Consider the following 57324-nt stretch of genomic DNA (forward strand, 5'->3'; position numbering starts at 1 on the left):
TCTAAAAAGCACTTCTTGATCCATCCTCTTGTTGTCGATTGTTTGCGCTTTGGGTTCGGTCTTGAGCGGATTGCCTGGGAATTCACTGATGACTGCCAACCTATGAAACAGCTCATTTCTCAACGGTGCCCCCTCTCCCCTTTCGCAAAAGGGCCCACGGTCGGGGCGTCTATCCTGGGGTCGCCGCCCTACAGACATCTGGCGAACCAAGTCTGTTGCCTTTCGGGCCGCGCCTCTAGGCGTTAAGTTCGTGCCGGACTCACTTAATAACGCATTCGGCAAGATGCTCGACAAGTTGCGCGTTGCAAAAATTCGTTGCATTGTGCCTGGATGAAAAAATCACCTGCCGTAGCTATAGATTCAGAGTCGTGGAGCGCCGGGTACAACGCTGGTTACGATCGCAAGCCGATGATCCAACCGCCAGACGTTGATGATTTGTCGTGGATTTCCGGCTTCGTCGAAGGTAAGGGCGACCGCCAGATGGGCAAGCCTCACTGCACAGAGCAAATGGCCGCGAAATAGACAACCGGTGTCTTACCAATGGGCCAGCTCAGCTATTCGCCGAAGCCAAAAAAAGACCCACCAGCCATTTGGCTGATGGGCCTTCCCTACTCGGCATTCGCTGCGGCTTTTGCACTTTCGAGCCATTTCGCTTCAAGCGCTGACACAAGTTCGTCGATACCTTCAAAGCGTTCATCTTGATCGTAGGGTACGGTCGGAGTGGACTTTTCGTTGAACATGGCAGTGATCCTTATCTGAAGCGTTGTTGATAAGGCTGGCGTCCAGATCGGGGTCCCCTCATGTCACCGAGGCAAGACCTTCAGGTCGAAGACGAGGGAAACGGCAAAGCCGTTGACAGGTGGGGTGATCTGGTAAGGTGGCCGTTCAATAATGCTGAGAGACCCGTGGCGAGCGACCAGCTCGACACTCCATACGAACCTACTGTGTCTGACACGCTCCATGTCGACAGTCTTGTAACTGCGGCGTCAGACGTTATCTAAGATTCCAGGCTCGCAGGGATTTTCGATGTTCGTGATGCAAGACCAGCTATTTCGCCATCGCCCTGATCAAGGAATTTGGGGCGACTGTCACCGAACCTGCATTGCCAATATATTGGAGATACCGGCGGCCGACGTTCCTCATTCGCATCAGGAAATGTCGGGCGAGGAATTCAAAGCTCAGATGGACGGATACTTGGCATCCCTTGGACTGATCTCCTTGACGCTATGGTGGCCAAAACCGATTGATTACATCCTGGGAATTCACCGCGATCTCAACCCCGAAATCTCCTACATCCTGTCGGGCCGAACAAAGAAAGGCATTGACCATTCTGTGCTTTGCGTGGGCGGTGTCATTCGGAAAAATCCGTCGCTCGATCCCGACAATGATCTGGTCACCCCGGCGTCAGACCAGAACTTTCAAACGACTTACGTTGTTCCTCAAAGGCCGCCTTTCATATCGGAGCAGGACTTTGTCGATGTGGCAAGAAGCTGGCGCCGGGATGGGATTTTATCGATCGAGGCGACCTGACTCGATACTTCCTTCGCCGAAGTCATCGCGGCGTTAGCCAAATCGACCGGTCCATTCTTGCGCATAGAAAGCTCGTTCCTGCGCATATAATTCATTGTTGCGCATAGAGCGTTTATTCAGCTGGGACCATGCCGTGGTTTGACAATGCCGATCCCGCGCATAAGATTGCTAGGTAACGACGAGGTGCCTCATGTGCGGACGTTTCAAACCAAAGGTCGACAACTGGGCTGAGCTCTATGAGCTTCTCAGCATGTTCGGCCGTGAACCGCCCCAGCGCGAACTCTATGAAAAGTCCGAGATCCGGCCGACGAACAATTACCCGGTGATCCACGAACGCCTGGTCGACGGAAAACCAGACGGCTACGAAGTCGAGATCATGCGGTGGAGCCTGATCCCCTATTGGTTCAACAAGGATCTGGCGGATTTCAAACTCACGTCGTTTAACGCCAAGATCGAGGAAGCTGCCGACAAGCCCACCTTCCGCAGCGCCATGAAGCATCGTCATTGCGTCGTGCCCGTCGACTATTTCTGGGAATGGTTCGGCCCTCATCCGCACGATGCGAAGAAAAAGCAGCGTCAGGACATCCTCCGTGCCGACAACCACGAAATGGTCTTCGCCGGAATTTGGGATACCGCCACCCTCGCCGATCGCGCCACCATCAAGAGCTTCACCCTGATGACCCGCGCCGCCGGCGACGACCTCACTGGCTACCACACCCGCGAACCGGTCACGCTCGTCGGAGATGAAATCAAGCTCTGGCTCGACCGAAAGCCCATCGCCAGTATCGACCCCGTAGCCGGCGATGACGGAGGGAAAATCTGGCCCTCCGCACCCAAGGGAACCTTTCGGTTCAAGCCGTCGGATTTTGTCGAAGAGCCGGCCGCTCCCAGAAAACCGAAAGGAAAAGCGCCGGCGACGGTACAGGACAGCCTGCTCTAACGCCGGCAGATTGACCCTACCCCGGCGCCTCCAAGCGATAATCGACAGTTGCCAATTTCGGCATCCTATAGAAGCCGCCGTTCTCCAGCGACTGGTAGACGAAACCACGGCGCCTTGGCAGGGTTGTCACTCGGAAGCGGCTAAGCTTTTGACCGTCGGTGAAGCACATCGGCTCGGCAAGGATCAGGTTCTGGCCAAGACTCGGCTTTGGCTTTTTCGCCTGGATCGCCCGGACTGCAAGATTGGCCCGGCAGTCCTCGCGCCATTTGACGGCATAGGGATATTCCGTGGGTGTCAGCAGGTCGAGTATGCCGGCCGGACAATCCCGCTCACAAGGTCCGACGGTTTCATCCAAGTCCTTGTAGCCGAAAATGTATCCGTCACGGGCTCGCGGGGCCCACTTCACCAGACAGACAATGGCGAAAACCGAGCGCTTAGTGTCGGCCGTCAATATCCGTTCGGCGGCGGCATAATAGACACGGCGGTTCACCAGGGTGGACCTGAGAACGCGGAGTTGGGATTGGTCGTTTTGATAGGTGAATTGGGCATCGAGGTATTCTTTGGGGCCTTTGTGGCCGTCCAGTCGTTGCATGAAAAGCCAGCCCATGGCCGTGCTCCTTTAGAGAAATTGAAACCGTTGAACGTCGAAGCCGGTCTCAGAGAGGTACGATGCCGCACCTCCCTGCCAGATCCGGGTGAAACCCTCCTCAGAACGGGATTTCGTCGTCGAGGTCGTGGGTTTGTTGTTGGCCGGCTTCATTGGCGCCGTCCTTGGCATCGGGCTTTTTCGAGATGTTGAACTGGATGGCGTGGGCGAAAATCTCGACGGCCATGCCCTTCTCGCCGTTCTGACGATCAAAGGTTTTGTGCGACTGGGCGCCGGAGATGATGATCTGGTCACCCTTCTTGATGTGGTTTTCGATCATGTTGATCAGGTGCGGCAGGTTGGTCTTGACGGTGTACCAGTCGGTCTCTTCGACGGTTTCGCCCTTGGCCTTGAACCTGCGGCTGACGGCGACAGAAAAGGTTGCCAGTTGACGGTCATCGCCGAAGGTCTTGGTGGGATCGATGCGGCCGACATTGGCGATCAGGGTGGTGAAGGAAGCGGTGGACATGGGAAGTCTCCTTGAGATGAAAACCTTCGGGGCTAATCCCCTTGGGCTGCGGATCGACCGCAATCATGCGTATGTCCGCTCCCGCGCCTCAGGCTGGGCCACACCCGCAGGGCCGCAACGCAGTGGAGGAGGGCTTGCCCTTGTGGCACTGCCAAGCGGGACTACATTTCGCATTTGATTGAGGTCATCGACCCCGCTGCCCAAGGCATTCGGCCACGGTCCTTTGTCTCGGCGAGACGCCTTGGCACCCCCTGCCCTCATCGCACACCTTCGCACGGCTGACTTCGAGACCGGGAAATGCTGCTGACCGCCTATTGTGCCTTCGCCTTCGGTTCAACGCTCGTAAGTGGGGCCCGGTCATCCGTCATCGACGGGTTCATCTCAATGACGCCCACTCCTGCTGATCAGATATCGAGTTACTCCCAAGCGACTGGACCAGCGTTTCCGGTTGTTCAATTTCAAGCGGGTCTGATCGTCCAACGGCGAACCAAATAGAAGTCGAGGGATCGAACCCAACCCACCGACACCGATGAAACGCTGCGCAGCAGCCAAGCGTCAAAACGGCCAGCAGCTCAAACCTGAATTCGGCAAGGCTTCGGCCTGGATGCTTTCACACCCATCCGACAGCTTGCGGCGGCAAGTCTGTCAGTTTGCCAGCATTAGGGTTATGCAATCCCTGTTATAGGCTCAGAAACGGGTTTGGCGATTTGATGTTTCGGCGCTGTGGACTCCGCATTTACCCGATGTTACATATCCTAGGATAAAACGTCCTTTTATGCCAGCTTATGTAACATGATATCCGCAACCGACAGCACTCAACACGACCGACTTCGAAGCGCACTGGATAGCCAACCCATTATGCGTGCTTTCGAACTGCGCCATCTCGGCATCGACGCTACGACCATCTCCAGGGCGGTGGAGCGTGGTGATCTTGTGCGTGTCGCCCGCGGTCTTTATCAAAAAAGCGATGGCCAAGTCGACGGCGAACAGGCCCTGGCCGAAGCATCACGGCTTGTTCCCAAGGGCGTCATCGCCATGCTGTCTGCGCTCGCCTATCATGGCGTCACGGATCAGATGCCGCGCAAGGTCTGGCTGGCGATCGGTTCGAAAGACTGGGCGCCGAAGGTCAGCTATCCTCCCGTCCACTTCGTCCGGCTGGGCGCCAATTATCTTAACCAGGGCATCGAGCACCACATGATTTCCGGGGTCAGCGTTCCCATCTACGGGGTCGCCAAAACCCTCGCGGACATTTTCAGGCATCCCAAGCTGATCGACCGATCCATGGCCATCGACAGCCTGCGCCAAACCCTGACCAACCGAAAGGCTACAGCCGCACAGATCGCTGAAGCGGCCAAATCAGGCCGGGTCTGGAAAACCGTACAGCCCTACCTGGAGGCGATGACCTCCAATGGCTAAAGCCGTAACCAATATGCCGGCCTCGATCCGGGAAAAGCTGCTCAATCTGGCAAGAGCGGAAAACCAGGTCTTCGACGTTATCCTAGTGCGCTACGGCCTGGAACGTTTCCTGAGCCGGCTTGCCCAGTCCGAACACCGCGACAGCTACGTCCTGAAAGGCGGAATGCTGGTGACGGCATGGATCGACGACGGCAACCGGGTTACGCGCGACGCAGACTTTCTTGGCTTCGGCGACGCCGAGGAACACGACCTCCTTGAACGTTTCAAGACCATCATGTCCATGGAGGATAACGATGGATTGCGGTTCGATACAGATGCGCTGCGCGCGACAGCCATCCGGGAACAGGGCGAATATGGCGGCGTGCGGCTGACAACCACAGCCTATCTTGGCAATACGCGCATCCCCATAACGCTCGACATTGGCTTCGGTGACGCCCTCGCCGATCCGACGCAATTTATCGATTATCCGACCCTCTTAGGGTCGGCACCCCCTCGCGTTCGCGCCTATCCGCCTGCCACAGTTGTCGCCGAGAAGTTCCAGGCCATGGTGTCGCTTGGCGTCGTCAACACCCGCATGAAAGACTACTATGACCTTTGGACAATTCCGAAGGTCATGCCGATCGCGGCCGATGATCTGGATGCGGCTATTCAGGCAACCTTTAATCGACGCCAGACCGACATACCCACGACCCGTCCACCTGGGCTGTCCGAGGAATTCTATAACGATGCCGGCAAGCAACGTCAGTGGGCAGCCTATGCGCGGTCCATCAATCTCGACGACATCGCGCTTGGCGAAGTGATTTCAGCTATCTGGGATTATATCGGACCGTCGTGCGAACGTCTGTCACACCCCATCTAGCTCCGTTCAGCCTTTCGACGTCGCTCATTCGATATCTATCAGGTCAATAGCCATGCTACGTTATTAGAATGCATAAACCTCGCTTTATATGACTTAATCGTGTATTTAAGCACTATTATGAAAAAGGCGAACCTTCCCTCCATCCGGGCACAAAACGAAATCAAGAAACTGGGCGCTGACATTGCCATTGCCCGCAAACGCCGCAACATGACCCAGTCTCGGCTCGCCGAAGGCGCCGGCCTCAATGTTTCCACGGTCCGAAGGGTCGAAGCTGGTGACCCTGGCATCTCGCTGGGAGTGCTGGCAATGGTGCTACTCGTGCTCGGAGAACTTGGTCGAATCGGCAACCTCATCGACACGGCAAAAGATGACGTCGGATTGGCTCTCGCCAACCAGACACTGCCCCAACGGGTCCGTATAAAGGGCAAGAAAGCCGCAATGCCGTCGACTCTGGCCGACCCTTCGAATCGGCCGGGTAATGAAAATGGAGTGGCTTTCTGATGGGCCAGAACCGTCGCCGTTCTCGGGGGATCACACACCAGAAAGATGCTGGTGAAATTGAAAACGGCAAAGATCCGAAGACCTCTGCCGTTTGGAATTTTGACTATCCGATCCCTAGTCCAGTAGATTTCTCCGCTTATCGGACGACCCTACCAGGTGCTCGCTCGGACCTACACAGCTTGCGCCGTGCCTTATGTTTTATGACCGCGAGGCGTAAGCACGGTCAAGGACACCAAAGATACCGCATCGACCTGCGAGAGACAACCTCAGGACCGCGTCCGGTCAGTCGATCGCCGCGAAAATCATCCTTGAGTCCTCGTGCTCGGCCGCGAAATCCCGCAGGCGATGATAATGTTCGGCCAGTTGATCGGCGCCTCTGAAAGCCATCGACATATGGGACAGGGCGAAGAGGGTGGCTATAATGCCGGCGGCATCGTTCGACATCTCGCCTTCGAAGCCGTTCCCGTCCCACACCAGCTTCATCCGTGCAGGTCCGTCCGGGGCCATGTAAAGCACGCCATCATCGGTTTCAAAGAACTGCCAGAAGCCGCCATTATAGTCGGAACAGAGCTGTTCCATGAAGGTGTAGACGGAATTCTCGCCGATAATCATCAGCGACGTCCCGAAGAGCTTGAGAAGAAATTCCATCCGCCGGGCTTCTGGGATGGGGGTCAATGTCGCATTGGGCGAGGTCTGGCTGTTCGGGGTCATGGCAGGGCTCCATTTGAAGGTTTGAGACACCTTCCCCCTCCCTGCCCATTTCTTTAAATCGCCGGCACCACCCAGCGGAGCACCTCGCCCGCCGCGCAATGACCCGGACACGCTCCCTCGCGGCACAAACACCTTGCAGGAGCACCACAGTATCAAAATGTAAGAGGAATAATGGTCACCCTTGGGGGGCAAGGGTGACCATCTGAACTCTGCCGGTTTCGGGGGGGTGAATCCGGGGAGAACCAAACGCTAGCTCACCTTCGTGGCTACATCAAAGCCATATGCCGTCAATTCGGTCACAATACCGTTAGAAGACATGGGTTTTGGGGAGGAACACCTCACTGTCCCTCCCCTCACCGAACACTTGCGCATACCCGGAGAAGAGCGGCCCGTGTCAAGTTCTTGCCTCAGAAGCCAGATGAGCCTGATTTTCGGAATATGTCACGTCCTCGCCGTCAGGACCGCGTTAGGGATCGAGCCCGAAGGGTGGAGACCCGACCTTCCGGGGCTCCATCGCAGACGACGAGCCCGGCGGCCGACGCAGTCGGACGCAACGCCCACCCTGCCTTCGCCAGGTTGGAAACCGGCTTTCGGTATGATATAAATTCCAAATGGCAGACACCAACAACACCTTTGATATTGAGACCGGCACCACGCTCAATCAACTGATCAAGCGGCTTGGCGGTTTGCATGAATGTCAAAGACTGGGCTTCGTGTTCGAAGACGAAAAGGGCGTTATGTCTCCTTCAGCGGCCGGCTTTGCCTATCTGATGTTCGTCGTCGCCCGTGACATTACCGATCCCGCCGAAGCGTTCGCTGCGGGATACCAAGCCGCCCTCGATGAAATGAACCCCCTCTAAGAGGCGTCTGCCCGCAACATCTGCAGAAAATTGGCTCCCGAGGTTTCCCGAGAGCCAATACCTAAATAGGGCAGAGCAGGTTTACGCTAACGCCTGCCTCTCCTTCGCCAGCCGGATCGCCAGAACCGCCGCCTTGTATTCGGCAAATCCCCTCTCGTCGGCCAGGTCAGAGACCTCAGCCACCTGTGTGCAAGCTGCGCGAATATCCGCCGCCGTCACCTCGTCGACCGCGACACCAAGCTCCGGATCGGTTTCAATTATGCCCGGCAACTGACACCGCACAGCGTCCTCGGATAACCGAAGCAACGAATGAACGGCGAAGGTCGCGAACACTTCCCCCGGCTGTGCATCGTCCTCCGTCCGGAAATCGTTGAGGATATCGTCCGTGCTTTTAAAGCGAACCTCGCCGGCGGTAATCGCCATGGCCGCGCCGCCGAACCCATCCCGCCGCATCTTCGTGCAGGTATAGGAGGTCACAACCTCGATACGGTTCAGAACCGGCGACCGCTTGACGATGTCCTGCAGCACGAACTCATAGGACTTCATACTTAGATCGAGCTGAACCTCGTCGCCGTCGGCAAGCCCCTGCCATTCGTCCAGCTTCACCGCTACCAGATCCAGCGCTAAACTTCCAATGCCCTGGCTGGCCGAAAAAGCTGCCCGCAACTCACCCAGAGGCATTTCCAAGGTGTCGTTGGGCGAACCGCATGACGAAAGGAAGACGGTCTCACCTTCGTCGTCTTCATCGAAAATTCGTGCCAGCAGGTAACGCTCCAACGGCGTCATATCCGCCTTCGGAATTGAGGTTTGGACGACGGTGGGCGAGGCATAGTCTGTCATGGGCTTTCTCCTGAAGCGAAATCTACGCCCTCCACTCCCTGCCCTTTTCCTTTCAATCGACCGGCCGCAGTCCCGCACAATCCGGATAGGTCGTGCAACCGAAGAACCGCTCGCCTTGATGGCCACCCTGTTTCGCAATCCTCAATGTCATCGGCGATGCGCAGAGGGGACATTCCACCCCTTCCCCAACCCGGGCCGGCAGTCGATCGAGTGTCAGATTGCCACCAGGCAACGCATCGCGCCCCTGTTTCAGCAGGTCCCGAAGCCTCTGACCGTTGTAAAGCCAGATGCTCTTGTCCTCGGCAAAGTCGCCGGCCGCCTTGGTGAACACGCCCGACGTTACGACATAGGCGCCTACGGCACCCTCGGCGTGCATCACACCGTACAGCGCCCGCACGGTCTCGACGTCGACGGCCTTGGCGCGCCAATGCTTGGCCTGGACGAGGAACTTCTGCTCGCCGCGGTGCAGGACCACGTCTATTCCGCCGTCGGCTCCTTCTGGCGTCAACTGGGCGTCGAAGCCATGCTTGGTGAAGGCGTGAGCGACGATTCGCTCGAAGTCGGCCCAAGATATTGACGCCAGGACCTCGCTCGACCCCGCCACATCGGCCAGCTTACGGACCCGTCGTTTCTCGAACCGGCGAACCAGCCATAACAGCCCGGACATGCCGAGTACGAAAGGGATCAGGTATTGAAACACGAGCGCCAGAGCCCGCAAAACAGTGGCGGTTGCCGCGTCCGCAGCCGCCGTTTCCGCCGACCCCGCCCCCACGGCCACCGTCTTCATGGCGAAGTAATGCAGGACAAGATAGGCGATGATGCCAACCGGCAGAGTGATAAAGGGTGGAACGACGCTAAGCGCGCGCACCCAATCCGCGAGATCGGGCGATTTACGTCTGGCCATTTGAATACCTGTGAGAGAAGGTCGATGTGGCGAAGGTGAGAGACTCCGCCAGACGACAAACTAGCCACGCATCAGAAATTGTGAAGCGATATCATGCGCTTGGCAGCCGGATTTTCAATTCGCCGCCGGCGCCGAACATCGAGCGATGCGATTTGAGGCGGGACTGCTGGCTGACCAGGGACAAAATGGCGACGCCAGTGCTAATCGCAGGCTGGGGTGCAAATTCCGGGGTCACCTCGATATGCCGGCCCGTCGATGTCCACGCCGTCCATTTCAAACCGTAGGACGTCATCCGCCGATATCGTTTGTAAACCGTGCCGTCCTCCCGGACCGCATGTTCGATTTCGACGTTCGTGCCGCCTTTGTAGAGTGCGATTGCCTTGGCCATTTCCGATCTCCGATGAAACTCATCGACCGGCGCCCTCCCCCTTCCTTTTCCCCATTGCGCGATGCAAAAAATACCCCAGGCCGAAACCTGGGGCTGACGCTGCTATTTCTTCGGCGTGACCTGCATGGTGCGGATGCCTTTTTCGCGGGCCTTTTGACCGATATTGGCGGCAGGCCCAAACGGGCGGTGCTCTTCCTCGGTGACAGGCTCCAGCGTACATTCCAGGGTCAGCACCAGGACCGGATCAAGTAACAACAGATCGTCATTGGCCTTGAAGGGCGCTGCGGCTTTGAATTTGTCGAAATTGGCCTTGGACAGGATGGTCTTGATCTTCTTGTCACGCGCCCATTTGAGGGCCAGTTGTTCGGCGCCGAGATTGCCGGTTGTCGCCAGTTGCATGTTCGGGAATTGGGATAGCGCCCAGTTCAAGGCGTCATAGATGCGATTGGCGTCATTCACGCGGTTGGCTTTCGGTGCACCGCGGAATACGACGACCTCGGTGCCAGGATCGGCCAAGCCTTGTTCACGTCGATCCTTCGCGCGCAGGGCTTCCTTCACTTCGATCTGAGCATAGGTCGTCGCGTGATTTTTCGCCGAACCGCGCCACGGGGTCCAGACTTCACCCGTTTGGGCGGTATAGTTTTCATTGGCGGCGTCGCGCATGACCTCCATGATCATCACTGCGGCCTCGCCTCGGTTGAAGCTGCGCGTGGCGTCCTGAAGTTCGACATCCTTGATCTCGCTGCCATCGAAGTCGCGGATCAGCCGGCGCATGTCATCGTGAGAGCGATCCGCTTCGCGCTGGATCCGCAGGATGGCGCTGTGCAAGCCACCGATAAGACCTTCCATGATGATCGGCAGATGGTCTTCCAGGGCGGTGTTCAGAAAGACGTCGAGGACTTCATTGGTAACGGTCAGGCCGAGGTGTTCGATTTCAGCCTGGGCGGGATAGGGCATTTCGTGAGAGGCAAGCGTGCAGGCGGCGTCATAGCGGGAAAGGCCGAAGGAAGGAGAGGATATGTTCATGGCGTGTGACTTTCGAAGGTGTAAGAGAACCGATTTCTCGGAGAGGCCGCCGTTGGCCTTGCCTCTGCACCACGACCGCCACGGACCGATTTTCGGGCAATGGGCGCGCTTGCGCGCTCGTCTCGACCCTTGCCCGCAAAAAATCGGCGCTGTGGCAGTGGTTGCAGGATAAAAGGCGAGACCAACGGCTTTTCACCGGGCTCTTTTCGTTTCGTCACGCTTCCGATCGTCACCCGCCGAAACCGAACCGCCTCGGCCATTCCCGCTGTGACGGAAGCCGGTTCCTTACAAAAATCCCGCGCCGGCCGGCCGCTTCACCTGGTCGTTCGTTCAATGAAGGCACGCCGAAACAACACGCCCGCCGTCAAGCAGTCATCAAAGGACTGACCGGAGGAATACTGGTATCCTGCCAACCAGCTGAAGGGGCTGTCGAACACATGCAGCCACCCGCCACGACACCGGCAATGGTCATCGTCGGCCCTACGCCACCGCCAAACCGAAGCCTGCCACGGTCTTGACTTGGACGGGACCCGCCCATAAGTCATCTTCGCCGTCTGAGGTGTGAGAGCCCGCGGCGGCGGTTAATGGAAAAGATCCCGCGAGGTTCTTCTCCGTCGTTTTTGGCCAAAGAGCGAAAGGGCGGCGTCAAGCCGCCCTTTTACCAAAGGTCTTCCGCCAAGGTGCAGGCGCAGGCTTCAGCACGCAGCCAGCTCGTCACAAGGACCTGGCACCCCAAGACATCACCCCGCGAGGGGCAACGTCGACAAATCTTCCAAGCTTTGGCCGCCGTGGCGGTATTTGAGGATCATGTCACATGCTAATTGCGCCTTTCCAGCCGCCTTCAGCAGTTCGTTCGGTCGATCCTTCAAAAGCTCTGCCCAATAGCCGAGATATGCAATGTGGTCCTGGAAGACCGACTGTGATGGATTTATACCGAGGTGAAGCGATGTCAGATGCGACGTCAACTCGGCCACCAGCTCTTCCCGGGCGTAGTCCTCCCGGCCTTCATAGACGGCAAATCGGTCCAGGCGGCTCTTCGCGCCAGTGGCATGGCCAAACTCATGAAGGAGCGTCGTGACGTAGTATTCGTCATTGGCAAAAGCCTCCCGCGGCGGCATCCGGATGATATCTTCCGCCACGACGTAGCAGGCCATATTGCCTCCATGCGTGACCGGCACCGGGAAATTCGCCATGATGCCGGCGATGTCCTGCGCCAGCGGCTCCATAGCGTCGGTCGGCGCAGTCGATGGCTTGAAGAGCTCTGGCAAACCATCGATCTGGTCAGCGTTGAAAACACTATAGGTCTTGAGAAAGCGCAGGACGCGATCATCACCTTTGTCTTCCGCCTCGCCCTCGATAGTCCGGGTCTTGTAGAGGATGGCAGGGGACGCTTTTTCGCCCTTGCGCACGTTGCCGCCCAGGTCCTTGGCCTGATTGAATGTCAGCCAATAGGCACTGCCAAAACCGCGCGTCGCCTGCAGCATCGACAACAGGATGGCGTTCATCCCGCTGAAGGCCTCGCCGGTGGAGCGCAGCGGAAACCCCGGCCGGGCACCGTTGGCCCAAGGCTGCCGCCAGGGTGCGACGCCCTTGTCCAGTTCGATGATGATCGTGTCGATGATGGCGTCGAGTGCGGTATTCATTGGAAATCTCCTGCTTTCACCCGATCATTCGGGCTCGCAGGAGACCTCCCTTCCCTCTTCTTTCGCCGTACCCAACCGCCCGATCAGGCGTTGAGCACCAAGTCCTGCGCTGGATAGGACTTCAGCACGGCCCCCATCACGGACATGTCGCCGACGGGCAGGAAAACCCGGGCGGTGTAATTGATAATCTCAACGAAGCAGCCGAGGTCACGCAAACGCCTGTACTCGTTCGTATTGCCGAAGACCTCCAAACGGTGCCTGTCCATGACCTTCGAGCGCTTGAGATTGAGGTTGCCTGCCAGCTTGACGGTGCCGACATTGCGCATCACCAGATCGTGGGCGCCCAAGGGACTGGCGATTTCGCGCTTGGCGTCCGATACCCCCAGCACGTCGAGCAGTTTCAGGGCTTCCGCTTCCGACATGGTCCGGCCGAGCCAGCGCTTGCCGTCCGGCGCCCGCAAACGCTTCACATAGCAGGACTTCGACGGCAGGTTTTTCCAGATCGGCAGCAAGAGACCGGTGACGAGATTGAGTTGAGTATGAACGAACGGATCGAGCCCGTCGATTTCTGCCTGCCAAAGGCTGCGCCAGTTCGCTTCTTCGATGGGTTCCCAGTTGCTTTCAGCGAACAGATCGTCGCGCACCAGGTCCTGCTTTGTCGGCCGATGTAACCGGATCGCCGGGATCAGGCCATCGTCGTCGTCGGTCGTGGTGACACCGTTTTCCAGCAGGGCGACGCGCTTCGATTTCGGATTGTAGACGAAGTCATATTTGCTACGGGGCCAGTTCTCGAACATCCACTGAAGATCATCGAGCCTCGTCATCTTCCGCTGTTCCTTGACGTTGAACTTCAACAGCCTGGTCTCGGCGCCCGTCGGATCGGTGCGGATCACTTGGTCACTAACGAGATCGACCTGGTGCGGCACAAGGTCTTCAACGCCCTTATCGAGCGCGCCGGCAGCTTCCGCACGCTCCAAGATCGCCTTCAAACGACCTTCGAACTCGTCGAATACAGCGTCCTGGTCGGAAATACGCAGCGCCAGAAGCCGGTTCAGGAAGGTATGCAAGGGCGGCAAATCCTCGCTCGATAGCAGGCACCCGCTGTCGCCGCGAAGTTTCAGCGCCGTTTTACGCTCGAAGTCGCTGATGCCCATGCTCGGGATCTTGTCCTGGTACATGGCCTGATAAAAGGCCAACAGGGCGCGGCGTGCATAATCGTTTTCCAGGTTGTCCTCCGGCCGGAACAATCCGCTGCCGGCGCCGCGGCGCTCCCCGGTACTCAACGCCCCAAGACTGTGGAGGCGTCTGGCGATTGTCGAGAGAAACCGCTTCTCGCCCTTGATATTGGTTGTCACAGGCCGGAAGCAGGGCGCACAGACTTGATTGGAGCGATGCGTTCGCCCGATGCCCTGGATCGCCGTGTCAGCGCGCCAGCCGGATTCGACGAGGTAGTGGCGGCGGGGCTTCTGGTTGGCGCAGGCGCGGTCAGCATGATAGCTCCGCCCGGTCCCGCCCGCCTGGCTGAACACGAGAATGTCTTTGCGGCCGCCCATAAAGTCGTCGGTTTCGGATTTGGCGGCGCTGGCGGAGCGTTTATCCAGAACGAACTTGTCGTCCTTCAGGATCACACGGCGGCCGCGGCCGGTGATTTCAGCTATGCGCTCGGGCCCGAAATGGTGGATCAGACCGTCAAGAACACCCGGCACACCAGGTAGGGTTGCCAGATTGAGGATCAGCTCGTCACGCAGGGCGAGCGCCTCCTGGCTATGAACGGCATTGCCTTCGCTATCCGTCATCGGCACGAGCTTGATATTGCCGTTATCGTCTTCGGTCTCAACGAAACAGGTCGTCGGGAACGAGTGCTGCAAATACTCGGTGACGGTATCACGCGGCGTCAGGTCGATATGCAGGTCGTTGTACTCCGCTGGAGACACGGCTTCCAGCCGACGTTCCATGACCGCCTGGTTCGTCGACACCAGTTGAACCACGCAGGCCAAACCTGCCTCGACGTCTCCCTCGATAGCTCGGATCAACGTCGGGGTCTTGAATCCACAAAGAAGCGCGTTGAAAAACCGTTGACTGGTACTGGCAAAGGCCGATTTGGCGGCGCCCTTGGCCTGACCCGATGCGGTCTTGCCCTCCCCGTCGACTACGCCGATGGCCTCCAGAGCCTTGTCGAGATTGGCATGGATGATTTCGAAGGCCTCGGCCCAGGCGTCCCAGATTTCGATATTGGCCGGCGTCAGCTCGTGCAGCAACGGATCGATCGTCAAACCGTCGAAGCTGAGCATCCGGGCGACATAGAGCCCTTGCGCCTTCAATTCGCGCGCAATCAGTTCCATGACCGCAACGCCGCCATCGTCCGCCGCTTTCAGAAATTCCTCCCGGGTCAGGAACGGGGCCTCGGTCGATCCCCACAGTCCGAGACGGCTGGCATAGGCCAGGTTTTCCGGGGTAGTGGCGCCGGTTGCCGACACGTACATGATCCGGGCATTCGGCAACCGGTATTGCAGCATCAACCCGGCCAGGCCTTGCTGCGACGGCTTCTTGGCGCCGCGATTGCCTTTGCCGCCGGCAGCGTTCGCCATTTCGTGGGCTTCGTCGAAGACAATAGCGCCGTCAAAATCGGCCCCCAACCAATCGACGATCTGGTCGAGACGGGATTTCTTTTCCTGACGAGCGGCCACCCGCAAAGTGGCGTAGGTGCTGAACAGGATGCCCTTGTCCATACGGATCGGCTGCCCAAGCTTGTAGGCGCTCTGGCAAACGAGATCGTTGGCCGCGCCGCCGATGGCCGACCAGTCTCGTCGCGCGTCTTCCAGCAGCTCGTCGTTCTTGGAAATCCAGACGGCCTTTGGGCGTCCGTTTGCTACATTGTCGGCGATCACCGCGGATATCTGGCGCCCCTTGCCGACACCCGTACCGTCACCGAGAAAGAAACCCTTGCGAAGCTGAAAGCCGCCCTCGTGGGTCTCGGGCACCGCTGTGTAACTGGTCTTTTGCTCATTCAGCGCCCAAAAGCCTGGCAGAATTTCAGAATGGGCCTGGCCGGCATAGACGACGGTTTCCATCTGGGCGTCAGACAGTCCACCCGCCAGCACCATAGGGGGCAGTTTCGGCTGGTATGTTGGCCGCGGCACGGCGACAGAACCCATGGCGGAGGATTCAACAAGTGAAGACGGATGGGCGAACGAGGGTGCAAGCTGCATCCGCGAGACGCGATAGGCGCTGAACAGGCCGACATCGTCACCGATCCCAGCCCAATCGATTGTCGTATAGGTCGCCAGGGCGGTCGTTTGGAGGAAGCATAGTCGGGTCGAGACGGTTGGTCGTGCTCCTGCGTTACCCGAAAAAGCCGCCACAGAGCCCGCAGGGCGGAAAATCCGTGCCTTGGCTGTCAAGCGAGCGGGAACGGCCGAAATTGCCTCCAGCGCCTGTGCCAGGCTCTCGGCGGCCATTGTCGAAGCGTTACCTTCCGTTGGCGCGACGCGATCGAAGACAAAAAGGCCGGTTTCGACCCCTGTGCCATGTTTACCGAAGGCATTTTCCGGCAGGATTATTGTGGCGCGAATAGCAAACAGGCGTGACAGGCGCCCCAACGCCGGCGACTCGAAGAAGGAAGCTGGCACGATTGCCGAGACGCGTCCTCCATCGGCTACACATTTTCCGGCGCTGAGCAGATGCGCCTCGATGTCGGTGAAGGGAGGGTTCATGACGACAGCGTCGAACTGACCTGCGGTTTGGACCCGATCGTGCAGCGTCTTCCCGTCAAAACGGCTGCGGTCGCAAGCTGCAAATGCTGCGTCCAGAAGTTCCGCACGGGTCGCAGCGATTTCATTCAGGTGCAGCCTGGCGCCGCACACCTCCGCCATCACGGCCAGCATCCCGGTGCCGGCGGACGGTTCAAGGACAAAATCCCCAGGTCTGATCTGTGCCGCCAGGATCGCCAGGGCCGCAAGTTCGAGCGGTGTGGAGAATTGGTCAAGCATGACCTGCTCCTCGGACCGACGCGAATGGGTCAGGCCAAGGACGGAGATTTTCGCCAGCGCCTCAACCACGTCCAGAGGCGCATCTTCGATCCGCGACACCTGGCACGCGACCTTGCGAACCTGCAGAACCTGCGCGACTTCGATGGCCTCATAGGCGTCTTTCCAGTTCCACACACCTTCGGTGTCGGTGCCCATGAAGGAAAAACTCATGGCATCACGTACTGTGCCGCGATCGAGCGCCTTGCCGCGCATCAGGCTGGGTTGCAGTGCTCGCGCCGCGCCCAACAGGGCCGCCGATTTGCTGAGGGTGGTTGCGCCGAAAAGGGAAAGGGACTTGTTCATGGCTGACTCCGTCTGGTCTTGGGCTTTGCCCGGTTGAGATCAGCCTTCCCCTCCCTCCCCTCTTCTTTCGCCAACCAGGCCATTCGAACGCCGGCATGAAAATGGCCCCCGCCAGAACAGCGAGGGCCGGATAGTTCAGGGCCTATGCTGCCTCTGACAGTTGTTCATCGCCTCCAGTCACAGCGTCATTTGGGACAGGCTCCTCTTCGGGTTCCAATTCCTCGTCGCCTTCCAACTCAACGTTTCCTGCGCCCGCGGCATCGTCCGAATCCGCGTCCGCCGCATCATCTTCCGCCTCCAGTTCCGCGTTGTTGTCGAAGCTGAGCGCCGCAGGCACCCATTGATGGGCAACCCCCTGCTCCGCGATATAGCTGGCCAGCGCACCCTTTTTCATCGTCCCCAGGGTGTCGCCCTCACAGCCCATACGGTCGGCAAAGCCGAGCAACTGCTTCTTCGAGCACTTTGCGTAGAAATCAGCGCTCGGGAACCAGTGGGTCCGGATGTCGTGGTCGATCTCCTCGGCGACCTCCTGCATCAGCGCCCGTGCCTTCTTCCGGATCATATTGGTCGCGTCCTCCGTGATCCACAGACTCGCCGCGGTCGTGAGCGCGAGAAGCTCCTGAATTTGCCCAAATGCCAGGCTGGAAACCCACGCGTAGGGCCGCAGTCCCGTCTCGGCATAGGCATCCTTGAATTCCAGCAAGCGCTGAACCAGGCCCTGGTCCAGACCTTCTACTGCGCCGTAATTGGCAGCCTGGATATTGCGCGTGTAGCTGACCTTCAGGGCCCGGTCGTCGATGTAGCTACCCTGCTGCGAGAGAACCACCTGTTCGAACATGCTGCAGACCTGCAGTTTGAGCGCCGCTGAGAACGAGCCGGCCAAGGAACACTGTAAACCGCGCACGGCCATCTCAGTTGCCAGGCGGTGAAAGGCATTGCTCTCGCCGTCGGTATCGATCAGGATTTTTCGTTCCGGAACGGTATCAAAGACACGCGGCTCTGCCTTTGCAGTGGCATCAAGCGCTGCACGTTTGGACTCCTCCCAGGCGCTGATGTCGTCGACGTAGGTGTGAAACTTGAATTCCAGCAGGGTTCTGTCGCCGGGGACGATGAGGACGGCCCGGACCGGCATCGGGGCCAGACGAGCAACTTCCTGGTCGAACAGGGCCTTGCAGAACGGCGCCAGTCCGGTGATCTCAAACACGCCATCTTCCGGCACCGGCGGCAAAGCTTCGCGGACCGTGGCCAATTTGGCCTGGGCCTCGGCAAGAGCCTCCCGTTCCTCCTTGCTTCGGCTGTACCGATAGCCAGGGTCGCCGAATTCTTCGGGAAGTTCCGCGTCGCAGTCGGGATTGATCAAGGTCGTTATACCCAATCCCTCGAACAGGTCCCGCAACGGTTGGAGCTTTTCGGCCCATAGCGAAGCGGCAATGGGCATGTCCAGGCACATGTCGGGCAACTCGTTCAGGAGGTCGGTTGAAACCTTTCCGCCGGCTTCAACGTAGGCGCCTAAGCCTACGATCTTCATCATCGACGAGGCGGCCGACAAACCTTCCTGATCAAGGTAGTCACGGACTTGGCCGACGCTCAGGTGTCCATACTGCCGGCCCTTGCTGATCACCGCTCCCTGCTCAGCCAGCGTTGGAATGCGCGCGATCATTTTGAGAGTGTTGAAGTCGATGAACTTGGTCTTGAATGCCGTGATGGCGTCGAGGTGGACGCGCGAGACGACCTGAAACTTCTTCACTTCGGCCAGGTCCATGCATAATCCTCGCGCGATCTTGTCGGCCGAGAATTTCTTTTCAGCCATGGCGCGGATGGCCAGGATCTTGTCGGCGGGACCGACCGGCAGACGGGCGCCGTTGGCGGTCACAAGAGCGGCGGCGATAGCTTCCTGGGTTTCGCAAAGCTCGGTCGTGATTTCGAGATCATTGGTAATCAGGCCCTGTTCCAGGAGCATTCGGAAGCCCAACAAGCGACGACGACCGTCCAGCGCCATGTAGGGTTTTTCCTTTTTGCCGCCTTTACGGACCAGGAGCGGAAGCAATTGGCCGGCGGCATCGGGAGCCAGACTCTGAGCGAGGTCGGGGATCAATTCGTCGGCCGGCTCCAGAAATCGTGGGTTTTCCGGCGCGATGTCGAGATCCTTCAAGGCGACGACGACGCGGGACAGCTGGGATGCTTGCGGGTTCATTGGTAGTCTCCATCAACTGGGTGAGGCCTATCCTCAGCGACCAGTCACCCTCCCCCTTCCCTCCCCCTCTTCTTTTGCCCGCCGGCCCATGACCTGTGCCATTTGGTTGAAGTCGCGAAACCGTTCTGGCGGCAAATGCACCGTCGCCATTAAGCCAAGTGAAACAAGGATTTCGCGCAGGGCTACGGCTGCCCACTCACCTTCCACGCCTCGGTCAGCCGCAATAAGGATTGAGCGCACACAGGCCGGAGGCCGGAAGGCACGCAGGTTACGAATGCCAAGAAGCGCATGGGCGGGAAGGCCAAAATAATCCGAGGCGGACAGCGCCGTCATGACGCCTTCCGCCACAAGCATTTCATAGGCTGGGTCATCAAGCTGGACAAGGCTTCCTGGCGGAACAACGCCGACGGTTTTGCGCGAGAGCTTCAGCTTGGCATCGCGGTCGCCGGTTGGATCGAGGTAGGTAAGCTCGACCGCCGTCGTTTGACCTTGTGGTGTTACGATCCGGCTCATAAGTGCTGGCCGGGTGAACCGGCTGTTGCGCTGATAGGCAGCCACGCGACACGCCGGATTATGCAGAACACTCTTTATCCTGACCAGGTCGCGCGCAATCGCTCGGTATTCGTGGAGATACCTGGCACTTAAGGTCTCAGGCAACGGGACGCCGGCGCTCCAAAGATCTTCGGCGACGCCTCGTTTTTGTCCGTCCGACGGGCACGAAGGCTGCAGTATCGATGGTCCTCTCGCACCGGGGTAGCCTGCCCTGTCGATAAGGCCCCTCTTCCTTAGATCATCCAGGATTTCAAAGGCCGTAGCGCCGCCGAAGCTGAAAGCAACAACGCGGCCTGTGCGACCTATGACCAATGAAGCGGACCGATCAGCCCGGCTATGGCCAGGCGCCGGGATAGAGGCCCTCAGACCGCCATTGTAAAGCTCGCCGCCTGTCGCACGGACGATTTGAACCAGGGACATGTAACCTCCTACGCAAAATCTGCGCGGAAGCCTCGCCCTCGCCCCTTCTCCAACCTGCCGTTTCGATGGATTGGAAAAGAGCTATCAGCTGGTTTTTTCGTAATGGTCGAGCAGGAACTCGATAATCTGGCCGTATTTCCAGGTCGTGTACTGGTCCCTCACGGCCAAGGCCTTGAAGCGTTCTGCGACATCCGAACGGATGTGCATGTTTACTTGCTGGTATTTGGGTTGGATGGGCTCCCTTGAGGGAAACACCGTTGCAGGCGGTGGCGCCTTCTTTTCAGGCTTCTTGGCAAGCGCAGCGGTCTTGATGGTTTCCGGTGGCGCGCCTGGATCGGGGGAACGGGGCGCCTTTGGCTTGAAGGAATCGAGGCCCAGGTCATCAATGTCGAGCGTCTTTAGCGTGGCGGTCGATGAATTGGTCATGCTGCGGCTTCCCGTTCGGATTCACGAATTTTTGCGATGAGTTCTGCCCCGAATTCAGCGATGTTCTCGTAGGCTTTTTCAAGATTGTTCGACGTTTTGCCGAGATCGTAGATCGTGCCCCCGCGGAGGAATATCTGGGAATACGCGTCCCGGTCATAGATTTCGGTATTGAAGGTCGGGATCGGGCTCTCTTTGAACTGTTGAACGATGATCTTCGAGGCCCGCGATTTCACATACTTGGTCATGGTGAAGAGCAGCGCAAACGGGATTTCACGGCGCATCATCTTGAAGTCGAGCTTCATATTCTTGATGACTTGAACAGCCGCCTCTGCATCCTGCTGCTGTTCCTTGCAAGGGATCACGATGAAGTCGCTGGCGGAGATAGCGTAACCCATTGTCTTTGAGGACGTCCCTTCGAGATCCACAATGACGAAGGCATCCTTGGCAGCCGCCTTCTCAATGAGTTCGAGGATGTTCTCTTCGGTGACACCGCCGGCGACGCTGAGACGTTCCGGCACAGCACCCGGCTTTTGGGCCCAGCTTGAAATCGGACGCCGCGGATCGGCATCAATGATCGTCACACCGGTTTTTTGAGCCAGAAAACAACCAAGAAGCAGCGCTGTCGTGGTCTTGCCAGACCCACCCTTGGAATTGGCAAATGTAATCACTGGCATGGGGCGTCCTCATCAAACCGCTTGAGCTACCCTATCGGGCAATATCGTAGGGTCCGATATCGCCCAATATTGGTTAATATTGCGTTACTCAATAGGCCTCGATAGCGAACAATATTGCGCACTATCGCGTCAAGCCGTGCGATACAATTCAATATTGCCCGCTATTGGGCCGCGCAATATTGAAGGGCACCCTAGACGCCCGTGCAGAACCCTAGGGTTTGATAGGGTGCAGTACTTATCTACGCCGCTATTGCACTGGCAAGGGGAGGGGAGGCGCTATCGCTTGCTCAATGGCGCCCGCTCATGTCGCTTCTTACAAAAAGCCAAAAACGCAGCGTTCGGGCTTTTGAGTTCGGGGCTACCGCTATCGCGCCACCAGCTTACCCACTCATGGAATAGGCCCTGCACGTCATAACCTGGTGCGGCCTTACGAGCCTTCGCAAAGCAATCGGCATCAATCTTCGGTTCTCCCGTCGACGCGCCTGCTGCCGCAATTGCTTTGTTCTTAAATTTCGCCGAGCGTCGGTTTGTGAAGACGACATTCTCGTCCTGGATGTCGATGGCATAGTCAGGAAAATGGTGGTGCTCTTCGTCCTGCTTGACGATGGTTTTCACCAGCCGACGGAATTCCCGCGACGTCGAGGTCGATCCGCATTTCTTTTGAAGGATTTCAAAAGAAATAGCCCAACTCGGTTGCTGCCCGCAATGCTTTCGTGCCAGTTCGTACATCCTGCGCTCAAGCGGCTTCCGGAGCCGGAAATAGTCCCGGTGCAGCGTGAGGACTTCCTTGGCCTGAATGGCGTTGAATACCCAGTCGGCCAGTTTGATTTCCACCTCCTGCATTCGTCCGTCTCGCGTAGCCCGGACTATCTTCGACCCTTCAATCAAACCGAAGTTCTCAAAAACCTCCTGCCCACCCGTCGCGACGTTGGTGCTGATGCGGGTACCGGCCAATCGCTCCAGCGCCGATTTTAACCCCTCGTAGGCTTCGCCATTTGTCATTCGATTAGTCGCAACGAGAAAGTCCCAGGCCTTCATGCGCACGGTCTGGGCAACAGGCCGCCCCTGGTTTAACGCGGCGATCGTCTGGCTGATACAATAGATCAAAATATCCCGATCGTGGACGGTCGCCATGCCGCGCACAGATGGCGCGACTTCAACGAAGACATTACCGTGCTGGTATTTCCTGATGTTGAGGTCAGGCTTGGTCGAAAGGGAAAAAATAGGGTGCTCCATCGAGGCCATATCCGCCTTGGGAACAGCGTCCAGGATATCGCAGACGAACAAATCGCTCTCATGCCGTGTCGGGAGGAGGGGAGAGCGGCTATGATCTCCGCGATCGGTATCTTCAGTGTCTGATTCGATCAGGTCCAACTGAGGCTGTGCAGGTTTTTCTTTCGCCATTTCACACACACCCGCCTGAGCAGTCGCCAAGGATTCGACATTTTACACACGCACAGCACTTCGACATTTCACACACACTTTCCAGGCCGTTCGACATTTCACACACACCCTCCCTACACTTCGCTCGAAACCTGCCTGCTCATGACGCCTGTTTTCGACATTTCACCCACACAACAGGCGAAGTATCGACAGTTCACACACGTCCGAGACTCGAAGCATCGACATTTCAAACACAGAGTCAAGGCACTTCGACAGTTCACACACGCAACAAACCAATCGGCACGTCAGGGAAGGCCAAAAATCATAGAAAATTGCTTTCGATAGTTCACCCACGCAGGTTCGACATATCACCCACATTTCTTCGACAGATCACACACAAACCCCTTCAAAAACCCTGTATCGATTCAATAAGTTCCCAACACTTATCCACCGCGTAACACATACATAACACTTATATTAACACTACCGCCCTGTGGATAACTCTTTGGAAAACCCCGTCTGAGACACCGCAAACATCGTAGTAAGGGGCATTCGAAAAAGAAACCAAACGGAACAAAACCTCCTTCGGGTCCAGCCAAAACGGCTGCAAACCCAAAAATTTGAGGGCCGCAAACAACCGATTCGCGAATCGCTGCCACCCAAGGTGCATTCGGAATAGGAAGCATCACAACCGCCCCAATCCGGCCAATCTGAGCCGGTCAAAGACCTCACCCACAGTTCTAGGTCGGCCACCAGACGTGAAAAATATCCGGCCATTCGAGGCCGCCGCGTCCGGAACCAACAAAGATGCCGGCAGGTAAGGCCTCAATGCGTAGCCTTCCAGAAACCGCAACCCGGCATCTTGCCCAAAGAAATGGAGCATATACAACTCGCTAGCGCTAGGGCGCCGCCCAAATTCCGAGGAAAGCACCCGATAGTTTTTAAGCGAAAAAGCCGCCGCAACCTTGGTGCTCAAAGATGCATCCGAACGAAGTGCCAGCAAACGAGCCCGCTCTCCTCGCGTCGAAGTTTCACACACACCTCGCCTGTTTCGCCAGATCGCCTCTGCGCCGCTAACTCCAAGCGCAGGACCGAATTCCTTCAGGCTACAGAGCCAGGTATTTTCAGTGAACTGGAACAAGCCAAACGCCGTAGACGTTTGAGCCCCAGCAAAGGGATCAAAGTTGCTTTCCCTCTGGGCCAAGCGAACAAGATAACGAGGGTCCATGCCGGCCTCGAAGCCCTCTCGGGCAACCAATGCGACCAATCCCCCAGGCGATCGCAAATTTTTCTCCGCTGTGAAACCGCGCACTGAGCGCTGCCTGGACAACGTCTCCAAACCGGCCCTGCCCAAGGCGATCCGTACATCCGGGTCATAGGACAACTCATCGAGCAAATCCGGAAAATACCCAGCATGAAAGACCTCTGGATCGCGAAGACGAGCTGAACTTGCCGTTGAAGCAAGGCTCGTCACGGAAGTCGTGGCCGTCAGGAGTGCAACAGCAAAGATAGAAAGCGACCTGCCGAACATCACACTGCTCGCTTTGTAGGGGAGGGGAATCGCCCTTCGTCGTTCGCCGATGCGACCTTGGCCTCATCTCCAAGGACTATGCGACTGACCTTCTCGATGAATTCCCGATAGCTATTGCTTGTTTCGGCGGCTTCGTAGAGCTGCCAAGGCTTTACGCCGAGTTCGAGCATGATGTTGTGAAACAGCTCAATCTTCGTCGGGCCGCTGACGAGCCTGTAGTTCTCATCCAGGACCGGTGTAATATAAATCTTCAACGTATCCTTATTTATACCTAAATCACGAATTAAATTTTTTCTCACAAATGCACGTCCGGTGCGTTTTTGTTTCAATAGCATGAATGCATACTGTAACGCCTCGGCAACCCGAGCCGTAATAATATCGGCCGTATACAGGGCCTCAGGAACGTTCCAAAGATCCACCATCTCATCCCCCCCTTGCCGGACGCTCGTTTAATTCGGCAAAGCCAGGCGAACCTTCACGCACTCAACTTCGCACAAAAACACATGAAACAAATTGAAAATGTTACGATAATTCGCTGTTGAGGCGAAACCGTCACATGACGCTACTGAGAAGTTGGCCCGCATAAATCAAAAAAACTCTCAGCGCAACCTGTCGTTTTAGCGGGTAGCATTTTTTTGTTTGGGTTGCGATTGGGCTACGCTGTTGACGTAAAGGAAACAACGCCTTCACAAGCATCGCTATCAAAAAACAGTCACAGAGCTAAGTATTTGCGAGCCACCGTTCGACGAATCATACATTGAACCGCGCTTAGGCCAATACGGTATCGGGCAGGTTTTTTCCGTCGCGAAGCCGGTTTTTCCCGGCCTGATCCCGATAAACCTGAGCTTGTGTCGGCAAAAACCTGCCATGGGCGGAAATCCCCGGACAAGGACCAATTTTTTCCGGAATCTACTGTTTTGACAGATAGTTAGGAAAATGTGAATCGTCCGCCGTACCTCGCGGGTACGTCGTAATCTGGTCTCAAAGGGGCTCTCACATATGAAAAAGCTTGTCGCGCAGGCGTCCGATCTGCGGAACCACCTCGTCAACAATACGAACATCGTCGAGGACGCCATTGTCCTTGGTGCACTGGTCGCCGGTGTCGCCCTGTTCGGCAGCGCAATCGCCGGAACTGACACCACCTTCGCCGCCGCGACGACCACGATCACCAACTGGTCCACCGGTTCGCTCGGCAAGCTCGCGGCTGTCGCCGGAATCGGTTCGGCCCTGGTCGGCCTGGTCATGAAGTTTGACTGGCGCCTGATTGCCGGCGCCGCCGGCATCGGTCTCACGGCCGCTACGGGCCCGGGTATCGTCTCCGCCCTGGCAACGGCGACCTTCTAGGCGGGGCAGGGGAGGCGTCGTCCTTCCCCTTTTCACACACACCCGGCCTTGCCGGAACGAGCGAAACTAACTGGCGCAGTACGGGAATGCTGCGCCAGCCCAATGAAGTCTGGTCCAAATGAATACCCGTATCCCCCAACATCTCGACGAACCTGAGCGCTATTTCATTTTCACACCGGACGAACTGGTCGTGGTCGTGGCGCCGCTGGTCGTGCTGACCATTGTGAGCAATTTCCTCGTGGGCCTAATCGTTGCGGCGATCGGCTTTTGGCTGCTTCGCCGGCTCAAAAAGGGAGGCAACCTCAACCGGCTGCTCTGGGCGGCGTACTGGCTTCTGCCATCGAGCACGTTCGGCCTCAAGAAGACGCCGGCGTCCCATGAACGCCTGTTGGTCGGTTAGGTCATGGACTTTCAGAAAACCCAAAAGGAGCGGCAACTCTTCGCGCAGCGGTCGGTTGTGCTCGGCGGACTGCTGGCATTGAGCCTGACGTCGACTGCTGTGCTGTCGCTTTGCCTGATGAACAGCAGCCGGATCATTCTCGTCCCGACCCTGCCGGCCGACGCAAGCCTGGACGCCAACGGTCATGTCGATGCGGAATATCTCGAAGACATGTCGCGTGACGTCGCCTGGCTCTTCCTCAACAAAACACCGGAAACCTCGCGGTATTTCGAGCGCAAGGCCCAAAGGATCATGGACCCGACGAGCTTCGAGGGCGTGAAGGTCGCGCTGGAGAAGGAGAGCGCCAGGGCCGAGGCTACCCACACCTCCCAGGCCTTCTTCCCGGACGATTTCTTCGAAGACCCTTCGAACCTGTATTCGGAGGTGAGGGGGCGGCTGGTGATCATGCAGGGGACGCAGGTGATCGACGACCAACCGAAGATCTACGCCCTCCACTGGAGCAAGACCGGCACCCTGGTCCGACTCCTGTCGATCGCCGAAATCGATCCAAAAGACGCCAAAGGCGAAAAGGTCAAACCTATACAAACGTCGGAGGGCATGTGATGACAGCCAAACTCCTATTCGCTGCACCGGTCTTCGGCGTGGCCTGTTTCGCTTCCCTGGCCTGCGCAGAGGTGATTTCAGTCAAGGACGGGAGGGTCTCCGTCGATGTCTCGGCCATGCAGATGTCGCGGCTGCTTGTCCAGGGCGAGAAGATCACGGCTGTCCGTAGTCTCGACGACCCGTCCGGGCCCCAGCTGCTCGTGCAAAACGATCCCGCCACCGGCGACGTATTTGTTGGTTTCGACGGTGATACGGCCGGCCGAACCTTCAGCCTGTTCGTCACCACGGACCAGGGCGAAACGGTCCAGGTCCTGCTGCACCCAGGTGACGGAGCGGCCAGGACCATCGAACTCGTGCCGGAAATAAAGGCGACAGCTCAGACGGGTGCGGCCTCGCTGAAAGTCAACGGCTATGCTGAGACCGTCACGGCCTTCATGAAACTGATGTTCAATAGCCAGGTTACTGACGGCGTGACTTACACACCTGTCGACGACGAGGGCGAGACGACCGCGCACCTCAAAATCCGGACCGTTGGCTACTACCGCGCTGCCGGCATCCGCGGCATCGTCCTCTACGTCACCAATCGCGATACGGTTCCCCAAGACCTGAAGGCCGAGCAGTTCCTCGTCAAACATGTGATTGCCGCCGGTGTGAGCCACGAGATGCTCAAACCGGGCGACAGTGCGCGGGTCTACATCGCGGAGGAGGCCCAGTGAGTATTCCCGACCCGATCCCCGAGTCCGTCGATGACATCGGCAATCCGAACGTCCAGGCCCGTCGAGGGCAAAACCTTCGCTGGCTTCTGATCGTCGGCGCGGCGGCTGTCCTCGGCGCTCTGGTCTTCTACATGATGAATTTCAAGAAGCCGGCGGGCGCAGCCGCCGTGCAGCAAAAGGCGCTCGAACAAAGGAGCCTGGCCACGGCCAACGTTGCAGCACCGGCCGCAATCAGTCCTGAGGCGGAGAATACGAAGCTGCGCGGCCAGATGGCCGACCTGCAACAGCAACTGCAAACGACTATGGATCAGAACGCCCAACTTACCAGCCAGAACCAGATGCTCGGACAGCCGGGAGTGGTGCTCAACGATCCCCCTGTCCAAACCTATGTACCCAGAACACGCCAGGGCGCAGCCTACAACCAGACGGGCTCGCAACCCCCGGCGCCAGGTGACGCTGCCTCTATTCCCCCCGCTCAGAGTGCAGCGTCACCGCTTTTCGCTGCCACGGCCACGGCAGGGGAGGGGGCTGGCGCGCCCAAACGGTCTATCCGGCTCCTCACGGTCGGAAATAGCCTTGAAGCGGCCCCAGCGGCTTCAACGGCGGCCGCAGGCACAGCTGGAGACGGTGCAGGCACGGACAAGGTGAGTATCTACGATAGTTCCCAGTATGTCGCGCCGAATTCCTACGTCTTGGCCAAGGTTCTCGTCGGCGTCGATATGCAGACCGGCATTGCGTCGACAGCCGATCCCAAGCCGGTTCTATTCCGGATCGAGGGCAGCGCCATTGGCGTGGGCGCCGACGGCAAATACCAGTCAAGCAACCTGAACGGCTGCCTGGTGAATGGCGCAGCGTTCGCGGAGCTGTCGAGCGAGAAGGTCTATATCAAGCTGCAGAAGATCACCTGTGCGGTCGACGGAAACCATACCCTCGTCTCGAAGGTCGACGGCTACGTCACCTATATGGGCAAGTCCGGGGTCCGCGGGCGCGTTGTCTCGCGGGAAGGCAACTTTGCCGGCAAGGCGATGGTCGCCGGGACGCTCCAGGGCCTGGGTCAGGCCATGAGCACAAATGTCCAGCGCAGCCAGACCGCCATCACCACGACGGGGACGGGCGGAAGTCTCGCCACGGTACCGCTTTCGTCCTCCCAGATAGCGCAGGACGCATTGGGCACAGGCGTTGGCAATGCCTCCTCGATGCTCGCCGACTACTACATCAAACGCGCGGAACAGTATCAACCCGTCATCGAAATGCCGACCGGCATGGATGTCGAGTTGGTCTTCCTCGACGGCTTTCGCTTTACGAATAAAGGCAGCACGAAATGATCCCCGCCTGGACCAAAACGAACCTGAACCGGGAAACCGTGGGTGTCATCGGCCTCTTCGGCGTCGCCGCGATCGCAGTCGTCGTCGCCGGCGTCATTTTCCTGCCGCAGAACGCCACGAGCCTCAAAACCAGGATACAGGCTGATTTCCCCAACACCCGGATCACGTCGATCAACTGCGACACCGCCGTCGACGGGCTCTGCGAGGTGACCGCCGGGAAGAATCTGTTCTATGCCACGCGGGACGGACGTTACATCGTCGTCGGGTCCCTGATCGACTTGCAAAAAAAGCTCGACCTGACCGACGAACGGCTGAAACAGCTGGCCGCGCTGGACCTCGCCACGGACAAGGTGACCTCGGCACCGGCCAAGGGCACAGCGCCACAAGTTCCTGCCCTGGCCAAGCTTGACGTCGACCTGCCGCTCGCCAACGCCGTCATCCATAATCCCGGCGCACCCATCAAGATCAAGGTCTTCTCCGACTTCAGTTGCGGCTACTGCCGCATGCTGTTCGCCGAACTGTCAACGACCAAGGGCATTGAGGTGACCGAGTATCCGATCGCCATTCTGGGTGAGGAGAGCGCCACGAAGGCCCGGATCGTGTTGTGCGCCAAGGACCGGCCCGCGGCCTCCATCAAAGCTTACACCTCCGGCAAGATAGAAACCGGATCGGACTGCGCAGCCGCAGCCGCGGCCGTCGAGGCCAATACGCGCTTTGCGCAGGCGCATGGCGTTTCCGGCACGCCCACCATCATCCGTGCCGATGGAACCGTCAACCAGGGTTACCTCGCCCTGGACGCCCTGAAGGCCTTCGGGGAAGCCAAATCATGACCAAGGTCTTTGCCATATTCATTCTGCAGCTTGTCCTTACGGCCTGTGCGAGCAAAAGTACCACGACCCAAAGCTGGTCGTGCCGAGCGGTTGGGAATCAAACCTGCGCCTCGATCCATGAGATCGACAACAGGTCGGCCGGCCAGGACAAGCAAGTGCCTCGAACCGCCATTTTTGGGGCCCGGCTCGCCAATTGGTGGGATGCACCTGCTCCGACGTCGGTCACGCGGGAAGACGCGCCCCGCCGCGAATACGACCAGACGATGCGGATCCTCCTCGCGCCTTACGTGGACGCGCAGGGCGACTATCACGACCGAGCCGAGGTTTATGCGGTGATGCGCAAGGCCCAATGGTGGATCGCACCGCCGGTGCCCGTCACGGCTTCTCCGGAGCCAGGTGCGAGCTTGCCGCCGCCGGCGTCCCCTACGCCTGAGAAGGAATAGGTCGGCCATGCGGGGATTGGATTTCAACGGCATGATGGCTGGCATTCGTGCCAGGGCGCACAGGCTGGCGCGCGGTATCTTCTGGGATGATCTGCCGGAGCCAATGTCCGCGCTTGACCGCGACGTACCGCCGTCTCTCGCGGCCAAGCTGCCCTATCTGTCCTGGGACAGCGTCCACCAGTTGTACCAGCAAGACGATACCGCCGGCCTGATCCTCGAAGTCACGCCGCTTGGCGATCTGACCGAGGCGAAGCACGACATCATTGCGCAGATTTTCAACGATAGCCTGCCGGAAGGTATCCACGTCCAGATCATCAACTGGTCCTCGCCCAAGGTCGGGTGGATACTGGATCGCTGGGCGAAGGCGCGTTCGGCCGGCGGCGGCGTGTTCGTAGAACTGGCGCACCATCGCCGGCAGCACCTGAAGTCGGGCGTGTGGTCGTCGATGTCGCGCAGCGCGCCGATGTTCGTCCGCGACTACCGCATCTACTTGGCCTTCGAACTCAAGGGAAGTGCCGCCGGCGACGCGGGCAAGGCGCTCCACGATCTGCATCAGACCATAGACGGCACCTTCAAATCCCTCGGGGGATCGGTGACCGTGGTCCGGCCCACCGAATTACTCAGTTTCTTGCGTGCCGTCCTCAATCCGACCAGCGGCCTGGGATTGGAGACGCCGCCCTACGACCCCGAAATGACGATCCGTGAGCAGGCGGTGGCGCGCGACACGACACTTACGCATTACCGGGAACGTCTTACGACTTCGGCCTGGTTCGCGGGTGACGCCTTCGGAAAGACAGGTCCTGTAACCGATGAGGCCACAACTGAGCGGTTCGAAATCCGCACCTTCTCGGCGGAAAGATACCCAGAAATCTGCCACCAGGGTGTGGTGGGATCGCTGATCGGCGATTTCTTCAATGCACAACTCCAACCGATGGGTTCCAACCTGACGGTCCTGTATTTTTCTCCCTGGACCTACGACAAGACCAAGTCCCACACCGAGTTGAAGGCAATGCGCGCCAGCCAGCAGGCGGCCGGACCCACGGGCAAGTTCTTTCCGAACGTAGCGCTGGCGGCTGCCGATTGGGACCATGCCAATGTCGAAGTCTCAAAGGGCGCGAAGCTTTGTGAAATGTCGCTGTACGTCGCCTCCATAACGCCATTGGGCGAAGGCGAGAAGGCCGAACGCTATCTGAAATCCATCTGGGCGAATGCCGGTTTTGGCCTCAGTCGGAACGACGTGCTGCATTTGCAGACGCTTCTGGCGTGCCTTCCTCTGACGATGGGGCAGGGGCTCTGCGATGACTTCCGCAGCCTCCAGCGACTGAAACTTATGCCGACCAGCTGCATGGCGCTCCTGGCGCCGCTGCAGGGCGAGACGACAGGCTGCGACGTTCCGCACATGCTGCTCCTGGGCCGCAAGGGGCAGCCCTTCTTCTGGAGCCCATTCGCCAACGAAGCGGAAGGCTCGGGCGGCGGCAACCACAATGTCTCGGTCATTGGCAGTTCCGGCTCCGGCAAATCGGTTTTCATGCAGGACATGGCGGGCGGCCTGCGCGGCGCTGGCGCCCACGTCATGGTGCTCGACGACGGGCGGTCGTTTGAGAACACCTGCCGCATCCAACAGGGCCAGTTCATCGAGTTCACCCTGAATTCCGGGCTCTGCCTCAATCCGTTCTCGATGTTCGATCATGCACTGGCCGAGGCCGACGAGGAATACAAGGACGAGTGCCGTGAGGCCATCCGGGCGCTGGTCCTGCAAATGGCGCGCGGCAGCGGAGATACGTCGAAAGAGGAAATCGGCGCCATCGCACAGTCGGTCAACGCCGTCTGGGAAGAGCGCGGCGCCGACGGCGACATCGACGGCGTCGCAAATCACCTTGAGCGGACGCAAGGCGAGATGGGCCGCAACATGAAGCTTTCGATGTCGGAATACATCCAGGGTGGTTCCTATTACGCGCTTTACAACGGCCAATGCTCCTTGAGCATTACCAACCCTTTCACCGTCTTCGAGCTGTCGCCGATCGAGAGCAAGAAGGAGCTCAGGGCCTCGGTCATCCTTGGCCTGCTCATGCTGATCCGCCAACGCATGAAGCACGGCGGCCGGTCGCTGAAAAAGGCGCTGTTCATCGACGAAGCCTGGCAATTGCTCGGCGATGGCGCCGCAGGGCCCTACATCGAAGGCTTCGCGCGCCGGTGCCGGAAAGAGGGCGGGGCGCTGATCACGGGCACGCAGTCCCTCGCTGACTATCAGCAGACGGCTGGCGGCCGCGCCTGCATCAACAACAGCGACTGGAATGTCATTCTGCGCCTGAAGGAAGAGGCCATCGCCGCCTTCGAGAAGGAAGGCATACTGCAGGCGTCGGCCGGCGACCTGACGGTCATGCGATCCTTGCGCACCTCGCAAGGCGAGTTTTCGGAAGCCTTCATTCGCGGCCCTGCCTTCAAGGCTCTGGGTCGGCTGGTGCTCGATCGCTTCTCGCTGACGCTTTATTCGACAAAGCCGGACACTCTATTCGCGGTGCAGAACCTTATCAAGCAGGGGTTGGATGTCGCTGAGGCCGTTCGCCGGGTCGCGTTCGAAGAGGATACAAAGAGCCGCTTCACCGACAAGGACATCGAATACGCGAGGATGCTGCTGGGTTTTGAGCCGATCAAGAAGCTCGTCGACGACTATCTGGCCATGTCGGAGCGAGACCGGCGCGCCTTCATACGCAAACAGTATAATGCCATGGGGTTGATCGATGCCGACGCAGCCTAAATCCTTGCCTGCCGTTCTGATCGGTGTCCTGCGTGACGTCGACTTCGGGCATCATCTGGAAAGCCTGGCCATCACATTCACGGTCAGCGTCGTCCAAACCCTGCTGGTATTCGGACTGCGGGTCGACTCCTGGATGCACGAGACGGCCAATTTTCTGCGCCATTACGAGAGTGCCTCGGACGTTGCGCGCATTCCCATCAACCTGGTTCTGGCCATAGGCTTCGCCCTCAATCTGCTTATCGTCGTCATCGCGCGCCGTCCCAAACAGGTGCTCATCAATGGCTGATTTTCATGACTCACCCGTCGTGCCGCCGAGGCTTGCAGATCGGGCCAAGGCAAGGTTCCGCCTGAAGGTTTCGCTTGGCGAGGCCGGCGTCTGCCTCCTTGTCGTAAACCTGTTCGTCATGGCGGGGCTTTTCTGGAAGATCGAGGTGAACAAGCCTCCAGTCATCGCGACTGTCTCCGTCACGCAGTTGAGCCGGATATACGGTCAGCAATTCGCGGCCGATCCTTCCAATACGCCGGAAATGATCCAGCTGAAGACTCGCATCTTCCTGGCGACGACCGAGAAGTTGCTTGCCCAATCGGCAAAGCAAAAGGGCATGGTTGTCTTCGCGCGCGAGTGCGTTCTGACCGGAGACAGCCTGGATCTGACGCCGCAGGTCTCGGGCGCCGTCGACCAGGCACTTAAGTCGGGCGCTCTGTCCATGGGAGGGACCGGCAATGCCGCACTCAACCTGGCCCAGTAGTCTTAAGCCCAAGCTCACGAAGCGGAAGGCGGGTATGATCTTGTGGGCGATCGTTGCAACCGCGGTCTTGTCCAATCTGGGCGTGGCTATCGGCAACCGATATCAGCTTGCTTTGAACGAGACGGACAGTCTGCCTAACTGGGCTTTCTTCATCGACAAGAGCAACAAGACACCCGTTCGCGACCAGTTTTTCGAGTTTGTGGCGCCGCCGAATCCCTATTACCCCGACGGCTTTCGCTTCACCAAGCATGTGGTGGGCGTCCCGGGCGATGTCGTGACCGTCAAGGGCCGGGAATTCTTCATCAATGGCCGGTCGATTGGCATGGCAAAGCCCGCCGACAAGGCCGGACATCCCGCTGCGATGTCTCAGCCGGGCACCATCCCGCCCGGCCACTATTTCATGGTCACGCCCAGCACGGATTCGCTCGATTCCCGTTATGCCATGATCGGCCTCATCAACACCTCGCGCCTGGTCGGCCGCGCCTATCCGGTGATGTGATGCGGATCATCGGTCGTTTCATCACCGTTGCCGTTGTTGTCCTGGCGCTGGCTGGACAGGGCCTCGTGCATGGCAATGACCTTGGCACCTACGGTGAGACTTTCGACATCGCCGAGGTCGATTTGCTGAAGATGCTGGGCGCGAAGCTGAAAAAGGCTGAACAATCGGGACAGATCGACCAATTGAACCAACAATTCGCCGCGACGGCGCGGCGGCATATCGAAGAGCCCCCAGCGGTCCAGGGCGTGGTGCACACAACCACGCCAAAATCCTGGCTGTTCGATCCATCGATCGTCGTGCCGCGGGATTTCGCCGATCAGAACGGACGTGTTTTCGCCCACGCCGGCGAGCGGATCAATCCCCTGGAGCGACTGCCGACCTACGACAAAACCCTTGTCTTCATTGATGGCAGCGACCCGGCCGAGGTTAAGTTCGCTCTCAGTATCCGCAAAAAGCTCGGCGCCGAGCGCACGCTTATCATCCTCACTGGCGGCGCGCCGATGACGTTGATGCGGGCCAACAAGGTACCAGTCTATTTCGACCAGCAAGGTATCCTCGTCCAGAAATTCGGCATTACCCAGGTGCCGGCGACGGTCGAGCGTCAGGGTAACCTCCTGAAAATCAGCGAGGTGCGGCCATGATCTGGAGCCTCCCAAAGCTGTGTGTCCGGTCCATCGCCTTCGTCCTGGTGTTGCTGGGTATTGGTCTCGCCTCGGGCGCCGCCGTCGCGGCGTCTCCCGCCGACGCCACCCGGCACTGCGCCGGCCGTTTTGTAAATCCGATCACCGGTCCGTGCTGGGATTGCATGTTCCCTTTGTCGGTCGGTGGCATTCCTTTGTTCAAGGGGACGCGTCCGGATGCGCCTAACCCCAGTTCGCCGATATGTTTTTGCGGCACACCCGTCCCCCGCGTTGGTCTGGAGGTCGGTTACTGGGAGCCGCACCGGTTGATGGATGTGACGCAAAAGCCGTTCTGCTTCGTCAATCTCGGCGGGGTCTCGATCTCCCCGGGCATAGGCTACGGACAAAAGACCAGCGTCCAGAACAGCGACGGGCGAGGGGACCGCACCGCCTACCATGTCCACTACTATGTCTATCCGCTCCTGGCCTGGATGGAGATCCTGACCGACTTCGTCTGCATGGAGCAGAGTAGCTTCGACGTCGCCTACATCACCGAGTTCGACCCGCTGTGGAACAGCGACGAACTGGCAGCTATCATCAATCCGGAAGTCTTCCTGTTCTCCAACCCCATCGCTGTCATGGCCTGCGCGGCAGACTGCGTCGCGGCAACCGCCACCGGCCGGCCGATTCAGCAGATGTTCTGGTGCGCCGGCTGCCAGGGATCGCTCTATCCGATGACGGGACTGGTGACGGGGCAGTACGGCGCGCTTCCTGGTGCGCTCCAGGTAGCCGAACGCTTCACTGCGAAAATGCACCGGGAACTGTTGGCCTTGGGAACGCGCGGGTCGCTAAGCCTCTGCGCGCCCATCATTCAGCCGACCATGGACAAGCTTCAGTACCGCTACCAGGAAATCTACCCGGTGGCGCACAAGGGCCGGCTCGCCTGCAATGCCATCGGCAAGAGCACGGTGCCCTACGAGGCTGGCAAGGTCTATCCGGTCAAGGGTGAAGACCTGGGGTTCCTCATCTGGCGGAAGAGGAATTGCTGTGCACTCTAAGCCAATTATCATCGCCGGCCTGGTTGCCGCTATTCTCGGTGAGTACGTCTTCGCTCAGGCTGTGACCGGTCCGACGGTCGAGGACCTGGTCAATCAGGCGCAAACGCGCGCCGATGTTCTGAAGGGCACGCTCACGGGCATTGACCCGCGAGCGACTATGGACCGGGCACAGCAGTACACGCAGGACGCCCGGGCACTCAACGATGGCAATCGCGATCGCATCCGGCGAGGCGTAACCTTCCTTGCCAAAGAATATCAGGTCGATCCCTACCTCAATAGCGACGAGATTTCCGAAGGCGTCGTCTATATCGCGGTCAGCCTGTCGATGCCCAAGGCCTCGCTGCGCCAGTTGGCCCGCGATGCTGAAAAGGCGCAGGCGGTGCTCGTTATCCGCGGGTTGCTGGATGGCAGTTTCACCAAGACGCAGGCTGCCCTCAAGGGCGTCTTCGTCGAAGGTGAACCCGCCGGCCTGATCATCGATCCCCGAGTGTTCCAGCAATACCATGTCGAACGGGTGCCTTCATTCATCGCGGTGACCGACGAGGTCCAGCCGTGCGAGGAGGGGATCGAATGCGATCGCCCGGACGTGCCGTTCGATGTCGTCCGGGGCAATGTCAGCCTTGGCCAGGCTCTTCGCCTGTTGGCCGATAAGGGGACGGCAGCGCCTGACGTGGCGGCCAAAGCACTTTCGAGGATGGGGGACTAGATGCGCTGTCTTGCCTCCACGGCCCTATTGTTGCTGGTATTTTTCTCTCAGGCGCTGGCCCAGACCTACCAGCCGCCGAACCTGGCCGAGTTTCGGACCGCGCTCGACCGCGCCAATAGTGCTGCGGTCAGCAATGACATAGCTGCGAATATGCCGGGTTATCAAGGTGCGGCTAGTGACCTGCAGGCGAAATCGGGGGAGGAGGTCGCGACGCTGCAACGCGATGGCGCGGTCGCCTCGTCGACCAATGTCATGAAACCGGCCATTGTCCATAGCAACGCCTATGTCGCAGCAAATCCGGTCAGTGAAAACGCGGCATGGGTGAAAGGCGCGCTCGGCGTTGCCAATGACCCGACGCCATCGGCGGGTGGCGTGACCGGCACGACGTCGACGACCTGCCACGCCCAGCGCGGCGGAACGGACCAGGCAACGATCTACACCTGCGAGTCCGGCAATAATGTCGTGACTACATCGCAGGCCTGCCAAACCTATCAAGACATTGCGCTCACGTCTGCGACCCGGACCTGCCAGACCGATAGCTATTACGAGGCACAGGCCAGCTATGCCAACATCGGCGACTTCACTGAGGCTCATCAGTGCGTGATTTTCGCGGGCCCAGGCGGTCTCAACACTGGCATCGGTTGCGGTGTCATGATCAGTCAGATCAACGGCGGCAACTGCGCGCCTCCGAAACAGATAGGCTCGACGTCCAACTATCTTCAATACTGCAAGACTGCCTATACCGGAATTACCGGCATAACGTACCTTGGCCGCAAGGCCGATACCTGTTCGGCTCAGCGTGCGGATACCGGTTGTACCAACTCCTCGGAGATCTGCAGCGCCTGGATCGATCAGGCCTCGGGCACCTGCGGGGCCAAGACCGTCACCTATACCTGCGCCAATGCCGGCTACGTCGACAACGGCCTGAACGTGACTGCATGTGCGGCATTTTCGGGTAATCCGGCCTGCACCCTTGGGACCTCGACCTGTACACAGCACGCCAGCGATGTACCGGACATCATGGCCGCCCTGGCCCTGCCGGCGGACTTCTGCCTGAAATCGACCCTCACCTATTCCTGCGATAGCGTTGCCAGCACCGGCAGCAACTGCGAGGTGCCTGGCGGATGCGTCCTGAAGGAGCAGAACTGTATCGATCCGAATTATGACGGGTCGTCGCCGTGCCAGACCTACGACCACGTCTATGCCTGCCAGGCCGCGGTCGTAACACCGCCTTCAGCGAACGGCGCGATCTGCGATTCCAGCTGGGTCAATGGCACGGCGATCATCGCGACGGCCGATGATCCCGACAACGACCTTCCCCAGGCGCTGAGCGCGATCAATGCGCTCAAGGAGGCATCGGGCAGCTACGGCTCCAGCGGCACCCTGACCATCTTCGGCGGCGACGGGCTTAAGTGCGGCAAATCGATCGGCGGGCTTTCCAACTGCTGCAAGGATTCCGGGCTCCTGCTCGACGCAAATCTTACCAGCTGCAACGCTGATGAGAAAAAATTGGCAGCTGAACAGAAGAAGAAGGCTTGCCACTACATCGGCACCTACTGCTCCAACAAAAGTCTGTTCGGCTGTCTGATGAAGAAGATGACCTACTGCTGCTACGGCTCGGTCCTGGGCCGGATCGTCGAGGAGGCCGGTCACAGCCAGTTGGGCATATCGTGGGGCGACGCGAAGAATCCACAATGCGGCGGCTTCTCGGTTAGCCAGTTTCAGCAGATTGATCTCTCGAACGTCGACTTCTCGGACTTCTACGACGACAAGCTGGCCCAGCTCGCCGACAACGACCCCAACTCGACCGTTGCTGCCATCACGGCGTCCATCAATTCCATGAGCACGTCGAGGACTCCGCAGAAATGACAGCCATTCGACATCAACTCCTCAGGCTGGCGGCATTGGGCTTGGCCTTGGGATTCACCGCCTTGCCGTTTGCGGTGCAGGCTCAAACCAACATATCCGTCCAAACATCGCCAGCGCCAGCCGGTCGAAAGGCCGAGGTTGGTCCCGACAGCGACTATTGCGCCCGTCAGCTCGGCACATGGTTCTATTGCGACACCGATCCGGATCCGGTGCGATCCCCGAACGCAAATCCAGGATCGCCGGAGCTGTCGAGTGACGAAGCGGACATGGCGGCGGCGGAAAAGTTTAAGGCGGATATGGAGCATGCCCGCCTTGTCGCGGTGTGGAACCCGACCGAAGAGAACATCCGCCGATACTATGCTTTCCAGCAGGAGACGATGGACAAGTCCGGGCTGTTCGCCGACACGGTTCGCCGCCTGATCTGGTCCGATCCGAGCCTCGATTACACCCTGCAACGTCCGATCAGCACGGCCGCAAAGACCGAATGGGTCGATACGCGCAATACGGACCGCGACCTGTTCTTCCGCGGCGCCTATGACCAGATTGGGCTGTTTTACATTTATCGCGGCTCATGCGGGCCGTGCAGGGTAGCTTCGCCCATAGTGCGGGAGTTCGGCCAGAGGTTCGGCGTGGTCGTCAAGCCGATCTCGACCGACGGAGCGCCGAATCCGGAATTCCCTGATTTCGTGGCGGACCGGGGCCAGTTGAAGGCCTGGGGGATCACCGATCCGGTGACGCCGGCCTACCTGATCTACCAGAAACCATCTCTGGACGCGCGCGGCAACACGAGGCCGCTATCTATCACCGTTACGGACGGCAAGCAGATCACATTGCGGCCATGCGCAAGCCCGAAGGGCTGCTTGACCTATGTCGGCGCCGGTTTGCTTACGGTCGACGAACTGGCCGACCGCCTGTTCGTCACCCTCGCGACCCAACCAGGCAAGGATTTTTAAGGGAATGACGATGAAAAAACCGATGCTCTTCGTGACCCTCATTGCCTACCTGCTCCTGATTGTCACGCCGGCGTCCGCCAATGTCGACGGCTCGATGAATTCGTTCTGGAACGACAGCCTCTCCAGCTCGAACGGCGCGGGACCCTCCGCCTACAAGGGCCAGGAGGCCGGATACTACACGCTCGGCAACTATTCCTATCGGTCGCCCCAGACGACGACGCAGATTTCGGCCGTTTCCCTGCCATCGGTGAAGGCCGGCTGCGGTGGCATCGACGTCTATGGCGGTAGTTTCTCCTTCATCAACACCGATCAGATTATCGCCACCTTCAAAGCAGTGGCGCAGAACGCGGTCGGGCTTTTGTTTCAAATGGCCGTCAAGAGCCTGTCTGAATTGCTCGGCAACGAGATCGAGCAGATGTTCAACATCATCCAGAAGGCCAATCTCGGCGCCATCGGATCTTGCGAAGCGGCCCAGCAGCTCGTGAACGGCGCGGTCAACGCCTTGCCATCCGGCGCCCTGAAATCCTGCATGGAGATCGGGCTGGCCAACGGCAAATATGTCGACGAGGCGGCGGCGCGCGCCGCCTGTGGTTTCGGCGGGGAGGCGGAGTCGACCATCGGGTCGGCATCCGACGCCCAAAGGCAGCAGCAGGCCTATAACCGCAACGTCGCCTGGGAAGGGATCATGAAGCACCCGCTCCTGGGCGGGGACAAGCAACTCGCAGAAACCTTGATGACGCTGACCGGCACAACCGTCATCCATATCGACGACGATGGTCAAACTCAGATGCAAACCTTCGCCGCCGATGCGGACAGCGACGGAATGATCACGGCGCTTCTCGACGGCGGGACCATCAGGATCCATCACTGCGCCGACGATCCTTGCCTCAACATGGTCGCCTACGGCGATACCGTCAATGTCACTGGCCTCAAGGCGAAGGTGACCACCATTATCAATTCGATCGTGACGAAGATCATCAACAAGCAGACGCTGAACACCCAGGAAATCGACTTTCTCGGTTTGGCGACGATCCCGCTTTACAAGATCGCGAGCGTACAGGTGGCGGCGAACAAGGAACTCGCCGCCGCCGAGATGGAAAAATACGCCGATGCCATCGCAACTGACGTTCTGATCGGGTGGATTCAGCGAAACCTGCATGAGGTCACGGTGGCATCCAGCAATGTCCTCGGTACGGACGCGGAATCGACGTCGGCCTGGCGGGCGAGTTTGCGGGATATCGTCGGTCGTTTGGACCAGCGCCAGCAGCTGATCGAGAATCGGATCACAGCGGTCCAGCAACTTATCCAGCGCACGCGCATGTTCGAGGAGGACATTGCGGCCGACACGACCTCGCGCCTCGCCCAGTCCATCATATACACCAGCACCAAGTCGGCAGGGTAGGTCTTATATGTGGGAGTTCCGATCTTACGGTTCCGGCGGCCTTTACCACGACATCTTCAACGCGGTCGCGTTGATGTCGGGCGCCAATGCCATGGATTCGTTGATCCGGCTGGCCCTGGTGCTTGGCGTGGCCATGGGCATCGTCAAGGCAGTGACCGACTTCAATGTCGGCACGATCCTGAGATGGTATATCTTCGCGGTCGTCATCTACGGCGTGCTGTGGGTGCCCAAGGTCAGCATCCAGGTCGAGGACCGTCTGAACCCGGGTGTCGTCCATCCGATCGTCGCCAATGTTCCCTTGGGTGTGGGTGCCTCATCAGCTTTGATCAGCCAGATTGGCGACCGGATCATCAAGTTGACCGAGACGGCCTTTGCCGATCCGGTCGACGGTGAATTCTCCAAACATGGCATGATCTTCGGCGCGAAAATGTTCGCCAAGATCAATACGCTACGACCCAGCGATCAGCGCACGGCGCTCAATCTGCGTGGTTATATGCAGGACTGCGCGTTTTACGACGTAGCGGACAACACCGTTCAGATCGATGCCTTGAGCAAATCGGCCGACATGTGGCAGACCCTGACTGCGACGCCAAACCCGGCCAGGATGGGACCCTACACAAATGCTGATGGTTCGACCACGCTTAAGAACTGCGCGGACTACGCCACCCAGGTCGGCGTAGATCTCGGCACAGATTTGCCCAACATCCAGAAATATCTGGTGGCGTCTGTCGATCCGGACGTCGCTGAGGCCAACATGAACGCCGAACAGGCGAACGTCTCAAATGTCGTCACGACAGCCATCGGTTCAAGCCAGAGTGCGACGACGATCATCAAACAGGCCGTCGTGCGCAACATGTTAAACGACAGCCTCAAAGGCTACATGGGGAGTTCAAGCGGTGTGCTCGGGGCGACGATGGCCGAGCTTCAAACACAGAACACCCAAAAGCTCCTCGGGGTCATCGGCGAAAAGGCGGTCGTCAACCTGAAGATCGTCATTGAGCTGTTGTTTATCGGAATCTTCCCGGTCATTTTTCCGCTGTTCCTGCTGCCCAAGCTGGGGCCGGCCATGGCCAAGGGCTATCTCGCCGGCTTCTTCTACCTCCAGCTTTGGGGACCGATGTATGTCATCCTGCACAAGGTGATGATGGCCAACGCGTTCGCGCACACGGCAGCCGCGACCTTCGGCGCCGGCGACACGCACGTCTTCAATGCCTTGACACTCGATGCCTCCGCCCAGGCCAACCAGGACGTCTGTACGCTCGCAGGCTCGATGATGCTGATGATCCCGGTCCTTGCCGGCCTCCTGACCAAGGGGGCCATGGCCGTCGGCGCCCAGGGCGAAGCCCTGTTGGGCAATTTCCGCTCCGGCGCTGAAAGCGCCTCGTCCTCGCTGACGTCGGGCAACTGGTCGCTGGGCAATGCGGCCGTTGGCAATCATAGCTGGGACAACGAGAACGCCAATCAGCATGTAACCAGCCGGTACGAGGACCGATCCCGTTCGACCGTCGTTGGCGCTGATGGCGTCACGATGACGCGCTACGGCAACGGCCTGAATATCGCAAATGCGGCACTCAGCAGTGGCGCCGTCGATCTGGCCCGTCAGAGGGGCTACAGCGAATCCCTGGCCAAATCCTCACAGAGCTATCTGGATCAAAGCCAGGCACTGACGGATTCTGTCAGCGTCGGCAAGACGCGGTCCAAAGCCGTTACGGACGAGGTTTTCCGTGGCTGGAGCAACAACACGGTCAACATGTCGGGCATGTCGAGCGAGGAGCAGGCATCGTCAGGCCGCCTCATCAGCGACCTTCAGCAACTGTCGCAGTATTACCAGACCAGCCACCATATGAGCAAAGGGGAGGCCGATGCTGAAGCGACGAGAGCGGCCGCCACCGTCTATTCGAGTCTCGAAGCTTCCGCTGGGGTAAAGGGTGACATCGGCGTCGCCGAGGTACGCGCGGATGCCAAGGCCGGGGTGAGGGGGGAGGCGTCCAAGGAAGCCAGCACGACCGCGACGCAGTCCAAGTCGAACGATCGCGGCTATTCGCTGATGAGTACGCTTTCGACCGACATTACCGATACGCACAACCGTGTCAGCACCGATGCGGCACGGTCGGCTTTCGACAGATCACACACAACAGATAACGGTGCCCGGCACGTCGACTCCAGCACTTTCAGCTCGCTTCAGTCGATCACAGACACAGCGACCAAGCTCCAAGCGACCGGGACGCGTCTTTCGGAGGACGCGACGAATGTCCGGAATGGCTCCGAGACGGTCACTGGCAATCAAGGCACTGCCTTCTTTAACTGGATGCTTCAGGACAAGGGCATGACAGTGTCCGATGCTCGGTCATTGTGGGTCGGAGCGACACCGCAAGATCTTCAACGGGGCATGGCCCTGGCCGAAGAATTTAACGGCCTTCAGGCCGACAGCCTGGCAAAGACATACGAAAGCGCCGCCACGCCTGCCAACAACCACCTGGCGCAGGACCCGGTGTTAATCTCTGCGGCTGAGGCGACCCGGACAGTCGCAAACGACGCGGGCCTTCGTCCCGGGGCAGGCGACGCGGAAACCCCATCGAAAAAATCGCGCCCGAGTCGAAAGTCCGGCGGCGCGAGCGACAGCGACGCGCCCGATCAACCTCATGGATCGAATAGCGGTTGGAGTGCAGGCTCGGTTCCCTCGCTTGCGGAAAGTCCCCAGGCTGCGGCATTCGCGGCCCGTGATGCAGATGCGCAGAAGACAGCAAAGCAGATCAACGCCGATGTTCAGCAAGGCCAACAAGATCTTGGCAGTCAGCAGGTCCGAGAACACATCGACATCACGAAGCAGACCGGCGACACGTTTGGAAAGGTAGGGAAGGCCGGTATGAAAGGATGGAATGCAGTCACTGGCGTCTTTGATAAAGGCGAACAGTAGATTCGCGACTTCAAAGCTTATTGGCAAGTCGAAGGAAAAACATCGAAAGGACGGCTGGGAGCGCAATGAACAAGAAGGCGGCAAAGACTGAGCCGATGGTTAGGCGACCAGCCGTAATCCCCACATACAAAAAGAACGCTGAAATGAGGAGCGGCGTACAAGCCAAGGCTTGGAAAACGGCTTTGGTCACTTTGTAACCCCAGACGATACGGCGATTGACCTGCTTGGTGAGGATCGCCCGTGCTTCAGGGGTTAATTCGATCGCGCCGGCCAGCAGGTGAGAGCTGGTTTTGGTGGAGTCAGCACTGGCATTTTCACGATTGTCGGTCACTGCTTCCCCCCTTCGAAGATCACGCTTTGTTCTTTAGCTGAGCTGCGAGCGACATTCAAGGCGAGATTTAGTAGTCACGAGAGAAACAAATTTAGAATCAGTGGCTTGCTTGAACGAGGGAGCCACAAGAAACAATTACCAAGGAGATTCAATGTTTGATTTTGCCGATTTGGTACCAAACGAGGATTTGGACATGACGGTCAAGATTTTGGCGAAGCCATCCGGCCTGGCCATCCAAATCGAACCCAAGATTTTTGAGCGGTTGAAATGGAAAGACAAGCGGGTGAAGGTTCAAGTCAGCCTTGCGGCGGGCCAGAAACGCCTGCGTCTGGTAGCCGTTGGGTCATCGGGCTGGGAAGTCGTTGACAAGAAGTCCAAGGGTTTGGAGATTTCCGTCCGCCAACTCGCCGTCGACAAAAAGTGCATCCGGAAGTGCCCGGCATCGATAGAGAACGAGGCGCTTATCATCAAGCTTCCAAATGACTACGAACCCAAAAACGCGGCAATGATATTGGGCGTGCCGCAGCAAGGGTCTTCTTGAGAAGGCGTATTGACCGAAAGGGTCGGCGGAGCCGATATAGACGCGATCGTTCTCCAAGGCCTTCCGGCCTTCGCCCGTGCCGCAGTCCAACTGCGACAGGAGACGGTACATATTTTGCAGGCCGAACCAAAACCGTTTGACCATGTGCCATGTTCCAGTGGCTACATGGAGAAAATATCTTATCCAGTAAAGAAGCGAGCATGTGATGGCGTTTGATGACAAAGCCCCCAATCCAGTTGATCTTCATGTCGGCGGGCGTGTCAGAATGCGGCGGAAATTTCTCGGAATGAGCCAAGATGGCTTGGCGGAGCACCTTGATCTCACGTTCCAGCAGGTTCAAAAATATGAGCGTGGTTCGAACAGGATCAGCGCATCAAAGCTCTACGAAATAGCCAAAGCGTTGAAGGCGCCGGTACCGTATTTCTACGAAGGATACGGGGAGGGCGAGCACCCGGACGGATTTACCGAGAGCGTGTCGGAGCATTCCGTCCATAGCTTCTTGATGACCACTGAAGGCATCGAATTGGCAGAAGCCTTTCCGCGAATAAGATCCGCAAAGCATCGACGCAAAATATTGGATTTGGTGCGCACGCTCGCCGACGACTAGTGGTCACGTTACGCGAGGCTGTACTTACTGTTCAAATTCAACGCCGTAATCCGCATTTTGTTGCTCAAATCGGGATAACTCAGTCAGTTCGCGAATCGTATTGGTGCGGCGAGCCAGCGTGAATACGAAATCGATAGCCAAGGCATTCTCAACACCGCAGTCTATCTCAACTTCGTGGAAGAAAGCCGCATTTTGTATCTGAAGGCGCATGGCTTCAGCTCTTTCGGCCTGGTCCAGCAAGGCGTTCACTTGAGGTCTCTGACGTAGAGATTCGGTTCAAGCATTCCCTGAGGTCCGGCGACCAAGCCTTGATTCGCCTAAACGCAGGGCGCGCCAACGATAATCTGCGTCATCGATTGAGAAGTGAAGCGTGGCGAGCTCTTCAATGTGCTGCGTCATGAGGTCTGCCGAGGGCAAGCAGCCAGATAGAGCTTCTTAAAAGTGCAAAAACGGTTTCCGAGAATCTGCCTAGGGCCCAAATAATCGTCAGTTTCAGCTTTCCTTGAACCTGCTTAGTATCTAGCGAATGAAACAGGTGGAGGCGGATCGATTGCGACGAACGCCCGATTGATGACCGAGAACACCTTAGGAGTACAAGATATAGCGTTTCATATTCGAGAAACACTTGTATGCTTTTATAGAAAATCCTAGTTAGTAGATTGATGATCCGCTCATTGTCCACATCGCTGTCACGCCTCACGGGGCTAGGCGCCATACTGTGTATGGTCGCCGTGCTTTTTTGTGGCTGGTCGTCGGTAGAGGCGGACACACTTGATCTCCGACATATGGCGGCGGGTGATCTTAAACTTGCGGATGGCGGATGGGCGACCAACTGTAATGGCGAAACCGGTGTGTGCCAGGGGCATGTCACGCCAAGCGATAACCACGCCGACGGCATCGCTTTGAATCACCACCATCATACGTCGTGCGAAAAGAGCTCGGGTCTCGCGCTCGATTCCGGCCGCTCTTCGCAGCCTCTTTTTGCTACGAAGATCGTGTTCGAAAATGGCGTCGAGCCTCAATTCATTTCGTTCGCCACACCGACACCCGATCAGCCTCCTCGAGCCTAACGCCCTTTGATTTCGCGCGCCGGATAGAGGCGCTTCAAAGAACATTAGCTCGAGGATTCAATGATCTCCCTCAATTTGCGCGGTGATCGCGCTTTAAGATTCGCCGCGGCGAGTAGCGCGGTCGCGCACCTTTTCATAGGCGTTGGCACTAGTTTGCTCGCTCCTTCTCCCGCGCATGCCGATCCCGCACCTGCGTTCCAAGACTTACTTCGATCAGCCGAAGCGTCCCCCCGTTTGCGCGAAGCGCAAGCGACGGTCGGCCAAGCTGAGGGACTTGCGCGGCAGTCACGCGCATGGCTAAACCCAACTGTAAATGTCGAAGTCGAAAATTTCGGTGGCAAAGGGCCATACAGAGGCAATCAAAGTGCCGAAACAACGGCATCTGTTGAACAAACTATCGAGCTAGGTGGAAAGCGTCGGGCGCGCATCGCGGCGGCGGATGCCGGTGTCGAGGTCTCTCGTGCACGAGCAAATCAGGTCAAGGCAGATTTCGCATTTGACCTTGCCCAGGCCTACACCGATGCCGAAGTCGCCGATGTTCGGCTGCAACTCACACGTGACTCGTTGAGCTTGGCCGAAGATGATGCCCGCGTGGCCGATGCACTCGTCAAAGCGGGCAAGGAAGCGGATCTCAGGTCGGTACAAGCACGCTCTGTCGTCGAGGCTGCTCGTGCCGATGTCGACGAAGCACAAGCTGCTCGCACGGCCGCCTTCGCAAGATTGACTGGGCTTGTCGACTCCCCTGTGCCCTTTACCTCAATTTCGGTTAGCCTACTCGATCATGCTGATGTCGATGAGCCGATCCCATCCGCCGACCCATTGAACAGTCCCGGCTATCTCTTCGCTCAAGCCGAACGCGCAGAGATTGCCAGGCGGGTGCGTGTTGAGCAAACCCGGTCTTCCCCGGACGTGACGGTCTCAATGGGCGTCCGCCGACTAGCTGCCGATGACACCAATGCCTTCGTCGGGGGTGTCTCTGTGCCTTTTCCAGTCTTCGACCGAAATCGAGGCAATATTAGCGCCGCGCAATCCGAACTTGCGGCCGCAGACGAGCGCGTCAACATAGCACGGCTCGATGCGCAAGCAGATATCCAATCCGCGACCGGCCGGCTGCACGCTGCAGTAACCCGGGTAAAGTCAGCCCAGAACAGCGAGCGAACGGCACTGGAAGCCTACCGCCTTACGCGCGTCGGCTACGAGGCGGGTAAACTACCATTGAGCGAAGTTTTGAGCGCCCGCCGAACGCTTACCGACGCAAGAAATCAATCCCTCAAGGCGAGGCAGGATCGTCTGAACGCCGAAGCCGAACTCGCGCGCCTGCGTGGCGTAGCCCCCTTTGGAGACCAATCGTGAAATCGAATAATCGATACCTTTACGGCGGAGCCCTCGCCGCCGTGCTTTTGGCCGGTTTGAGCGGCTTTGGCCTGGCGCGTTGCACAGCCGATAAGAAGCCGGCAAGCAGTGCGATTGTAGCTGAAGAAGAAAAGCCTTCTGACGAACTCAAGCTGACCCAAGAGGCAATAAACACTGCCAAGATCGGCGTCGAAAGCGTTACTGCAGGCGGACTTTCCTCAGAAATCATCGCCCAGGCCCAGGTTGTCGCAACACCGAACGGGCAGGCATCTTTGACTGCGCGAGCGGCTGGTTCTGTCTCGCGTATTTATAAGCGATTGGGCGACCCAGTGAAAGCCGGCGAAGCCCTGGCTTTGATCGAAAGTCGGGATGCCGGTCAGATTGCTGCAGATCGGACGACAGCGATCGCCCGGGCAAACGTCGCCCAGGCCAACCTCGCCCGTGAAAAATCCCTGCTCGATCAAGGTGTTTCGGCGCGGGTTGACTACGAGAGCGCTCAGGCCGAAGCGGCGGCCGCTCAAGCCGAAGTAAACCGCACCCAGTCCGCAGCTTCTGCTGCTCGCATTACCACAGACGGACATGGCGTTATCGTCGCAAGCCCGATCTCGGGGCGGGTGACGGCGAGCATGGCGAGTCTGGGTGCCTTCGTTCAGCCGGAGACGGAATTGTTTCGCGTGTCCGATCCCAATCTGGTGCAGGTCGAAGCCGCGATCAATTCATCGGATATGAAGAGGGTCGCTATTGGCGACCGGGCAGTGATCTCGTTGCCCGATGGACGAACCATGGAAGCTCGAGTAAGGTCCGTGACTCCCGCGCTAGATGCAGAGACGCGCGCTGCGACCGCCGTGTTGGACGTGGTTGGCGGCGAGCTGCAGCCGGGCCTTTCGGTTCGCGCGACGCTCTTCCCACAAGGAACTAGCGAATCTTCTGCCATCGTTGTTCCCGAGGAGGCCGTTCAATCGATAAACGGCCAAGATGTCGTCTTCGTACGTACGAAAGACGGATTCAAGGTCACACCCGTCACGATCGGTCAGCGCAGTGCCGGGCGTGCGGAAATCGTATCCGGGTTGATCCCAGGTCAGTCCATTGCCACCAGTAAGGCTTTCTCGTTGAAGGCGGAGCTTGGCAAGGGCGCGGCTGAGGAGGAATAGCCATGATAGGAAACCTAATGGCGCTCAGTGTGCGTGCACGGTGGGCCGTCCTTCTAATCATCCTGATGATTGGCGCCTTCGGCGCGTGGCAATTGACCAAATTGCCGATCGACGCCGTGCCGGACATCACTAACAACCAGGTTCAAATCAACACAGTGGACCCCGGCTTGTCTCCGATAGAAATCGAAAAACGGGTGACTTTCCCCATTGAGACAGCCCTATCCGGAATCCCCGGCCTGGAGACCACCCGGTCGCTGTCGCGCAATGGTTTTTCGCAGGTCAGCGCGATTTTCTCCGAGAGTACCGACCTGTATTTCGCCCGCCAGCAAGTCAGCGAACGTATCACGCAGGCAAGAGATAGCCTGCCGGAAGGGACCCAGCCGCAGATCGGCCCGGTTACGACCGGCTTGGGCGAAGTCTATATGTATGCGATCGACTACGCCAATCCGAATGGCAAGGGCGCCAAGGTCGCCGATGGTCAACCTGGCTGGCAGTCCGACGGAAGCTTTCTTACGCCAGAAGGCGACCGCCTGACCGATGAGGTATCCCGTGCCGCCTACCTTCGTACAGTGCAGACTTGGATCATTTCACCGCAACTTCGGACTGTAAAAGGGGTTGCAGGGGTTGATTCCATCGGCGGTTTTGAAAAGCAATATATCGTCGAGCCAGATCCAGTGAAACTGAGCGCCTACGGCGTGTCGTTCTCTGAACTAGCCGAAGCCCTCGAGGCTGCCAACATCTCCGTAGGCGCCAACTTCCTTAACCGGGGGGCGAAGCTTACCTAGTAAGGGCAGATGCGCGCATTCGGTCGCTCGATGAGATCAATCAAGCGGTTATCGCGACCCGTGGCGGTTTGCCGGTGGCAGTTAAAGACGTCGCAACTGTAAGGCTGGGCGGGGAACTGCGGACAGGGGCCGCCAGCATGAATGGCCACGAGGTCGTGATCGGCACCACCCTGATGCTCATCGGTGAAAATAGCCGGACAGTCGCCAAGGCGGTCGGCGACAAGCTTGAGGGCATCAAGAAGTCCTTGCCACCCGGTCTCAAGGTCACGACGACGCTCGACCGTTCAAAACTGGTCAATGCAACCGTCCATACCGTGCAGAAAAATCTGCTGGAAGGCGCCATTCTTGTGGCCGCAGCCCTGTTTTTACTGCTGGGCAATGTCCGTGCGGCGATCATCGCCGTACTGATTATCCCGTTCTCCTTCCTCATGATGGCCATCGGCATGAATGGTATGAAGGTGTCGGGCAACTTGATGAGCCTTGGTGCTCTCGACTTCGGCCTGATCGTCGACGGCGCGGTTATCATCATTGAAAACTGCTTGAGGCGGCTTGCGGAACGACAGCATCATGAAGGCCGCATCCTGAACCTCCGTGAACGGTTGGAAGAAACCACGCTCGCGACGCAAGAGATGATTAAGCCTACAGTTTATGGCCAAGCCATCATCTTTTTGGTCTTTGCTCCGTTGCTCACCTTCACAGGCGTCGAAGGCAAGACCTTCTCTCCCATGGCAATCACTCTAATTCTTGCCTTGGCCGCCGCATTCGTGCTCTCCATTACGTTTGTGCCTGCAATGGTCGCGCTGCTTATCCGAGGTAAGGTAACGGAAAAGGAAGTATGGATCATTCGTAAGATCAAGGCGGCCTATGAGCCCGTGCTTCATAGCGCCGTCGCCAGACCGTGGCCTTTCATCGCCGCAGGCATTGGTATCTTCGCAGTTTCCGGTTTTGTTTTCACCCTTCTGGGGCAGGAGTTTATCCCGCAACTGGACGAAAAGAATATTGCGCTCGCCTCCTCACGGATTCCTTCAACTTCACTTGAGGAGTCGTTGAATATGCAGAAGGGGGTAGAAAGAGCCATCTCCAGTCTGCCTGAAGTCGAAATGATGTTCTCGAAGACCGGCACTGCCGAAGTTGCCACGGATCCAATGCCAGCTAATATATCTGATGGTTTCGTCATCCTGAAAGATGAAAAGGATTGGCCGAAGGACGTCGAGACGAAAGCTGACATCGTCGAGCGTATCGAAAAGCGTTCGAGTGCTCTGGTTGGGCAGAACTACGAATTGAGCCAACCGATCCAGCTTCGCTTCAATGAGTTGATCGCCGGCGTGCGGGGCGATGTTGCCATCAAGATTTATGGTGACGATTTGGACAAGATGAGTGCTTCGGCAGCAAAAATCGTCAGTGCACTGCAGTCTGTGCCAGGCGCCGAAGATGTCAAGGCAGAGCAAACTGCCGGCTCGCCCACACTCGACCTCCAGTTCGACCGCAGTGCTATCGCACGCTATGGCCTAACCGTGGAAGAGGTCGCGGATACCGTCGCGGCGGCGATGGGGGGGCGCGAAGCGGGGCTGGTCTTCGAGGGCGACCGACGTTTCGATGTCGTTGTTCGGGTGCCCCAAGTTACTCGAGACGATCTGGACGCATTCAAAGCGTTGCCGGTGATGCTTCCAGAAGAGGCAGGTCATACTCGCGGTTCTGTGCCTCTCAGTCAGGTGGCGCAATTTCGATTTACAGAAGGGTTGAATCAGATATCTCGTGAAAACGGCAAGCGCCGTATCGTCATCCAGACGAACGTGCGCGGACGGGATGTTGGCTCGTTCGTTACCGAGGCCCTGCCGAAAGTCGAAGCGGTGGCCTTGCCTTCCGGATCATTCCTCGAATGGGGTGGGCAGTTCCAGAACCTGAAGGCAGCGTCTGATCGTCTTGCGATCGTCGTGCCTATCTGCTTCCTGGCGATCTTCGGGCTGCTGTACATGGCGCTCGGCGGTATCGGGCGGGCGTTTTCCGTCTTCACGGCTGTTCCACTGGCCTTAGCGGGCGGGGTCTTTACCCTGGCCATAACAGGTATCGCGTTTTCGGTCTCCGCAGCAGTCGGTTTCATATGCCTGTCCGGCGTCGCCGTCCTCAACGGTCTCGTCGTTATGAGCAGTATCCGCCAGCGTATCGAGGCGGGTATGGAGCTGAGCAAGGCGATCACCGAAGGCATGATCGAACGGGTACGTCCGGTCATCATGACGGGGCTCGTGCCCGCCATCGGGTTTATCCCGATGGCCATCGGTACAGGGACGGGAGCCGAGGTTCAAAAGCCTTTGGCCGTTGTTGTCATCGGAGGGTTGGTCACCGCGACCGCCCTGACCCTTCTGGTTCTGCCCGCAATCACCCAGGTAGTTCTTGGCCTTGGGGAGCGGTTAAGTCGCAAGAAGGATCCGACTATCGTTCAAACACCCGCGGAGTAAGTGCGAAGCGCATCCCGGCGCTGTCGCCGGGATGCGCAACTCTCTTTTGGAAGGAAGCACATTATGAGCCAAACGATGAAGTTGCTCAGAATTTACACCAGTGAAAGCGCATATTTCGGCGACAGCAAGGTCTTCGCCGTGATTGCCACACGCGCTAGGGATGCCAAGCTTTCGGGCGCAACCGTCTTGCAGGCCCTGGTCGGGTTTGGCAAGTCGGCGCACTTGCGTAAGCGACATATACTCGAAGATGATCAGTCGCTGGTCATTGAAATCGTTGACGAGGACGAACGCCTGCGCGAATTCGTTGCGTCAATTTCAGATGTCACCGGCATCGGCCTCGTAACAATGGAACCTGTCGAGGTGCTTGAATTCGGAGTTGGACGGTAATTTGGAGAACGAAAGCCACATCGAGAAAGGGCTTAGACGGTTAGACAGCAAACTGACCTGCTGCCGGAACGACCGCCCGTAGGCGATGGTAATACCGTGCCAGTGACCGGCACATTTCTGCTTGCTCAAGCTTCGAGCGCATGAGCCGAACTACTCGATGAAATGATCACGGAGCGCGCTCTGACGTGTTTGCGTCCACTGCTGATAAGTGCCCTCCGGCAAGCGCGATCGCAAAGAGGCACGGTATTGCGCATCTTCCAGGTGCAGACAAAGCATCTTGGCAATAGAGACCCACAGTCATTTTGAGGTACACCATGTTTTTGCGTGTGATCGTCCTTATCGTAAGCCTCAGCCTCAGCCTCAGCCTCAGCCTTGAGCAAAGCGCAGCCGGTGCCGAACCGGTCACAGCTACGATCAATCAACAACAGAAGGCGTGTTTCAAAGAAGCGATGTGGCCGCTCGAAAACAAGTCTGGCTATAAAAACGGCAGCGTCAGGGTTCGCCAGCAGATGCGAAATTCACCGGGTCCCGAGATACGTGAAATGCGTCTTGTTTGCTTCGCGCTCAGCAAAAAAGAGGCCGCAGATCGGGCGAAAGCGGCTGAAAGGTGCCAGCGTCTGGTCAATGAAAAGCGTCGACGTAACACGACAGCGGCCAGACTCCACGCGGAGCGCGCCTGGCACTACTGCGAAACTTTGCAGCAGCCTTACAGATGACTACAGAATCACTACGCCGAGTAAACCACTGTAATTTTTTGCCCCGATGAATAAGGATGAAGATCATGCAAAAGAATTTGGCGCCCGCTATTCTTTTAGGCCTCGGATTCATGTTGGCGAGCTGCGAGACGACGGCCGGCAAGGATTATACCGTCCGTACCGAGAAGTGGTCCCATGCGCCGCGTGAAAAGTTCTATCGCATCGTCAAAGTGCCCAAGACACCGGCGAAGACGGAATGCGAACGCGCCAAAGATACCGATATGGCGTGCCCCGCAGAATAGGCTGTAACCACCAGGGCAGGGGTGAAAAACAGGGGCATGGAATAATCAGGAAAGGACATCTCATGGCGCACGAAACAGGACGCGGAGCCGGAAACGATAAAAATGGCGCGGCTAACCGAACGTCCAAAAAGCACGATGATGAGTTGGAAGGATTGCATGGTGATGACCACGGTGACGAAAATGGTCCCTGGTGGAATTCCGGCAAGGCCAAGCTGACTGTCGCTTGTGGTGCAGCGCTTGGGCTGGCGTTTCTGCTGTCCAAGCTTATGCCTCAGACAGAGCCCTGGGGCTTCATCGTCGCCATGCTGGTCGGACTGATCCCGATCGCGCGCCGCGCCTTGATTGGTCTTGGCAAGAGCAATCCCTTCTCGATCGAAATGCTGATGACCATTGCGGCCGTCGGCGCCATATTCATCGACGCGGCGGAGGAAGCGGCGGTCGTTGTCGTTCTCTTTTTAGTCGGCGAGCTACTTGAAGGCATTGCCGCGGGACGCGCTCGCGCATCCATCCGCGCGCTGGCAACCCTTGTCCCAAAGGAAGCCATCCGAGAAGTTGACGGCGGCACCGAGACAATCGCCGCTGAAAAGCTGGCGATAGGCGACATAGTCGTCGTCAGACCAGGCGATCGGATACCGGCGGACGGCGTAATCATCGACGGTGAAAGCGCTATCGACGAAGCTCCGGTCACAGGCGAGTCCGTTCCCAAGCGCAAGGGCGTCGATGATCAGGTCTTTGCCGGCACAATCAATTCGGACGCTGTTCTGAAGGTCCGGGTGACAGCCACGGCTCAGGACAACACAATCTCGCGCGTCATTGCATTGGTCGAGGAAGCGCAGGAAGCCAAGGCGCCGACCGAACGTTTCATGGACCGCTTTTCCAGATATTACACGCCGGCCGTCCTGGCTGCCGGTGCACTGGTTGCCGTGGTTCCGCCGCTTGTCATGGGCGGGACGTGGAATGAGTGGTTGTACAAGGGGCTTGCCGTTCTCCTCATCGGTTGCCCATGCGCCCTGGTGATATCGACACCGGCAGCTATTGCGGCAGCCTTGTCGGCAGGGGCGCGACGCGGCCTGTTGATGAAGGGCGGAGCCGTTCTGGAAACCTTCCGGAAAGTGACGTTTGTCGCCATGGACAAGACCGGGACACTGACCGAGGGCAAACCCAAGGTAACCGACATCATCGCCGGCATCAAAGACGAAACCGAACTCCTGAGGCTGGCCGCAGGACTCGAAACAGGCTCAAGCCACCCTTTGGCGCTGGCGATCCTGAATGAAGCCAAGGCCCGTAACATCAAACCCGCCTCGGCTGAGAATGCCAAGGCTATCGGCGGCAAGGGCGTTGTCGGGAAGATCGACGGCGTAGAAGCCGGCCTTTATTCTCCCCGCGCTGCCGCTGACATCACTGCCCTGAGCGAGGATGTGCAGCGGCGGATTACAGCCTTTAACGATGAAGGCAAGACGGTGTCGGTTTTGATGGTCGGCGAGGACTTAGCCGGCTTCCTCGCCCTGCGCGACGAACCGCGTGTAGACGCCAAGGCGGGCGTGTCGGCTCTTAAAGAAATGGGTATCGGCGTATTGATGCTCACGGGCGACAACAAGCGAACCGCCACCGCTATCGCTCAGCAACTGGGCATCGAAGCCCGAGCGGAATTGATGCCGGAAGACAAGCAGGCCATCGTCGAAGACCTTAAAAAGCAGGGCAAGGTCGTGGCCAAGGTCGGCGACGGCATTAATGACGCGCCTGCACTGGCTGCCGCCGACATCGGAATCGCCATGGGCGGTGGCACAGACGTGGCACTCGAAACGGCCGACGCTGCCGTCCTCCATGGTCGCGTCACTGACATCGCCAGCATGATTCAGCTGTCTAAGCTCACCATGACCAACATCACTCAGAACATTACCATTTCGCTCGGCCTGAAAGGTGTGTTTCTGGTCACAACGCTCATGGGCATAACTGGCCTGTGGCCGGCGATACTGGCCGATACAGGCGCCACCGTCCTGGTGACCCTGAATGCGATGCGGCTGCTGGGCTGGAGAGGCGAGGCGGGAAAGACATGACAAGACGCCACATTGCCGTAAAGCCGGCACAGGTATAGGGTCACGATATGCGACACCTGCTCAGCATGTTCGGGATATTGTTTGGCGTGGTAGCCCTGTTGCTGTGCGTGAATGTTCCCGCGCAGGCGCGACCCGCGATTGCCACCGGGCATTCGGTTCATGGCGTTATGCCTGAGGACATGCCCTGCTGCCCAGATGCACCATCGACACCGATGAAGGCGTGCGCGCAACACTGTCCGTTAGTGGTTGCACCTGGCTTCGCGTTTCATCACATTACAGCCGAAAAATCGGTCGAGTTCCATATGACGTCTGCCACTGGGCTTGGCGTGACCTATGCCCCCTTGGCGCCACCGCCACGCTGACTCCGAAGATCGAAACCTGAAACTTTCAATCTTACGGAGTTAAATCATGAAAGCGTTTATCGTCGGGTCGGCCTTTGCCGTCCTGCTGGCAGCCGGCGCAGCCGTTGCCGCACCTGAGGCCGTCAAGGAAGCCGCCAAGGCTTGCTGCGAAGCCATGGAAAAGTGTTGCTGCTGTGACAAGGCGGACAAGTCCGCCGGTCATGAAGAGCATAAGGCGCACTAAGCGCTACGGCTTTTGACATAGTGCCCGCATCGATTCTCCGGTGCGGGCATTTCTGTTTGGGTGCATGCCAATGGTCGCTTTGGTCAGGCTGCCGTACGCCTCCACCGGGCAGCCTGCTTCCGCCTGTGAGGTCAGGAAATTGCCTCGAGCGTCACCGCCGTTAACGTCCACACGAAGAATAACAGGCTCGGCAAAACCGTAAGGACCATTCCAAAGGCGCGGCCGCCAGCCCCTTTGCCATATCCAAGAATGAATGTAATTCGGCCAATCGAGAAAAGGGCCACTGCACAAAGCACAAATGGAACCGCGACGTCCCGCACGGTCAACAACAATGCCAAATTGACGAAAACAGCGACCATCGCCTGTTCCAGTGTATTCTGCAGGAACGCGACGGCGATGGCAATCTTAGGACTTGGCGGCGCGAAAGCCGCGCCGTTGATGTCCGCGGGTGAATGTCGCCGGCCGTGTGCGACCATCCCGACACCGGCCATCACCCAAAAAACGATAAATAAACTGCTGACAGCCCAGAGCTGCAGTAGTCCTTCGAAGTCAGATGGCAACTGCTTCATGACTCGCGGCACCCCAAAATAGAATGCGACATATAGCGTCGCAGACACGACAAACGCTGCCACCGCGCTTCTTCGGATACGTTTTTGTTCAAGGCGCAGATCGCGTTCATTTGGAATTTGCATGGAAGTCCCTCCGAAAACGTTTCAACGCTGAATCATTTATTCGATGCCGGTTTGTGCAGTTCCAGCCATGCGTCTGAAATGATTTCACGCGAAGAATAAAGGAAAAGACCTGCGATTATTCCGGCGACGATCAGATCGGGCCACGCAGAGCGCGTTACGCCCACCAGGACTGCGGCTGCAATTACCCCGACATTTGCCAGGGCGTCATTTCTGCTGAAAAGCCAAACCGCTCTAGCTTGGGCATCACCTGCGCGGAAGCGGGACAATACATAGGCCGACAAGACATTTATCAGGAGGGCGATGATCCCGATCCCGCCCATTATGGCGGCTTCCGGGGGAACGGCCTCGATCGCTCGCCAAACCGCCATGGCAAAAACGTATATCGCCAGAAGGGCTAGAAATAGGCCTTGCGTCAATGCAATTTTAGACCTGGTTTTTGCCTGCCAGGTCAACGCGACAAGGCCGAGCAAAGTAATGCTTCCGTCGCCAAGAAAATCGAGAGCATCGGCTTTCAAGGCTTCACTGCCGGCCAGAAATCCGCCGGCCGTCTCCGACAGGCCGAACCCGAGGTTCAACAGGACAACGATCCATAGTGCTCGTCGATATGCGGGATCGGTCCGTGCTCGCTTCGTGTCGCCTTCACAGTCGTCACTCATGGCTCACCTCTTAACTGGCACGGGTCCTTTCGGGCCGGAACAGCAGTTCAAACATCAACAGCGCAAATCCGATCGAAATCCAGGTGTCGGCGAGATTGAATGCGGGAAAGTGTGCGCCCATCGCATGGAAGTCGATCCAGTCCACAACAGCGCCTCGCCAAAGTCGATCACAGAGATTGCCGACGGCGCCGGCCAGAACGAAGCTATAAGACAGGCTTTG

Annotated in this window: 56 protein-coding genes and 1 pseudogene (1 of these 57 cut by a window edge); 35 read left to right on the top strand and 22 right to left on the bottom strand. The window is 58.3% G+C overall.

Annotated elements, in window-relative coordinates:
• Window positions 1–608: 608 nt before the first annotated feature.
• On the bottom strand, window positions 609–740 hold the full coding sequence (locus ABI_RS26395; RefSeq protein ID WP_006270778.1) for a hypothetical protein: 132 nt from the start codon (window positions 738–740) through the stop codon (window positions 609–611).
• 286 nt (window positions 741–1026) lie between these two features.
• On the opposite strand from ABI_RS26395, the gene ABI_RS00245 reads away from it, so the two are divergent.
• On the top strand, window positions 1027–1530 hold the full coding sequence (locus ABI_RS00245) for a hypothetical protein (protein ID WP_040308393.1): 504 nt from the start codon (window positions 1027–1029) through the stop codon (window positions 1528–1530).
• Window positions 1531–1720: 190 nt separating this feature from the next.
• The gene (locus ABI_RS23305) at window positions 1721–2470 is read left to right on the top strand and encodes an SOS response-associated peptidase (RefSeq protein WP_006270780.1); all 750 of its coding nucleotides are present in this window, start codon (window positions 1721–1723) and stop codon (window positions 2468–2470) included.
• Window positions 2471–2486: 16 nt separating this feature from the next.
• Here ABI_RS23305 and ABI_RS00255 read toward each other — a convergent pair whose 3' ends face one another.
• Window positions 2487–3077: a DUF6927 domain-containing protein gene (locus ABI_RS00255; RefSeq protein ID WP_040308394.1), complete on the bottom strand. Its 591-nt coding sequence runs from the start codon at window positions 3075–3077 to the stop codon at window positions 2487–2489.
• A 100-nt stretch (window positions 3078–3177) separates the two neighbouring features.
• Window positions 3178–3585 (bottom strand): single-stranded DNA-binding protein, encoded by a 408-nt coding sequence (locus tag ABI_RS00260; protein ID WP_006270782.1) that lies wholly within the window; start codon window positions 3583–3585, stop codon window positions 3178–3180.
• Window positions 3586–4377: 792 nt separating this feature from the next.
• Between ABI_RS00260 and ABI_RS00265 the strand changes: the two genes are divergently transcribed.
• The 3 genes from ABI_RS00265 (at window position 4378) to ABI_RS00275 (ending at window position 6361) form a co-directional block, all read left to right on the top strand.
• Window positions 4378–5001, top strand: a complete 624-nt coding sequence (locus ABI_RS00265; RefSeq protein WP_040308395.1) for a type IV toxin-antitoxin system AbiEi family antitoxin domain-containing protein — start codon at window positions 4378–4380, stop codon at window positions 4999–5001.
• Window positions 4994–5860, top strand: a complete 867-nt coding sequence (locus ABI_RS00270; protein WP_006270784.1) for a nucleotidyl transferase AbiEii/AbiGii toxin family protein — start codon at window positions 4994–4996, stop codon at window positions 5858–5860. The genes ABI_RS00265 and ABI_RS00270 overlap by 8 nt, the downstream gene beginning before the upstream one ends.
• 117 nt (window positions 5861–5977) lie before the next feature.
• On the top strand, window positions 5978–6361 hold the full coding sequence (locus ABI_RS00275; protein ID WP_006270785.1) for a helix-turn-helix domain-containing protein: 384 nt from the start codon (window positions 5978–5980) through the stop codon (window positions 6359–6361).
• Between the two features lie 282 nt (window positions 6362–6643).
• Here the strand turns inward: ABI_RS00275 and ABI_RS00280 are convergent, their stop codons facing one another.
• A complete protein-coding gene (locus ABI_RS00280; RefSeq protein WP_040308396.1) occupies window positions 6644–7072 on the bottom strand; it encodes an antirestriction protein in 429 nt (142 codons plus the stop codon).
• A gap of 611 nt (window positions 7073–7683) precedes the next feature.
• On the opposite strand from ABI_RS00280, the gene ABI_RS00285 reads away from it, so the two are divergent.
• On the top strand, window positions 7684–7932 hold the full coding sequence (locus ABI_RS00285) for a hypothetical protein (RefSeq protein WP_006270787.1): 249 nt from the start codon (window positions 7684–7686) through the stop codon (window positions 7930–7932).
• Window positions 7933–8013: 81 nt separating this feature from the next.
• Here the strand turns inward: ABI_RS00285 and ABI_RS00290 are convergent, their stop codons facing one another.
• The 13 genes from ABI_RS00290 to ABI_RS00360 form a co-directional block, all read right to left on the bottom strand.
• Window positions 8014–8772: a hypothetical protein gene (locus tag ABI_RS00290; RefSeq protein ID WP_006270788.1), complete on the bottom strand. Its 759-nt coding sequence runs from the start codon at window positions 8770–8772 to the stop codon at window positions 8014–8016.
• Window positions 8773–8824: 52 nt separating this feature from the next.
• Entirely contained in the window at window positions 8825–9676 is an 852-nt protein-coding gene (locus tag ABI_RS00295; RefSeq protein WP_040308397.1) for a restriction endonuclease, read from the bottom strand.
• A 91-nt stretch (window positions 9677–9767) separates the two neighbouring features.
• Window positions 9768–10064, bottom strand: a complete 297-nt coding sequence (locus ABI_RS00300; RefSeq protein WP_006270790.1) for a hypothetical protein — start codon at window positions 10062–10064, stop codon at window positions 9768–9770.
• A 102-nt stretch (window positions 10065–10166) separates the two neighbouring features.
• Entirely contained in the window at window positions 10167–11090 is a 924-nt protein-coding gene (locus tag ABI_RS00305; protein WP_040308398.1) for a DUF2493 domain-containing protein, read from the bottom strand.
• A gap of 740 nt (window positions 11091–11830) precedes the next feature.
• Window positions 11831–12733 (bottom strand): ArdC family protein, encoded by a 903-nt coding sequence (locus ABI_RS00315; protein ID WP_006270793.1) that lies wholly within the window; start codon window positions 12731–12733, stop codon window positions 11831–11833.
• A gap of 83 nt (window positions 12734–12816) precedes the next feature.
• A complete protein-coding gene (locus tag ABI_RS00320; protein WP_006270794.1) occupies window positions 12817–17064 on the bottom strand; it encodes a strawberry notch-like NTP hydrolase domain-containing protein in 4248 nt (1415 codons plus the stop codon).
• Window positions 17065–17206: 142 nt separating this feature from the next.
• A complete protein-coding gene (locus ABI_RS00325) occupies window positions 17207–19258 on the bottom strand; it encodes a ParB/RepB/Spo0J family partition protein (protein WP_006270795.1) in 2052 nt (683 codons plus the stop codon).
• A gap of 33 nt (window positions 19259–19291) precedes the next feature.
• Entirely contained in the window at window positions 19292–20230 is a 939-nt protein-coding gene (locus tag ABI_RS26730) for a DUF7146 domain-containing protein (protein ID WP_006270796.1), read from the bottom strand.
• Window positions 20231–20314: 84 nt separating this feature from the next.
• Window positions 20315–20656 carry a hypothetical protein gene (locus ABI_RS00335; RefSeq protein WP_006270797.1) on the bottom strand — a complete coding sequence of 114 codons (342 nt, stop codon included), beginning with the start codon at window positions 20654–20656 and terminating at the stop codon, window positions 20315–20317.
• Window positions 20653–21330: a ParA family protein gene (locus ABI_RS00340; RefSeq protein ID WP_006270798.1), complete on the bottom strand. Its 678-nt coding sequence runs from the start codon at window positions 21328–21330 to the stop codon at window positions 20653–20655. The genes ABI_RS00335 and ABI_RS00340 overlap by 4 nt, the downstream gene beginning before the upstream one ends.
• Before the next feature lie 276 nt (window positions 21331–21606).
• The gene (locus ABI_RS00345) at window positions 21607–22734 is read right to left on the bottom strand and encodes a replication initiator protein A (RefSeq protein ID WP_006270799.1); all 1128 of its coding nucleotides are present in this window, start codon (window positions 22732–22734) and stop codon (window positions 21607–21609) included.
• A 664-nt stretch (window positions 22735–23398) separates the two neighbouring features.
• Window positions 23399–24244 (bottom strand): transglycosylase SLT domain-containing protein, encoded by an 846-nt coding sequence (locus tag ABI_RS23310; protein ID WP_050808159.1) that lies wholly within the window; start codon window positions 24242–24244, stop codon window positions 23399–23401.
• Window positions 24244–24666, bottom strand: coding sequence for a hypothetical protein (locus ABI_RS00360; RefSeq protein ID WP_040308401.1), 423 nt, complete (start codon window positions 24664–24666; stop codon window positions 24244–24246). The genes ABI_RS23310 and ABI_RS00360 overlap by 1 nt, the downstream gene beginning before the upstream one ends.
• 577 nt (window positions 24667–25243) lie before the next feature.
• On the opposite strand from ABI_RS00360, the gene ABI_RS00365 reads away from it, so the two are divergent.
• The 18 genes from ABI_RS00365 (at window position 25244) to ABI_RS00450 (ending at window position 43436) form a co-directional block, all read left to right on the top strand.
• Window positions 25244–25588, top strand: coding sequence for a hypothetical protein (locus ABI_RS00365; protein ID WP_006270801.1), 345 nt, complete (start codon window positions 25244–25246; stop codon window positions 25586–25588).
• 118 nt (window positions 25589–25706) lie between these two features.
• Window positions 25707–25988 (top strand): type IV conjugative transfer system protein TraL, encoded by a 282-nt coding sequence (gene traL / locus ABI_RS00370; RefSeq protein ID WP_006270802.1) that lies wholly within the window; start codon window positions 25707–25709, stop codon window positions 25986–25988.
• A gap of 3 nt (window positions 25989–25991) precedes the next feature.
• Window positions 25992–26591 (top strand): type IV conjugative transfer system protein TraE, encoded by a 600-nt coding sequence (locus ABI_RS00375; RefSeq protein ID WP_083811349.1) that lies wholly within the window; start codon window positions 25992–25994, stop codon window positions 26589–26591.
• Window positions 26591–27307: a type-F conjugative transfer system secretin TraK gene (locus tag ABI_RS00380; RefSeq protein WP_006270804.1), complete on the top strand. Its 717-nt coding sequence runs from the start codon at window positions 26591–26593 to the stop codon at window positions 27305–27307. The genes ABI_RS00375 and ABI_RS00380 overlap by 1 nt, the downstream gene beginning before the upstream one ends.
• A complete protein-coding gene (locus ABI_RS00385; protein WP_006270805.1) occupies window positions 27304–28632 on the top strand; it encodes a TraB/VirB10 family protein in 1329 nt (442 codons plus the stop codon). Before ABI_RS00380 ends, ABI_RS00385 begins: the two co-directional genes overlap by 4 nt.
• The gene (locus ABI_RS00390; RefSeq protein ID WP_006270806.1) at window positions 28629–29462 is read left to right on the top strand and encodes a DsbC family protein; all 834 of its coding nucleotides are present in this window, start codon (window positions 28629–28631) and stop codon (window positions 29460–29462) included. Before ABI_RS00385 ends, ABI_RS00390 begins: the two co-directional genes overlap by 4 nt.
• A complete protein-coding gene (locus tag ABI_RS00395; RefSeq protein ID WP_040308402.1) occupies window positions 29459–29905 on the top strand; it encodes a TraV family lipoprotein in 447 nt (148 codons plus the stop codon). Before ABI_RS00390 ends, ABI_RS00395 begins: the two co-directional genes overlap by 4 nt.
• 7 nt (window positions 29906–29912) lie before the next feature.
• Window positions 29913–32663 carry a TraC family protein gene (locus tag ABI_RS00400; RefSeq protein WP_083811350.1) on the top strand — a complete coding sequence of 917 codons (2751 nt, stop codon included), beginning with the start codon at window positions 29913–29915 and terminating at the stop codon, window positions 32661–32663.
• Window positions 32647–32949: a hypothetical protein gene (locus ABI_RS00405; protein WP_040308403.1), complete on the top strand. Its 303-nt coding sequence runs from the start codon at window positions 32647–32649 to the stop codon at window positions 32947–32949. Before ABI_RS00400 ends, ABI_RS00405 begins: the two co-directional genes overlap by 17 nt.
• Window positions 32942–33412, top strand: a complete 471-nt coding sequence (locus ABI_RS00410) for a TrbI F-type domain-containing protein (RefSeq protein WP_040308404.1) — start codon at window positions 32942–32944, stop codon at window positions 33410–33412. Before ABI_RS00405 ends, ABI_RS00410 begins: the two co-directional genes overlap by 8 nt.
• A gap of 34 nt (window positions 33413–33446) precedes the next feature.
• On the top strand, window positions 33447–33911 hold the full coding sequence (gene lepB, locus ABI_RS00415; RefSeq protein ID WP_006270811.1) for a signal peptidase I: 465 nt from the start codon (window positions 33447–33449) through the stop codon (window positions 33909–33911).
• The gene (gene traW / locus ABI_RS00420) at window positions 33911–34552 is read left to right on the top strand and encodes a type-F conjugative transfer system protein TraW (RefSeq protein ID WP_006270812.1); all 642 of its coding nucleotides are present in this window, start codon (window positions 33911–33913) and stop codon (window positions 34550–34552) included. The genes lepB and traW overlap by 1 nt, the downstream gene beginning before the upstream one ends.
• Entirely contained in the window at window positions 34549–35589 is a 1041-nt protein-coding gene (traU, locus tag ABI_RS00425) for a conjugal transfer pilus assembly protein TraU (RefSeq protein ID WP_006270813.1), read from the top strand. The genes traW and traU overlap by 4 nt, the downstream gene beginning before the upstream one ends.
• The gene (gene trbC / locus ABI_RS00430) at window positions 35579–36295 is read left to right on the top strand and encodes a type-F conjugative transfer system pilin assembly protein TrbC (RefSeq protein ID WP_006270814.1); all 717 of its coding nucleotides are present in this window, start codon (window positions 35579–35581) and stop codon (window positions 36293–36295) included. The genes traU and trbC overlap by 11 nt, the downstream gene beginning before the upstream one ends.
• Window positions 36296–38164 carry a conjugal transfer protein TraN gene (gene traN / locus ABI_RS00435; RefSeq protein WP_006270817.1) on the top strand — a complete coding sequence of 623 codons (1869 nt, stop codon included), beginning with the start codon at window positions 36296–36298 and terminating at the stop codon, window positions 38162–38164.
• Window positions 38161–39117, top strand: coding sequence for a conjugal transfer protein TraF (locus ABI_RS00440; protein WP_006270818.1), 957 nt, complete (start codon window positions 38161–38163; stop codon window positions 39115–39117). Before traN ends, ABI_RS00440 begins: the two co-directional genes overlap by 4 nt.
• Before the next feature lie 10 nt (window positions 39118–39127).
• Window positions 39128–40519: a conjugal transfer protein TraH gene (locus ABI_RS00445; protein WP_157138654.1), complete on the top strand. Its 1392-nt coding sequence runs from the start codon at window positions 39128–39130 to the stop codon at window positions 40517–40519.
• A 7-nt stretch (window positions 40520–40526) separates the two neighbouring features.
• Complete coding sequence (locus ABI_RS00450; protein WP_006270820.1) at window positions 40527–43436, top strand: conjugal transfer protein TraG N-terminal domain-containing protein; 2910 nt, start codon at window positions 40527–40529, stop codon at window positions 43434–43436.
• A gap of 10 nt (window positions 43437–43446) precedes the next feature.
• Here ABI_RS00450 and ABI_RS00455 read toward each other — a convergent pair whose 3' ends face one another.
• The gene (locus ABI_RS00455) at window positions 43447–43767 is read right to left on the bottom strand and encodes a hypothetical protein (protein ID WP_040308405.1); all 321 of its coding nucleotides are present in this window, start codon (window positions 43765–43767) and stop codon (window positions 43447–43449) included.
• Window positions 43768–43918: 151 nt separating this feature from the next.
• Here ABI_RS00455 and ABI_RS00460 point away from each other — a divergent pair, with 151 nt between their 5' ends.
• A complete protein-coding gene (locus ABI_RS00460) occupies window positions 43919–44308 on the top strand; it encodes a hypothetical protein (protein WP_006270821.1) in 390 nt (129 codons plus the stop codon).
• Window positions 44309–44513: 205 nt separating this feature from the next.
• A complete protein-coding gene (locus tag ABI_RS00465) occupies window positions 44514–44915 on the top strand; it encodes a helix-turn-helix domain-containing protein (protein WP_040308406.1) in 402 nt (133 codons plus the stop codon).
• Between the two features lie 24 nt (window positions 44916–44939).
• Here the strand turns inward: ABI_RS00465 and ABI_RS00470 are convergent, their stop codons facing one another.
• Entirely contained in the window at window positions 44940–45164 is a 225-nt protein-coding gene (locus tag ABI_RS00470) for a hypothetical protein (RefSeq protein ID WP_006270822.1), read from the bottom strand.
• 473 nt (window positions 45165–45637) lie between these two features.
• Here ABI_RS00470 and ABI_RS24805 point away from each other — a divergent pair, with 473 nt between their 5' ends.
• From ABI_RS24805 to ABI_RS25515, 9 genes and pseudogenes are all read left to right on the top strand, one after another.
• Window positions 45638–45985, top strand: a complete 348-nt coding sequence (locus ABI_RS24805; RefSeq protein ID WP_157138655.1) for a hypothetical protein — start codon at window positions 45638–45640, stop codon at window positions 45983–45985.
• A gap of 60 nt (window positions 45986–46045) precedes the next feature.
• Entirely contained in the window at window positions 46046–47338 is a 1293-nt protein-coding gene (locus ABI_RS00480) for a TolC family protein (protein ID WP_006270824.1), read from the top strand.
• Window positions 47335–48489 (top strand): efflux RND transporter periplasmic adaptor subunit, encoded by a 1155-nt coding sequence (locus ABI_RS00485; RefSeq protein WP_006270825.1) that lies wholly within the window; start codon window positions 47335–47337, stop codon window positions 48487–48489. The genes ABI_RS00480 and ABI_RS00485 overlap by 4 nt, the downstream gene beginning before the upstream one ends.
• 2 nt (window positions 48490–48491) lie before the next feature.
• Window positions 48492–51730 (top strand): annotated as a pseudogene (locus ABI_RS00490) (efflux RND transporter permease subunit).
• Window positions 51731–51793: 63 nt separating this feature from the next.
• A complete protein-coding gene (locus tag ABI_RS00495; protein WP_006270828.1) occupies window positions 51794–52117 on the top strand; it encodes a DUF190 domain-containing protein in 324 nt (107 codons plus the stop codon).
• Window positions 52118–52431: 314 nt separating this feature from the next.
• The gene (locus ABI_RS00500; protein WP_040308408.1) at window positions 52432–52833 is read left to right on the top strand and encodes a hypothetical protein; all 402 of its coding nucleotides are present in this window, start codon (window positions 52432–52434) and stop codon (window positions 52831–52833) included.
• Window positions 52834–52898: 65 nt separating this feature from the next.
• Window positions 52899–53114: a hypothetical protein gene (locus ABI_RS00505; RefSeq protein WP_040308409.1), complete on the top strand. Its 216-nt coding sequence runs from the start codon at window positions 52899–52901 to the stop codon at window positions 53112–53114.
• 62 nt (window positions 53115–53176) lie between these two features.
• A complete protein-coding gene (locus ABI_RS00510; protein ID WP_083811351.1) occupies window positions 53177–55171 on the top strand; it encodes a heavy metal translocating P-type ATPase in 1995 nt (664 codons plus the stop codon).
• 408 nt (window positions 55172–55579) lie between these two features.
• Window positions 55580–55756 (top strand): hypothetical protein, encoded by a 177-nt coding sequence (locus ABI_RS25515; protein ID WP_006270831.1) that lies wholly within the window; start codon window positions 55580–55582, stop codon window positions 55754–55756.
• A 131-nt stretch (window positions 55757–55887) separates the two neighbouring features.
• On the opposite strand, the gene ABI_RS00515 is transcribed toward ABI_RS25515, so the two are convergent.
• The 3 genes in view from ABI_RS00515 to lspA are tightly spaced (at most 32 nt apart) and all read right to left on the bottom strand, a layout consistent with a single transcriptional unit that may run on beyond the window.
• Window positions 55888–56448 carry an MAPEG family protein gene (locus ABI_RS00515; RefSeq protein ID WP_040308410.1) on the bottom strand — a complete coding sequence of 187 codons (561 nt, stop codon included), beginning with the start codon at window positions 56446–56448 and terminating at the stop codon, window positions 55888–55890.
• A gap of 32 nt (window positions 56449–56480) precedes the next feature.
• Entirely contained in the window at window positions 56481–57104 is a 624-nt protein-coding gene (locus ABI_RS00520; RefSeq protein WP_040308411.1) for a cation efflux transmembrane domain-containing protein, read from the bottom strand.
• A gap of 10 nt (window positions 57105–57114) precedes the next feature.
• Window positions 57115–57324, bottom strand: partial view of a signal peptidase II gene (gene lspA / locus ABI_RS00525; protein WP_050808160.1) — the 3' portion only. It continues 267 nt past the right edge of the window; only the last 210 of its 477 coding nucleotides appear in the window; its start codon lies beyond the right edge, outside the window — the gene reads right to left on this strand; it ends in the stop codon at window positions 57115–57117.

This window comes from Asticcacaulis biprosthecium C19, assembly GCF_000204015.1.
Taxonomy (GTDB): Bacteria; Pseudomonadota; Alphaproteobacteria; order Caulobacterales; family Caulobacteraceae; genus Asticcacaulis; species Asticcacaulis biprosthecius.

Bases quoted from the DNA above. Each gene is read 5' to 3' on its own strand.
- ABI_RS26395 (WP_006270778.1), bottom strand. From the start codon at position 740: ATGTTCAACGAAAAGTCCACTCCGACCGTACCCTACGATCAAGATGAA.
- ABI_RS00260 (WP_006270782.1), bottom strand. From the start codon at position 3,585: ATGTCCACCGCTTCCTTCACCACCCTGATCGCCAATGTCGGCCGCATC.
- ABI_RS00345 (WP_006270799.1), bottom strand. From the start codon at position 22,734: ATGGCGAAAGAAAAACCTGCACAGCCTCAGTTGGACCTGATCGAATCA.
- ABI_RS00515 (WP_040308410.1), bottom strand. From the start codon at position 56,448: ATGCAAATTCCAAATGAACGCGATCTGCGCCTTGAACAAAAACGTATC.
- ABI_RS23310 (WP_050808159.1), bottom strand. From the start codon at position 24,244: ATGTTCGGCAGGTCGCTTTCTATCTTTGCTGTTGCACTCCTGACGGCC.
- ABI_RS00275 (WP_006270785.1), top strand. From the start codon at position 5,978: ATGAAAAAGGCGAACCTTCCCTCCATCCGGGCACAAAACGAAATCAAG.
- ABI_RS00295 (WP_040308397.1), bottom strand. From the start codon at position 9,676: ATGGCCAGACGTAAATCGCCCGATCTCGCGGATTGGGTGCGCGCGCTT.
- ABI_RS00400 (WP_083811350.1), top strand. From the start codon at position 29,913: ATGCGGGGATTGGATTTCAACGGCATGATGGCTGGCATTCGTGCCAGG.
- ABI_RS00335 (WP_006270797.1), bottom strand. From the start codon at position 20,656: ATGACCAATTCATCGACCGCCACGCTAAAGACGCTCGACATTGATGAC.
- traU (WP_006270813.1), top strand. From the start codon at position 34,549: ATGATCTGGAGCCTCCCAAAGCTGTGTGTCCGGTCCATCGCCTTCGTC.
- ABI_RS00405 (WP_040308403.1), top strand. From the start codon at position 32,647: ATGCCGACGCAGCCTAAATCCTTGCCTGCCGTTCTGATCGGTGTCCTG.
- ABI_RS25515 (WP_006270831.1), top strand. From the start codon at position 55,580: ATGAAAGCGTTTATCGTCGGGTCGGCCTTTGCCGTCCTGCTGGCAGCC.
- ABI_RS00290 (WP_006270788.1), bottom strand. From the start codon at position 8,772: ATGACAGACTATGCCTCGCCCACCGTCGTCCAAACCTCAATTCCGAAG.
- ABI_RS00255 (WP_040308394.1), bottom strand. From the start codon at position 3,077: ATGGGCTGGCTTTTCATGCAACGACTGGACGGCCACAAAGGCCCCAAA.
- ABI_RS00465 (WP_040308406.1), top strand. From the start codon at position 44,514: ATGGCGTTTGATGACAAAGCCCCCAATCCAGTTGATCTTCATGTCGGC.
- ABI_RS00315 (WP_006270793.1), bottom strand. From the start codon at position 12,733: ATGAATACCGCACTCGACGCCATCATCGACACGATCATCATCGAACTG.
- ABI_RS00300 (WP_006270790.1), bottom strand. From the start codon at position 10,064: ATGGCCAAGGCAATCGCACTCTACAAAGGCGGCACGAACGTCGAAATC.
- lepB (WP_006270811.1), top strand. From the start codon at position 33,447: ATGATCTTGTGGGCGATCGTTGCAACCGCGGTCTTGTCCAATCTGGGC.
- ABI_RS00445 (WP_157138654.1), top strand. From the start codon at position 39,128: ATGAAAAAACCGATGCTCTTCGTGACCCTCATTGCCTACCTGCTCCTG.
- ABI_RS00460 (WP_006270821.1), top strand. From the start codon at position 43,919: ATGTTTGATTTTGCCGATTTGGTACCAAACGAGGATTTGGACATGACG.
- ABI_RS00410 (WP_040308404.1), top strand. From the start codon at position 32,942: ATGGCTGATTTTCATGACTCACCCGTCGTGCCGCCGAGGCTTGCAGAT.
- traW (WP_006270812.1), top strand. From the start codon at position 33,911: ATGCGGATCATCGGTCGTTTCATCACCGTTGCCGTTGTTGTCCTGGCG.
- ABI_RS00395 (WP_040308402.1), top strand. From the start codon at position 29,459: ATGACCAAGGTCTTTGCCATATTCATTCTGCAGCTTGTCCTTACGGCC.
- ABI_RS00265 (WP_040308395.1), top strand. From the start codon at position 4,378: ATGATATCCGCAACCGACAGCACTCAACACGACCGACTTCGAAGCGCA.
- ABI_RS00280 (WP_040308396.1), bottom strand. From the start codon at position 7,072: ATGACCCCGAACAGCCAGACCTCGCCCAATGCGACATTGACCCCCATC.
- ABI_RS00510 (WP_083811351.1), top strand. From the start codon at position 53,177: ATGGCGCACGAAACAGGACGCGGAGCCGGAAACGATAAAAATGGCGCG.
- ABI_RS26730 (WP_006270796.1), bottom strand. From the start codon at position 20,230: ATGTCCCTGGTTCAAATCGTCCGTGCGACAGGCGGCGAGCTTTACAAT.
- ABI_RS00305 (WP_040308398.1), bottom strand. From the start codon at position 11,090: ATGAACATATCCTCTCCTTCCTTCGGCCTTTCCCGCTATGACGCCGCC.
- ABI_RS00520 (WP_040308411.1), bottom strand. From the start codon at position 57,104: ATGAGTGACGACTGTGAAGGCGACACGAAGCGAGCACGGACCGATCCC.
- ABI_RS00450 (WP_006270820.1), top strand. From the start codon at position 40,527: ATGTGGGAGTTCCGATCTTACGGTTCCGGCGGCCTTTACCACGACATC.
- ABI_RS00495 (WP_006270828.1), top strand. From the start codon at position 51,794: ATGAGCCAAACGATGAAGTTGCTCAGAATTTACACCAGTGAAAGCGCA.
- ABI_RS00285 (WP_006270787.1), top strand. From the start codon at position 7,684: ATGGCAGACACCAACAACACCTTTGATATTGAGACCGGCACCACGCTC.
- ABI_RS00505 (WP_040308409.1), top strand. From the start codon at position 52,899: ATGCAAAAGAATTTGGCGCCCGCTATTCTTTTAGGCCTCGGATTCATG.
- ABI_RS00320 (WP_006270794.1), bottom strand. From the start codon at position 17,064: ATGAACAAGTCCCTTTCCCTTTTCGGCGCAACCACCCTCAGCAAATCG.
- ABI_RS00270 (WP_006270784.1), top strand. From the start codon at position 4,994: ATGGCTAAAGCCGTAACCAATATGCCGGCCTCGATCCGGGAAAAGCTG.
- ABI_RS00245 (WP_040308393.1), top strand. From the start codon at position 1,027: ATGTTCGTGATGCAAGACCAGCTATTTCGCCATCGCCCTGATCAAGGA.
- traL (WP_006270802.1), top strand. From the start codon at position 25,707: ATGAATACCCGTATCCCCCAACATCTCGACGAACCTGAGCGCTATTTC.
- ABI_RS00325 (WP_006270795.1), bottom strand. From the start codon at position 19,258: ATGAACCCGCAAGCATCCCAGCTGTCCCGCGTCGTCGTCGCCTTGAAG.
- ABI_RS00500 (WP_040308408.1), top strand. From the start codon at position 52,432: ATGTTTTTGCGTGTGATCGTCCTTATCGTAAGCCTCAGCCTCAGCCTC.
- ABI_RS23305 (WP_006270780.1), top strand. From the start codon at position 1,721: ATGTGCGGACGTTTCAAACCAAAGGTCGACAACTGGGCTGAGCTCTAT.
- ABI_RS00380 (WP_006270804.1), top strand. From the start codon at position 26,591: ATGACAGCCAAACTCCTATTCGCTGCACCGGTCTTCGGCGTGGCCTGT.
- ABI_RS00375 (WP_083811349.1), top strand. From the start codon at position 25,992: ATGGACTTTCAGAAAACCCAAAAGGAGCGGCAACTCTTCGCGCAGCGG.
- ABI_RS00480 (WP_006270824.1), top strand. From the start codon at position 46,046: ATGATCTCCCTCAATTTGCGCGGTGATCGCGCTTTAAGATTCGCCGCG.
- ABI_RS24805 (WP_157138655.1), top strand. From the start codon at position 45,638: ATGGTCGCCGTGCTTTTTTGTGGCTGGTCGTCGGTAGAGGCGGACACA.
- ABI_RS00365 (WP_006270801.1), top strand. From the start codon at position 25,244: ATGAAAAAGCTTGTCGCGCAGGCGTCCGATCTGCGGAACCACCTCGTC.
- ABI_RS00440 (WP_006270818.1), top strand. From the start codon at position 38,161: ATGACAGCCATTCGACATCAACTCCTCAGGCTGGCGGCATTGGGCTTG.
- traN (WP_006270817.1), top strand. From the start codon at position 36,296: ATGCGCTGTCTTGCCTCCACGGCCCTATTGTTGCTGGTATTTTTCTCT.
- ABI_RS00340 (WP_006270798.1), bottom strand. From the start codon at position 21,330: ATGCCAGTGATTACATTTGCCAATTCCAAGGGTGGGTCTGGCAAGACC.
- ABI_RS00360 (WP_040308401.1), bottom strand. From the start codon at position 24,666: ATGGTGGATCTTTGGAACGTTCCTGAGGCCCTGTATACGGCCGATATT.
- ABI_RS00390 (WP_006270806.1), top strand. From the start codon at position 28,629: ATGATCCCCGCCTGGACCAAAACGAACCTGAACCGGGAAACCGTGGGT.